Source organism: Actinoplanes sp. NPDC020271, assembly GCF_044388125.1.
Lineage (GTDB): Bacteria > Actinomycetota > Actinomycetes > Mycobacteriales > Micromonosporaceae > Actinoplanes.
The window spans coordinates 265,893-315,149 of sequence record NZ_JBIRWQ010000009.1 but is presented as its reverse complement, the minus strand read 5'-3'; the positions used below and the strand labels follow the sequence as shown (position 1 = coordinate 315,149).

Sequence of the window (49,257 nt, the reverse complement as noted above, 5' to 3'; positions counted from 1 at the left end):
CACTTCGGAAAAATCACATCCCGGACCTACCAAACACCACCCTAAAACATCACTCACCACAACCCCTTGACAGAGGGGTGCCGGGAGCGGCGGAGAAGGACCACGGCGGAGCGGGGACATGAAGAACTTGATCTTGATCTTCAGTGGGGGAGGCGCAGGCCGGACATGCCGCCGTCGACCGCGAGGGACATGCCGGTCGTGGCGCCGGAGGCCGGGCCGGCCAGGTATTGGACGGCGGCGGCGACCTCGTCGGCGGTGACCAGGCGGCCGGTGGGCTGGCGGGCGGCGAGGCGTTCCTTCTCGGCCTCGGGGTCGTCGGTGCGGGCGAGCAGGCGGGCGACCCACGGCGTGTCGACGGTGCCGGGGGCGACGCAGCAGACGCGGATGCCTTCGGTGACCAGGTCGGCGGCCATGGCCAGGGTGAGGGCGTGGACGGCGCCCTTGGACGCGCAGTAGAGGGCGCGTTCGACCAGGCCGGCGGTGGCGGCGATCGAGGAGAGGTTGACGATGACCGGGGCGCGGCTGCGGCGCAGGTAGGGGAGGGCGGCGCGGCTGGCGCGGGCGACGCCGGTGACGTTGACGTCGAGGACGCGGGACCATTCGGCGTCGTCGTTGGCCTCGACGGTGCCGACGGCGCTGACGCCGGCGCTGTTGACGAGGATGTCGATGCCGCCGTAGGTGTCGGCGAGGGCCGCGAACGCCGATTCCAGCGACGCCGTGTCACGCACGTCGGCTTTCAGGGGCAGGCCGGGGCGACCGGCCGGGTCGAGGTCGAGGATGCCGACCTTGGCGCCGGCCGCGGCGAGGCGGCGGGCGCAGGCGGTGCCGATGCCGGAGCCGCCACCGGTGATCGCGGCGACCAGGCCGTCGAGGTCGTTCACTGCCATGCGGAGCCTTCCGGGTAGGCGTACCGGGCCAGGGACTCGGCGCGCATCTGGGTGGAGAACCCGGGAACGGACGGGGCCAGGTAGCGGCCGCCGGCGACGACCGCCGGGTCGACGAAGTGTTCGTGCAGGTGATCGACCCATTCGACGGCCCGGTCCTCGAGGGAACCGGAGACCGCGGCGTAGTCGAAGAAGGACAGGTGGCGTACCGCCTCGCACAGGCCGACCCCGCCGGCGTGGGGACAGACCGGTTTGCGGTACGCCGCGGCCAGCAACAGGATCGCGAGGTTCTCGTTGACCCCGGCGACCCGGCACGCGTCGAGCTGCACGAAGTCGATGGCGTCGGCCTGCAGGAGCTGCTTGAACACGACCCGGTTGGCGATGTGCTCGCCGGTCGCGACCCGGATCGGGTCGATCGCCTGACGGATGACGGCGTGCCCGAGGATGTCGTCGGGGCTGGTCGGTTCCTCGATCCACCAGGGGTCGTACTTGGCGAGCGCGGCCATCCCGGTGATCGCGTCGGGGACGTCCCAGCGCTGATTCGCGTCGACGGCGATCCGGATGTCGGGGCCGACGACCGAGCGGGCCAGGGCGAAGCGCCGGATGTCGTCGTCGAGGTCGGCGCCGACCTTGAGTTTGATCATCGGGAAGCCGGCGTCGACGGCTTCCCGGGCGAGTCGCTTGATCTTGTCGTCGGAGTAACCGAGCCAGCCTGCCGAAGTCGTATACGCCGGATACCCGAACGACTTCAACTCGGCGATCCGTCCGGCTCTGCCGGATGAATCGGACAGGAGGTCACGTGCGCCGGACGGGGTCAGCGTGTCCGTCAGGTACCGCCAGTCGACGTGATCGACGATCTCGTCGGGGGAGAGGGAGGCGAGCAACTCCCACAACGGCAGCCCGGCCTGTTTCGCGCGCCAGTCCCACGCCGCGTTGACCAGGGCCCCCGCCGCCAGGTGCATGACCCCTTTCTCCGGCCCGAGCCAGCGTATCTGCGAGTCGTGCGTCAGCCGCCGGTAGAACTCGCCCAGGTCGTCGAGCGGCTGCCCGACGACCAGCGGCGCGAGCGCGTCGATCGCGGCCCGGCACACCTCGTTCCCGCGCCCGATCGTGAACGTGAACCCGTGCCCCTCGGACCCGTCGTCGGCGCGCAGCACCACGTAGGCCGCGGAGTAGTCCGGGTCCGGGTTCATCGCGTCCGAGCCGTCGAGCAGGCGCGAGGTCGGGAAGCGGATGTCGGACGAGGTGATTGTCGCGACCCTCATCCGCGCACCACGCTGCGCTGCCGGCCCAGCCCGTCGATCTCGATCTCGACGACGTCCCCGGCGCTCAGGTACGGGAACCGCCCGCTCAGCGCCACCCCTTCCGGCGTGCCGGTGTTGATCAGGTCACCCGGCTCCAGCACCGTGAACTGGGACAGGTGCCAGATCAGGAACCCGACGTCGAAGATCATGTCGGCGGTGCTGGAGTCCTGCCGGGGCGCGTCGTTGACCCAGGAGCGCAGCCGCAGCGGGAACGTCAGCTCGTCCGGCGTGACCAGCCACGGCCCGAGCGGGTTGAACGTCTCGCAGGACTTGCCCTTCGACCACTGCCCGCCGGAGCGGTCCAGCTGGTAATCACGTTCGGACACGTCGTTGGAGAGCACGTACCCGGCGACGTGGGTCAGCGCCTCCTCGGGCGAGCTCAGGTAACGGGCCGTGCGCCCGATCACGACGCCCAGTTCCACCTCCCAGTCGGTGCGTTTCGACCCGGGCGGGAGCAGGATGTCGTCCTCCGGGCCGATCACGGTGTTCGGCGCCTTGTAGAACAGGATCGGCTCGGTCGGCGGCTGGGCTCCGGACTCGGCGGCGTGCGCGGCGTAGTTCTGCCCGATGCAGAGCACCGCGCCGGGCCGGGCGATCGGTGCGCCGATCCGGTGATGATCCAGGTCGGCGGGCGGCAGCTCGCGGGGGTCGCCGGTGAAGCCGCCCCCGGCCAGGAACGCCCCGTCGATGTCCGCGGTTACGCCGGACAGGTCCCGGAGCATGCCGTCGATGTACAGAATCGGACGCTCCGCGCCCGGCGCTCTGGCCCGCAGGTACCTCATCGGTTCTCCAATCGATAAACGCGGATCGCTGTTGCGCCGAAGATGTTCCCGGGACGGCCGCCGAGAATCCCACTGAGCACGGCGACCACCTCGCCGTAGCTCGCGACGACCTCGCACACCGGCCAGTCCGAGCCGAACATCAGCCGGTCCGGACCGAAAAGATCAAGGGCGATCTGCACGTACGGCCGCAGCCCCGCCCGGGTCCACCCGGGACCGGCCTCGGTGACCAGCCCGGACAGCTTCGCCACCACGTTCGGGCACGCGGCGACCGGGGCGATCAGGCGCCGCCAGCCGTCCAGGTCCCCGATCGGCGGCTTGCCGAGGTGGTCGAGCACGAACGTCGACTCCGGCATCGCGGCGACCGTGCGGGCCACCGACGGGAGCTGACCGGCCCGGACGACCAGCTCGTTGACCAGGCCGGCCTCGGCGACGGTGGCCAGGCCGGCGCGCACCCCGGGCTGGTCGAGCAGGTCGTCCGGCCCGGCCTGGACCTGGTCGCGGATGCCGACGAGCCGGTCGCCGCCCGGGCCGGACCGGTGCCGGGCCAGCATCGAGCGCAGATCCGGATCGGACAGATCGGCCCAGCCGACCACCCCGGCGATCTCCGGCGTGCGCGCCGCCAGGGCCAGGAACCGGCTGGTCTCGGCGGCCTGACCGAGGCCGGCCTCGACCAGCACGGTGCGCTGCACCCCGGACGCGGCCAGGTGTGGGCGCAGATCGGCCATCGTGTAGTCGCGCCGGATCGGGCCGAGCCCGTCGGCGGCCAGCCACGGATAGTCCGCGGTCCACAGATGATGATGCGCGTCGACGATCACGGCACGGGCACCCCGGCGTCGAGCAGCCCGGTTCTGATCAGGTCGTGCCAGAGCCCGCCGGGGATCTCGACTGCGGCCATCGCGGCGGCGTCGGCGGCCTCCGCGGCCGAGCGCATCCCGATCACCACGGACGCGACGGCCGGATGCGCGAGGGGAAACTGCAGAGCAACAGCCCGCAGCGGTACGTCGTGACGCGCGCACACCTCGGCCATCGCGCGCGCCTTGGCGACGACCGCCGGGGGCGCGGCGGCATAGTCGAAGGTCGCGTTCCCGCCGGGGTCGGCCAGGATCCCGGAGTTGTAGACGCCTCCGCAGATCACCGAGATGCCGCGCCGCTCGCACTCGGGCAGCAGATCCTTGCGCCCCGACTGGTCCAGCAACGTGTACCGCCCCGCGAGCAGGAAACAGTCGAACAGGCCGGTGCGGGCGAACTCGGTGAGCATCGCGGACTGGTTCATCCCGGCCGAGACGGCGCCGATCAGACCCTGCTCGCGCAGCTCGACGAGGGCGGGGAGGGCATCGTCGAGGGCCTCGGCGAAGTGCTCGTCCGGGTCGTGCAGGTGCAGGACGTCGACGCGGTCCAGGGCCAGGCGCTCCAGGCTCTCGCGGTGCTGGCGGCGTACGCCCGCGGTGCTGAAGTCCCAGACGGGTGACGCGCCGGACGGCTCGGACCACATGCCGCCGGTCGCGCCCGGCGCGGGAACCAGGCGCCGGCCGACCTTGGTGGCCAGCACGGCGTCGCTCCGGCCGCGCAGAGCCAGGCCGGCGCGCCGCTCGGACAGACCGGCGCCGTAGAGCGGCGCGGTGTCGAAGAACCGCACCCCCTGCTGCCAGGCGGTGTCGATCGCGGCGACGGCGGCCTCGTCGCCGACCGGTGTGAAGAGCCCGCCGATCGGGGCGAGCCCCATGCCGAGGCGGGTGACGGTGACACCGGTGCCGCCGAGCGGCACCCTCGCGAACGGATCCATCTGCGCGGCTCCTTCGTAGATCCTATAGGATCCGCGTATCTGTCTAGTGCTCCTCGATGGGATAGTCAATGCCCGAGCCGCTGCGCCGTTCGGTGCTCAGCGACGACGTCTACGACTCGCTGCGCTCGATGGTCCTCGAACACCAGCTCGCGCCCGAGGAACGCGTCAACATCGATGCGCTGGCCCGCTCGCTCGACGTGTCACCGACGCCGGTGCGCGAGGCGCTCGCCCGCCTCGAGTCCGACGGGCTGGTGCGGAAACGGCCGCTCGCCGGGTACACCGTGGCGCCGCTGCTGACCCGGGGCGAGTTCACCGACATGTTCGACATGCGGCTCGTGCTGGAGACCGCGGCCGCGAGGTGGGCGGCCGGGCGGGCCACCGCGGCAGCGCGGGTCTCGCTGTCGGAAGAGGCTTCCCGGTCATACGTCGTGTCGACGTCGCACGAGGCGTTCACCGCGGCTGACGCCCGGTTCCACGACCTGGTCGCCTCCGCCGCCGGGAACCCGCTGCTGCGGGAGGCGATCGGGCGGCTGCACGCGCATCTCCACATTCACCGGCTGTATTTTCCGTACGCGCAGACCGGGTCGACGCGGCTCGAACACGAGCGGATCGCGGCGGCGATCGAAGCGGGGGAGCCGGACGCGGCCGAGGCGGCCATGCGGGCGCATCTGGACGCGGCGCAGGCCCGGCATCTGGCGGTTTTCGACCAGTTCTGACCGGGTGGGCAGGCTCAGGACTTCGCGCGCCTCCCGGTCGTCTCGGATCGATGCAGGCTGATCCACTCCTCGATGTCCTCGGCGAGCCAGACGCGGCCCTGGGCGAGATCGGCGGCGGGCTTGGGGAAGTGAGCCTTCAACGTCAGCTGGTTGACCCGCTGACGGCTGATCGAGCCGAGGCGGATCCCGATCTCCTGAGTGCCCATCAGCTTGGGGCGCTTGGTGGTCATACGAGCGACTATAGGCACACAGCAACCCCGTTGAGTAGCCCGCGGAGTCAATTTATTGCGGAAACTTTGTTCGGGAAATCGGGCTCGGGGCGGGGTATCGGTGCTTGTCAGGCGGCCAGATGCCCTGCGACCAGCGAACGAACATCCGCTGCTAGCGCGCATCGACGGTGGTCGTTCGATGGCGTCGTACCCGATCCGGTGACGGCCGTGCCTGTCCGAGGGCGCCGGCAGCTACCTATCTTCCTAGGATGCTCTACGGGGTGTGGCGGCGTGCGGGAGCATCGCAGCTGTGGAGATCGTGGAACAGTTCGTACTGGGCAAGTACGGGGATCCGGAAGTGTGCGAGGACGCGATCGTCGTGACCGCCGAGCACGCGGCGGTCATCGACGGCGCTACGGATGTGAGCGGCCGGCGTCACGGGAACAGAGCGGGTGGGTGGTGGGCTATGGCGGCCTGCCGGGATGCGGTGCGGCAGCTCCCCCGTGACGTCGACGCGCACACGGCTGTGGCGGTCATGACCGCGGAGCTGGCGGCCCGAACCGACCCGGAGTTGAGCGCATCCGAACGGCCGAGCGCGGCGGTCACCGTCTATTCGCGAGCGCGTCGCGAGATCTGGCAGGTCGGTGACGCCGGATTCGCGTACCGAGGGCTTCCCGCGTCGGCCGGCCGGCCGCGCAAACTGGTCGACGAGGTCGCGGCGGCCTTCCGCGCCGCGGTTCTCGCCGCGGAGGCCGCCGCCGGAACGATCAGCATGGATCGGGTGGCGGAAACGGATCCGGGTCGACTCGCGGCACGAGCCCTGATCGGGCGGCAGGGCGCCCTGCGTAACAGCGCCGGACCGTACGGGTATGCCGCCATCGACGGGCGGCCGGTTCCTTCATCGCTGGTGGTAGTGCATCCGGTGCCCGGTGACATCGGCGAACTGGTGATTGCCAGTGACGGCTATCCGGTCATCGGTGAGACCTTGGCCGAGTCCGAGTCGACGCTCGCCCTCCTCCTGGAGAAGGACCCTTGGTGCGTGGCCGAACTGGCGGGAACCAAGGGGGTGCTGCCGGGGCAGGTCAGCTTCGATGACCGCGCCTACCTGCGGATCCGCATCCCGGCGCGGTGACGGGCGCCGGCCGGTCGGCCTCCGTGAGCGGCGGCGCGGTCATGCGCGCCGCGGAGTCGCGGCGGGGCAGCACTCGCCCGCCGCGACCGGATGGGCGCGGCGGGCGGGGGCGTGGGTCAGGGAGCGGCTACGACGAGGATGGCGAGGCACATCTCGTCGCTGGTGCCTTCGCCCCAGACGACGTACCGCGGAGGCAGTTTCTGCAGTTGGGGAAGGAGTTTCCGGAGCTTGGCGTCGTGGGTGCAGGTGACGCGGACGGTGTCGCCGGCCTTGACCGTGATCGGCTTCGGGAGGGGCACCAGGGCCTGGTTGTCGAAGTTGTACTGCGGAACGTCCAGGATGGTCTGCGCGCCGGGCCTGCCCGGGTTCAGTTCGATCTTGATGGCGCGGCCGAGCAGGTGCATGTGGCCGGCGGCCATGTACACGGTGGCGTTCTCCTCGACGGGCTGGTCGCAGTGCTGGGTGTCGCCGGCGGTGACCTTGCCGGCGCTGCAGCCCTGGATCAGCCGCGCCTCCTGTTCGCCGGCGTCGGCGCCGAAGCGTTTGCCGACATCGGCGATGGCGGCGTCGCGGTCGCAGAGCGGGCCGGCCTCGCCGGCCGCGCAGGGCAGCTCGATCGGGGCCGGGAACAGCGCGGTGTTCAGCGGCTTGAGGGGGGCCGTGGCACCGGCGACGCGCAGTTTGATGCCGGACTGGTCGGTCTGGCCGGCGCTGCCGGTCTCCAGCAGGTTGTAGTGGACCTGCATGACAAGTTTGCTGCCGGGCGGCATGGCGAAGCCGAACCCGTCGGGCAGCAGGGTCTCACCGGCGCCGGGCGCCCAGTGGGCGACCCACGCGGTCTGGCCCTCGACGCCGGAGTCGCCGAAGCACGTCCAGCCCTCGCCGGGGGTCTCGTCGTCGACCTCGGTGGCCTGCCGGGCCTGCTGCGGGTCGAGCCGGTAGAAGATCGCGTGGTGCACGATCGCCGCGTTCTGCGGCTGGAACTGGCTGCCGGTCAGGTACGACGCCGTGGTCAGCCCGGGGTCGACGAGGAAGCACCGGTAGTCGTCGGTGCCGCCGTTCGGGGCCTGCGGCGTGTACGGCTGGGGGAGCGCCAGGTCGACGAACCGTTCCCCGCCGCGTAACGCGGTCGGTGGTGGGGCCGAGGCGAGCGAGTGCCCGGCGTGCGGGTTGGACGGGGGCGGCGCGGCGGCCGGGGTTTCGGTCGAGCCACAGGCCGCGAGCAGCAACAACGCGGCTGCGGGGAGCAGGATTCGCTTCACGGTGCCCTCCCATCGAGACCTGCGGATCGTCCCGTTTCCGCCGTCTTGATCGCCTCCGGGATGTCCCGGAGTTCTTCCCCCGGATGCGAAACTTGATCGACGACGCCGGGGCACGGGTCCGCGCGATGGTGCCGACCGCGAAGGTCATTTATCTGGAGCCGGACATCTACCGGCCCTGATAATGTCCGGTAAGTGGTGAATTATCAGTCTCCGCCGCCGCCCGGCCCCAAGCCGCCGCCGCTCAGGCCGACGGCCGCGTTCGTGGGCGCGTCCTGGGCCGCGCTGGCGGTCGGGATCATCTCGTACGGGGTCGGGCTCTGGAACGCCGACATGACCAAGAGCGAGAAGGGCTTCTACGCCGCGACCCTGCTGCTCGGGCTCTTCGGCGCGATCTCGCTGCAGAAATCCGTCCGGGACCAGGCCGAGGGCATGCCGGTCTCCGGGCTCTACCTCGGCCTGGCCTGGGTGATGGTCGCGGTGTCGATCGTCATGCTGGTGATCGGGCTGTGGAACAGCGGGATGCAGCTCAACGAGAAGGGCTTCTACGGGCTGGCGTTCGTGCTGGCCCTCTACGCCGCGGTCGCGGTGCAGAAGAACGTGCGGGACGCGCTCTACAAGCCGTGATCCTGCCGCAGCACCCAGAACGGCAGCGGGTCGGTGGCCGAGGCGATGACCTCCCAGCCGGCCCGCTCGTACATCCCGACGTTGCCCTCGGTGGCCGTCTCCAGGATCGCCGGCACCCCGTCGGCCGCGGCACGCTCGAGACCCTCGGCCATCAGGGCGTGCCCGAGACGGCGGCCGTGGTGGTCCGGGTGGGTGCCGAGAACACCGAGATACCAGTACGGCGTGGCGGGCAGCAGCGCGTGAACGGTGTGATCGTAGGCGTCGACGCGGGCCTTCACGTCAGCCGGGACGTCCAGCTCCAGCTCCGGGATCGGGGTGCCGTCGGACGGGGGCTCCCAGATGGCGGCGCTGTTGCCACCGTCGGCGATCCAGATCGAGTCGCGGTGGACACGCTTGTCGAAGAGCCGGCCGAAGAACTTCGCGGCGTGCACCGGGTAGGTGGCGTCGTCCGGGAACAGCCAGCGCAGAACGGGATCGGCGGTGAAGGCAGGAACCAAAGAGCCGATCACGCGCGTACGGTCGGACGGGGTGGCCAGGGCGATCGTCGTCACGGATCCGCACTCTATACGCGCGCCCGCCCCGCCGGAGCCACCCCGCGATCCCGGCCGCCCACCGCGCCGCACGCCCACCGCGCCGCACGCCCACCGCGCCGCACGCCCACCCCGGCCACCGGCCGGCAGCCGGTCACCCCTGTCGCCCAGCCGACCGGGCTCGGCCGGCTCACCGCGTTGTCATCCGGGGGAGGGGACGCGCTGCCTGCGGAACCGTCCGCTCGTCGCGGACTCCGAGGGGCTTCCGTCTCGGCCGTGGACGGGTGTGTTGCTCTGACCGTGCCCACCCACGGACGTCGCCCTTCCGGGTCTCGCGTCCTGGGCCGCCCGCGGCCCTGCGAGGCCCGGAAGGGTCCCCGCGGGAGCGACGGCCCGGACCACGGCGGAGCGGGGACATGAAGGTCTTGACCGTGACGTCCGGGGTCAGACGCCGGCGGGGGAGATGCGCAGGTGGTGGTCGGCGGGGTGGGTGTCGGGGGCGGCGTGGACCACCGCCTCGGTGAGGCGCGGGACGTGGTGGGTGAGCTGGTGCTCGGCGTCAGCGGCGATCTCGTGGGCGGCCATCAGGCTCAGCCCGGCGTCGACGACGACGGCGGCCTCGGCGTGCAGGTGGTGGCCGACCCAGCGCATCCGCAGGCCGGCGATGTCGCGGACGCCGGGGATCAGGCGCAGTTCGCGTTCGGCGTGGTCGACCAGGGCGGGCTCGACGCGGTCCATCAGGCGGCGGTAGACCTCGCGGGCGGCGTCCTTGAGCACGACGATGATCGCCGCGGTGATGATCAGGCCGATGACCGGATCTGACCATCGCCAGCCGAGTGCGGCGCCACCGGCGGCGAGGACGACGGCCAGGGACGCGAAGCCGTCGGTGCGGGCGTGCAGGCCGTCGGCGACCAGGGCGGCCGAGCCGATGCGGCGGCCGACGGCGATGCGGTAGCGGGCGACCAGTTCGTTGCCGGCGAAGCCGATGATGCCGGCGGCGGCGACCCACGGCAGGTGCGTCATCGGGCGGGGTTCGAGCAGGCGCTGGACGGCGACGGAGGCGGAGGCGGCGGCCGAGGCGGCGACGACCAGGACGATGACGATGCCGGCGAGGTCCTCGGCGCGGCCGAAACCATAGGTGTATGCCCTGGTGGCGGCCCTGCGGCCGAGCCAGAAGGCGATGCCCAGCGGGACTGCGGTGAGCGCGTCGGCGACGTTGTGCAGGGTGTCGCCGAGCAGCGCGACCGAGCCGGCGAACACGACGACCGTGGCCTGGGCGGCGGCGGTGGCGGTGAGGACGGCCAGCGAGATCCAGAGGGCGCGCATGCCGGCCCGGGACGATTCGAGCGCGGCGTCGACCTTGGCGGCGGTGTCGTGGGAGTGCGGGGTGAGGGTGTGCCGGACGCGGTGCAGCCACCGGCGGTGCACGTGTCCGGGTGCGTGCTCGTGGTCGTGGCTCATCGGGCACTCTTTCCGCTGTCGCTCGGCTGGTCGCGGCCATAATATGTGCTCATGCGCGCACGCGACAACGTTGCAGATGCCAGTGACCTGCAGAAACAACCTCCGGGTGACACCATTGCCGTGGCAACGACCATGCTGGGGATGCTCGCCGACCCGACCCGGCTGCGTCTGCTGGCCGCGCTGCTGCCGGGGGAGCGGGACGTGACCGCCCTGACCGCCGTGACCGGTTCTGCCCGTCCGGCGGTGTCGCAGCACCTCGGCAAGCTGCGGCTGGCCGGGCTGGTCGGCGTGCGCCGGGACGGGCGTCGCCAGGTGTACGCGGTGTCCGGCCCGCACGTCGCCCGCCTCGTCACCGAGGTGCTGCGGGCCGCCGCCGAGCACTGACCAGCGGACGGGCGGTGCCGGTCAGGCGACGTCGGGGCGGGTCATCAGCGGGGCGCGCAGGTGCCGTTCCAGGATCGGGCCGGTCAGCGGGACGGTGGACCAGACCGCGCTCGCCCGGCCCGTGCCGGCGTCGACGGTCAGGCGGACCCGGTGCGGGGTGGTGATGACGTAGAGGTCGGCGACGAACAGGTCGCCCCGCCACGCGGCGGTGGTGACGACCGGACGGCCGAGCGGCGCGGACTCCCGCCACCCGCCGTGGCCGGCCTCGACGGTGACGGACTCCCCGAGCCGCAACCGCCAGCCGCCGCCGGGCATCGGGTCGACCGTGATCACGGTGCCCTCCGGCAGAGCCGCGTCCTGCGACGCGTCGATCTTCGCCGTGGCACTGCGGCCCGGGCCGGCGTCCCCGGTCACCGGCGGCAGGGAGAGCCGCTTCAGCCGGTCGGCGAGCCGCTGGTCGTCGCCGGCCGGGTCCGGACGGCCGATGCCGGGCAGCAGGCAGTCCCACAGGGCGCCGGGCATCGAGTCCTCGACCGTTGCGGCGGCGGTCACCGCGACCACCAGGTCCTGCGACGGGGCGACGACGCACTGCTGGCCGAAGGCGCCGTTGCCGCGGTAGCCGTGCCGCGACATCCAGAACTGGTATCCGTAGCCGCACAGCGAGTCGGGGTTGTTCGCCCAGTCGTCGCCGTGCCGGGTGTCGGCGTGCCGTCGGGTGGCCAGCTCGATCCAGTCGGCGGGGATGAGCTGCCGGCCCTGCCGGACGCCGTCGCGCAGCAGCAACTCGCCGAACGCGGCGACCGCCTCGGTGGTCAGGTGCAGGCCGTGGAAGCCGAACGCGGCGCCGCTCGCCACCCGGTCCCACTCGGCGTGGCCGATACCCATCGGCGCGAACAGGCGCTCGTCGAGCAGGCCGGGCAGGTCGCGGCCGGTGACCTTCTCGACCATCCGGGCCAGCACGTACGTGGTGGCGTTGTCGTAGGTGTGCCGGGTGCCCTCGGGCGTGGTGAACGGGACGCGCAGGAAACCCTTGACCAGGTCGTCCGGTTCCAGCTCCCACGCCTCGGTGAGACTGTCCTGCGGGTGGCCGGCGGTCATCGACAGCAGGTGGTGCACGGTGAGGCGGTGACCCTGCGCGGAGACGTCCGGCGGGACGCGGCCGGGCAGCACGTCGACGATCCGGTCGTCGAGGCGCAGCAGCCCGTCGGCGATCGCCAGCCCCACGGCGACCGAGGTGAACGACTTGGTCAGCGAGTACAGCAGGTGCGGCCGGTCGGCCGTGTACGGCGCCCACCAGCCCTCGGCGATCACGTGACCATGGCGCACGATCATGACGGAGTGCGGCTCGATGTTCTCCTCGAGCCGGTCCAGCAGGGCGTCGATCGCACGCGAGGAGACACCCATCGCGGCCGGGGTCGCACGCGGCAGCAGTGACATCCGGGCACCGTAGTCCGGCCGGTGCCCCGGGCGCGAAGGCTTTCTCAGGCGGGCGCCGAGGAATTGCGGACGACCAGCTGGCATCCGACCTCGTGCACGCCGGGGGTGTGCCCGTTCTCGATCGCCTGGAGCAGGAGGCGGCCGGCCTGCTGTCCGACCTGGCGCAGGCTCAGGTCGACACTGGTCAGCGTGGGGCGGCACTCCTCGGCGACCGGCGCCCAGTTGTCGACGCCGACCAGCGCGACGTCCTCCGGGACGCGGCGGCCGGACTCGCGCAGGCCGTCGGCGACGCCGCGGGCGATGGTGTCGCTGCCGCAGAACACCGCGTCGACGTCCGGGTGCTCGCGGACGATCGCGGCGGCGGCGAACCGGCCCCACCGCTCGCTCCAGCCGCCGTACCAGGGGTCGCCGGCCAGCTCCAGGCCGGCGGCGTGCAGGGCCCGCGTCAGGCCGGTGACGCGGGCGATCGCGGACGCATGCCCGTGCGGGCCGGTGACGTGGGCGATGCGGCGGCGCCCCGTACGCACCAGGTGTTCGATGGCCAGGACCGCGCCGCCGGCCTCGTCGGTGACCACGCTGCAGTCGGCCTCGTCGGCGGAGCGGGCGAAAGCGTAGACGACCGGGACCGGGGAGCGGGTCAGCAGCGGGGGACGGGCCTCGGCGCGGCGACCGGCCACGATGATGCCGTCGACGCGGCGGCTGAGCAGGCTGCGCACGTAGTGCTGCTCGCGGATCGGGTCGTCGCGGGTGTCGCAGACGAACGCCAGGGTCTCGGCCCAGCCCAGCGCGTCCTCCGCACCGTGCAGCACCGGCAGGCTGAACCGGCCGTGATGATCGGTCATGATCAGTCCGACGGTGAACGTGCGGCCGGTCAGCAGGCTCGTCGCGACCGAGCTGGGGATGAAGCCGAGCTGTTCCGCGGCGGCCTGCACACGGGCCCGGGTCTCCTCGCGCAGCTGTCCGCGATCGTTCAGCGCCTTGGATGCCGTCCCGACGGAGACGCCGGCGAGGCGGGCCACGTCGGCGATCCCGGCGCGAGTCTTGGATTTGCCTGGCACGACGCCACGCTACCGACGGAAACCCTTTTCCTCAACCCGGGCCGTTGACCACTGTGTACTCCGGTCGCAGCCTGGCGGAAATCGCTGTCCCGCCACGGCAAATGCTTTCCGTGCCGGTGGAGATGAGCGCTCATGAGACTCGCTGGTGCTGCCCGGCGGCGCGTCCGACTCCGCCGGCGCGTATCTCACCATTCCCTGCGGCGTGCTCGCCGGCCGCACCGAGCTGACCGTTTCTGTTCGCGTCAAACGGGACGGGACGACCGCGCCCCGGCAGGGGATCCACGCGCTCGGCAAGGACGACAGCCGGTATCCGTTCAGCACGCCGTACAACGGGGACGGGGCGGTGACGGTCGGCCGGGGGTGAGGCGGGGACCCAGGGTCACCGGGCCGGCGGCGTGACCAGCGCCGGGCGGCCTGCGTCACCTTGTCGGGCGACTTGATGTCCAGCGACAAGGGGGCGTACGTTCGTCAGCATGTCGGACGACATCCCTCAGATCATCAAAGACCGCCGGAAGTTCCACGCGGAGTGGTGCGCACTCATGGGCCTCCCGGCGCCCCGACTCTGGACAGAGGAGGACGAAGCTCGCTATCAAGCCAAGACGGCCGACGACACCAGGCGGGCCCGCGAGTTCTGGGCCGCGCAGCGAAGTGAGGCGGCATGATCGAGGAGCCGCCTCGCGTCCTCGACGCCTCCGCGCTGGTGGAGTTGTTCAACGGGAATTTCGAGTTGATGACCATGCTGGGCGACGCGGACCGCGGTCGGTTCAGCGTCTCCGCGCCGGCTGCGGCTGTTCTCGAAGCGCAGGTGGTGCTGAAGGCCGCCCCTTGGATGTGGGAACAGGTGCTGAAGGAACGGGTGTACGAGCTGCCGCTCCAAGGAACTGCATCGGTCGTGGCCGGCAACTTCGCCCGGCCCCGGCTGGAGAACTACTTGCCGCATCGCGTGCTGACCGGGCCACCGATGGTCGGACACGTGCTGCATGAGGCACTCGTCATGTCCGGGACGATCGTCACCACGGTTCCGTTGAACTATGGCGGACACGCGGTGCCGTTGACCGTCCTGAGGTAACGGACTACCGCCGTACGGCAGAAATTGTTCTGATCGAAATGCGAAAGCGGTGACCGGCCGTCCCTGGGACGGCCGGTCACCGCGTCTACGTCAGGAGACGCCGGTGGCGAAGCGGATGGCGTCGTCGCGGGTCAGCGGGAGGGAGCTCCAGGTGATGATGAGCGCCTGCGACGGGTTCCAGGTGATCACGATCTGGTGCAGTTCGTCGTAGTAGACCGCGGGCCGGCCGTTGATCGTCAGGTTCTCCATCGGCGGCTCGAGGTCGACCTCGGCGGGGTCCTCGAAGGAGACGCACAGGGGGCTGTTGCCGGTTCGTTGCATGACCACGACGTCCGGCGGGGCGAGGCACATCATGCCGTCGGCCTGCTGATCCAGGGTGAGGCCGGGCGGCACCGTCGCCAGCGTGAACGGGGGTTTCCCGGCCGGGACCGTGCCCGTGTCCTTCAGGCCGCCGGCGAACCGGCGCACCTCGCTCTCGCTGCGCGGACCCCAGCTCAGCACCGTCACCCACTTGCCGTCGGGGCGTTGCCAGCGGATCCCGACATACTGATCGCCGGGGCCGGACCCGTCGTACTGCGAGGAGGTGTGCACCTCGGCGGTCAACCCGCTGACCGTGGTGCTGTGGGTGTGCTCGGCCTCGGTCTCCCAGCCGGCCTGCAGCGGACCGAACTCGGCCGAGAGGATCGACTCGCCGTCGGTGTACTCGAGGCGGACGTTCACGCCGACCTGGGCGACGCCGCGGGTGCCGGCGTCGCCGGGGACCCAGGTAAGCTGCATCGGGAAGGTCGGCTCGGGCCAGGCCGGTGGCGCCCAGCCGTCGCTCTCGTGCACGACCGGGGTAACCGGCCGGTGGTGGTCGTCGCGGCTGACCAGCGGGATCGTGACCCCGGCGGCGCCGACGACGAGGGCCGCGGCGACGGCGATGATGCCGCGGCGGCGGCGCTGGTCACGGCGGACGCGGTCGGTGACGCTCGCCCACAGGTCCGGCTGCGGCGCGGAGTCGGCGGCCCGGTCCCGCAACGTCGTGCGCAGGTGCTCTTCCAGGCGGCTCATCGTTTCGCTCCCGATTCGGTGTTCAGTGCGCCTGGACCAGATCCTCGCCCAGGTGCCGGTCGCCGCAGAGCAGATAGGCGAAGCGTCGTAACGCGTCGCCTCGCGCTCTCACGTATTCCTCGAATCCGCTGTGCACCGCGTCGACTCCCCCCGGGTTCCCGGCGTGCTCTCACCCCTCAGGACGCGGTGAACGGGCCGCGTTGCTTACCGCGATGCAGATGTCCGGTCGCCCGATGACGTCGATGCTGTCGGTGATCTGGTCGATCGAGCCGATCGCCGGTGCGCCGCCGAGAAGCGCGGCGGCGAACCGGCCGGCGTCGATCACCGGATAGCCGCGGTCGAAGAACGGGCGGCGGTGCGTCTCCTGCGGCGGGCACAACCCGAGCGCGTTCTGCCGGCGGGCGGCCTCCTCGTAGGCGTCGCACAGTGCTGACGACCGGAGCTCGGCATCGTCGGCCGACAATGCGACAACCAGGTGTTTCGCCGCCGGGTCGCTGCGGGTCGCGGTTCCGAGCCATTTCCCGTACGGCGGCCAGCGGCGCTGCTGCAGAAGAAACAACCGTGCGAGATCGCGGACAATCCGGGCCGTCACCACCCGCGAACCCGTGTCGTCGCCGAGCTCGGCGGTGCGGCCGACGAACGATTCCTGCTCCCCGATCCGCGCCCATTGGCAGCCGAGCACATAACGCCAGACGTCCTCGGGATACCACGCGTACCGCGCCCGGATCGCGGTCAGCTCACCGTCCGGGTCGTGAAAGACCGCGCCGCCGGTGATCTCGGCGAGCCGCTGCCACGGAATGGCCGGCCAATCCGGATCGTCGCCGATTCTCGCCCGCACCCAGGAATCGAGCCGGGTCACCGTCACGTAGTGGTCGACCGGGCCGTCGGTGTCGGCCATCGACCGGACCCGGGCGCCCGGCGGCACGAAGTGCGTGGACCAGCCGAGGAAACGTTTCGGCAGCTCGTGGCGCAGTCGCTCGGTGATCCCGTCGTCGTCCATGAACAGGTCCAGGCGCGGGCCCCAGTCGTGGTCGGTCGACCGTGGCGTGTCGAAACCGAGGACGTCGCTGCCGGAGCCGATACGGGCGGCGAGATGCGGACGGTCGCCGAGCAGCGGGCGTACCGCCTCCAGGTAGAACCGGCGGGACAGATCCACGCCGGGCCGGAATTCAGGCATGGAACCGGTCTACCATCCGGAATCATGGGGATCATCCGGATATTCGCGTGGTGAGCAGCGCGCCGCAGACATTGACGTACGGCACGGCCAACGAGGTCACCGGCGGAGTGTGGCGCGTCGCCCGCAACGGCGGAACAGCAGTCCGCAAACTGGTCATGCGGCGGCGTGACGGCGCGGCCGCCCATCTGGCGGCCAGCGACGATCCCGGCCATTTCAACTATTGGCGGCGCGAACCGACCCTCTACCGCACCGGATTCGCGTCGAACGCCTTCGCGGCCGGAGGCTTGTCCGTCCCGGAACTGTACGAGATCGAGGAAACCGGCGACTCGATCACGATGCTGCTCGCCGATGTGCCCGGAAAACCGCTGACGTCGTGGCGGGCCGAGGAACTGGGCGACGTCGCCTACCGGCTCGGGATGGCGCAGAGCCGGTGGCTGGGCGGGCCCCCGGACTCCGAGTGGCTGGCCCGGGACTTTCTCCGGGACTACACGCTGGCCCAACCCGTACCGCCGGAAGTTGACTGGCATCACCCCGTCGTGGTGGAAGCGTGGGAACCGGAACTGCGCGCCCGGCTGCAAGAGATGTGGGCGCGGCGTGACGAGCTGCTGGCGGCGGCCGACGGGCTGCCCAGGACGCTGTGCCATCACGATGTGTGGCCGATGAATCTGGTGCTCGCCGACTCCGGGCCGGTCCTGCTGGACTGGGCGTTCGCGGGGGCCGGGGCGATCGGGGAGGACGCGGCGAATCTGGCCCTCGACACGTTCTTCGACGGGCTGTTCGATCTGTCGGTCCTGGACGGGGTGCTGTCGGCGGTCACTGAGGGTTATGTGCGGGGGATGTCCTCGGAGGTGGATCCGTCGCTGGTGCAGCGGGCGATCATGATCTCGGGGGCGGCGAAGTACTTCTGGCTGGCGCCACGGATGATCGATGCGCTGATGCGGGACCAGCCCGGGGCGGCGTACGACTCGCGGGGGTGGGCGGAGCGGTTCGCCGGGCGGGGGACGGTGCTCGAGGTGGTGGCTCGGTGGGCGGGGGAGGCGCTGCGGTAGCGGCCCTCCACGCCGGAGCAGCACGCGGTGTTCGGGAAGGGCACCGTGCCCGGCGCACGACGCATCCCGTCTCGCCGGTGTGTGTCCCGCTGCGGTACTTCGCAGCGGGACAACCGTTCCATCCTATCGTCCTAGGATGCCTTAGGGGCAGTGCGAACGGACAAACCCCGAAGGACGGCTTCGCCGACCCACAAAAAATCTTGGTTGGCGATTTGACTCGGCCCTTGGGGCAGACCGCAGGCTTTGGACAGCGCCCGGCGGACCCGCTCGGTGCCGACGAAGTCCTGGAGGTTCCGGTGTCCGAGTTCGCTCCCGTCCTGACCGTTGCCGCGCAGGTGCCGACATGATCATCGACGGGGTGGCGTATCCGGGCGGCCGGCACTGTGAGACGACCGCGCTGGGTGCCCTGCTCGCTCATGCGGGCCTGGAGCTGTCCGAGCCGATGCTGTTCGGGCTGGGCGAGGGGCTGGGCTTCGTCTACTGGGACGCGAAGAACTTGGACTTCCCGTTCCTGGGCGGCCGCTCCAAACCGATGCAGATCACCCGGACGCTCGCCGACCGGCTCGGGCTGGCGCTGTGGGTGGAGCAGACCGCGTCGGCCGGCCGGGGGTGGCGCAACGTCGTGGCGGCACTCGAGTCGGGCCGGCCGGTCGGGCTGCAACTCGACTGCGGTCACCTGGACTACTTCTCGACGAGGACGCACTTCGGCGGGCACGTCGTCGCCATGTACGGGTTCGACGACGAGCACGCCTACCTGATCGACACCGCCCAGCAGGGCGGCGCGGTCACGACCTCGCTGAAGAGTCTGGAGCTCGCGCGCGGCGAGCGCGGGCCGATGACGGCGCGGAATCTGTCCTTCACGGTGGCGGTGCCGGGTAATCGGTGTGATCTGGGCGAGGCGATCCGGTCAGCGGTTCGTGGCACCGCGGCGGCGTTTCTGCAGCCGCCGATCGCGAACCTGGGATTCCGGGGGATCGAGAAGGCGTCCGTGCAGGTGCGCAAGTGGAGGGAGCGTTCCGCGGATCCGGCGCGTGACCTGCCGCAGGTGGCGATGCTGATGGAGCGTGGCGGGACGGGCGGTTCGCTGTTCCGGGCGATGTATCGGGACTTTCTCGGTGAGGCCGCGACCGTTGCCGGCGACGAGAGGCTGCGGGCCGGGCATCGGATGTACGGGGAGATCGCGCCGTTGTGGACCGAGGTCGCCGCCTGTTTCGCGGTCGCCGGTGAGTCGGGGGATCCGGGCCATCTGGCGCGGGCGTCCGAGCTGCTCGCCGACCTGGCCGCCCGGGAGCGGCAGGCGATGCAGATCTTGGCGGAGGTGTCAGCGCGAGGACGCGGATCGACCTGAGGGCGATGTCGCCGGAGGGGGTCGCCCGTTGTCGTGCCGCGTGGGCTCGGCTGGCCGGTCGTCCGGCGTGTGTGGTGCACGGTGATCCGAATCTCGGCAACGTGCTGGTGACCGCTCGTCAGGTGGCGTTGATCGACTGGGACGAGGCGCATGTCGACGTGCCCGATCCCGACCTCGTGCTTACGGGCAACGCCGCTGGTCTCGACGACGGTGCTCATGACGTTGCCGCGCAGGCGTCGGCGGCGTGGGAGGCGGCGGTGTGCTGGGACGACGAGTACTCGGTGAAGCGGCTCGCCGAGGTTCGAGCGGTCTGAGCTTGTCGTTTAACCAGTTCGGCGGGGCTTGGTGCCCTTCTTGTGATGGGCCGGTCGCTGGTGTGCCTGGCCGGTGACCAGGATGAGTCCCACGTCGTGGCGGACAGCGGGCTGCCGGTTGCGGGAGCCTGGCGGGCGGCCGGGGCCGGGCCGGCTGGGTTTAGGTGCGCGCGCTGGCGAGGTGCTGGTCGCGCGCAGGTTCCGAAACCCGCGCCGCACCCGGGCCGGCGTGAGTCGCTCCGGCGCCATCGGGCGTTCCCAGGGCCGGCGCAGGTCCTGAGCGAGGGGCCGGGCCAGGCGCAGCTGAGTATGAGCGGCCAGCACCAGCCACGTCCACCGGTCCGCCGCGGCTGGCTCGCGCAGCTGCGGGGCGGTCCAGCCGAGGGTCTGTTTCAGCAGGCGGAAGGTGTGCTCGAGGTCGAAGCGGCGCAGGAAAGCCTGCCAGCAGCGGTCGACATCAGCATCGGTGGCGTCGATCTTGAACCACCACAGCCAGAGCGGCTTCGGCTCGCCGCGGCTGGGCAGATGATCGACGGTGAGCCGGATGACCGTGCCGGCGATGATCGGCAGCGCCTGCTCGTGGTCGACCCAGGCAGCGCGGCGGGTCAGCCGCGGGTGCAGCCGGTCCCAGGCCTGCGCCCGGACCTGGCCGTAGAGCCGGGTGTCGGTGACCGTGAGCGCGTGCTCGGTGTCCCAGGTGGCGGGGTCACCGAAGACGAACTCACCGCCGTGCTTAGCCGGCCGACCACCTTCCGGGTGATAAACGCGGGGCGGGGACGCACGGCGCAGCACCCGGTCGGAGCGCATCCGGCCGAGTATCTCCACCGGCAGGTCCCGCAGCAGCCAGGCGATACGCGGGGCCTCGTAGCCGGCGTCGAGCACGATCAGGATGTCGCGGTCCCCGGCCTGCCACTGCCCGGCGTCGGTCAGCCGGTCGATGAGCTTCCGGATCTGTGCGCAGGTGATCGTGGTGACGTCCGCACCGGGCGGCAGGCGGACCGCGTCCAGCAGAGCGGTCCAGGAGGTCCGGCCGGTCTCCAGGGCGGCGACGATCGAGTACGGCCAGCCCGGGATCATCCGGTGTTCGTCCTTGCCACGGCCGTAGGTGTGGCAGAACGAGCGCTGCGGACTGCAGTCACCGTCCGGGCGTAGCCACGGCGAGACATCCACCGCAAGAACCAGGCGGCCGTCCGCCGCCCGCGGCAACGGCAAGCCGGCCAGCTGCCGGCGCAGCGACTCCACGTCGATACGCCCCGCGTTGAGCGCGTCGTACAGGGCGCCATGGCCCCGCCGGTGCTCCGGAGCAAGCGACAGCCCGACCAGTGTCTTGACCGGCCCGTCGGTGCACAACAGGGCGTCGGCCAGCTCGAACAAGGCGTCGGCCCGCCGGGTCATGCATCGGTAGAGCTGCTCACGGAACCCCGCCAACACATCGATCGCTTCCGCCCTGTCCGTCACGACCGCCACAACGAACGTCGACAGGGGCCAGACGCGCCCATCCTCCCCGGATGACGCTCGATTACCGTCGGCCAGACCGGAGGTGGGCCCTACGAACGCGCTCAACTGCCGAGGAGAGTGCGTTCGGGTCGACCTGTGGAAGGCCTGTTGGTCCTCGCCGCTGTACCTTCTTGGAGGCCTACGCGCCTGCGTATGCGCCACGAAATCGCATGATTCAGCCTCAACTTCCGGGAGCACCGTGCTCGCTACGCCGATCGTGTTCGCCTTGGCCGGAAACCCCGGACTGCAGCCAGGACACATCGATGCTCTCTTGGCAATGAATGACCCAGATTTGTCACAGGAAGTGGCGCGAAGAGAGGACCTCAGCGCCGCGCAAATCGCCCGGCTCGCCAGTAGTGGTCAGCAAAACACCCTGGTGGCGTTGGTTGAGTCAGGCAGCCTGGCGGTGGAGCGCATTCCGCGCGACGACCCGCGGGCGCTTCTTGCCGCCATCGGCCGGGCCGATGCCCCCAACGACTTGCTGCCCAGGCTTGCCAACTGGCCGGATCCCGCAGTACGCCGGGCGCTGAGTGAGCATGCGTCGGCGCGGGCTGATATCGCGTATCTCGTGGCCAACGATGAGGACTGCTCGGTGGCTGCCGGCGCGGCTCGCCTCTGGGAACTTCCCGAGAAGCTGGCGCTGCTGCTATGGGGGCGTGCCGAGGCCTGTGTGCGGACCGCCCTGGCATCGAATATCCATGCTCCAGGTGCCATTCTCGCTGACCTGATACGCAATGGTGGCGAGCCGGGAATAATTCCATGCCCACACCAGCCCGGCGACGCCGCGGTCACGAGAGAGGTACGGCTGCTGGCTGCAGGTAATCCTGCGACTCCCGTATCCGCAGTCGAACCGTTGGCAGCCCGACCCGATTCCACATGGGCGGCGGCGCTCGCGAGACGATCAGACTTATCTGACGAGACTTATCGGCACCTTCTGGAGCTTCGCGACCACGACGTGACGGCTGGCGTCGCGGCGAACTGGGCCGCACCTCCCGATCTTCTCCGTGCGCTCTACGACCTCGAAGCCAGCCGGTGGCGACATTGCGTCCTGGCGAATCCTCGCACCCCGCTGGACCTGCTGGTGCGGTACAGCCGCGAAGGCGGCTCACCGCCCACCGAATTTCACCCCGACCTTGACGGATTGCTCACGTTGGCCCGAGACGCCGACCCGCGGGTCAGGCTAGTCGCCGCTGCAAGCTTCAGGCTGCCGGCAGACGTCCGCGCGACCTTGATCGACGACGAAGACTTCGACGTCGCATGCCGAGCGACCCGCCACTACACCGTTTCCGCCGAACAGGTGCGTACGTTCGTGGCCCGATACGGTTCACGCGTCTTCTCGCAGGTGGCTGGTCACCCCTCTTGCCCGCCCGACGTTCTGCTCGCCATCGCGACGGAACCGACGAGCTCAGCCGAAGAAATCATCGACGTCGCGGTACACGAGTCGGCACCACCCACCGCGTTGGAGGCTTGCCTCAGACATCCACATGCGGTCGCCGGCATCGCGGGCAATCCGTCGACGCCGCCGGACATGCTCATCAAACTTGCAGCCCATTCAGATCCCCGGGTCCTATGGGAACTCGCGGGAAATCCGAGTCTCCCCGCTATAGCCAGCGATCTCATCATCAAGAACTTCGCGGCCAGCTAACCGGTTACTCTCTCGCCTACCCCGTACTCAACTGCCGCCGATCGCGCGCGGCGCCGCGGTGAGTCGTCACGCGGTGTGAGGCACGTCGGGGCAGTCAGACGTACGCTCGTGCCGAGAAGAGTGTGCTTAGTTGTTCCCATTCTTTAATGGGTCATTATGTCTGTGGCCGATGCTTTCGGCCTTCGATCTGGCGTTGTGGCTGTAGGGCCCGTCGCGATCCGCCTGGTTGTTCAAAACGCGGCTTGCCTCGCCGGTCCGGCCTCGGCCCAGCAAGATATCCGCGGCCTGCTCGAGCTTCCGCTGCCGTCAAGTCTGGGATCATGATGACGTGGAGTTTCTGGATCTGACGGCGTACGCGTACTCGGAGTCGGCGCTGCCGATGAAGGCGGTGGGCTGGCTGGGCAGTGAATACGGAGTTCAGGGTGGCGACGCAACACCGTTGACCGGGGCTGAGCTGCAGTTGCTCAAATCGGCTTCGTTACGCGTTCGCAGCTTGATGCTGGGCGTGCACGAGTGTGAGTTCTGCTGGGCCGTCGAGGGCAACGGTGAATTCCGGTACTACCTGCCGAGTGGTGTCATCCATGCCGCGCCCACGATGATCGTGCACTATGCCGAGGAGCACGGTTATCGGCCACCGTTCGAGTTACTCAGCGGCTTGCCCGAGGCGATGCGGCCGCCGTGGGACTGGCGGGCCGAGCGCTTGTGCGCCGTCTTGCGTGACGAGTCTGCAGACTTCGTGTGGCGAGCTGACGCAGCCGTCGATCTGGCGCTCTGGGACGACCGTCGAGCCTATGACGCATTGCGCAGCGTGTTGAACGACGAGGAACTGGTGGACCTCGCGGGGAGCGAGGTCGGACGTTCGCTGGCAGCGTTTTCCGGGCGCGCTTATGCGAGCGATCTGGCCGACGGCTACCTACATCCCGTCGTGCGATCCGGCATCGAGAAGGCATCACAGATTGACTATCGCCTGTGTGTTCGTCCTGTTCCCCCGCTACGACGATGACCGGATACGCGTGCATCTGCCCACCCGGCGGCGTGGAAGGCGTTTACTCTCATGCCGCAAAGAACGCTCGTTGGGTCCCGTCGTCGCCCGCCCCCAGCAGGCTAGGCGGCACGCACCGTAGTTACCCTTCATGGCGCAGTGATCTCGTCCACGGCGGCGTCGGGGTGGAGCGGGAGGTTAAACGACAAGCTGAGTGCCTGTCTCTCTACTCCAAGATCGAGTTAGGGCCGGTTCGTGAGCCCGGCCGACAGCGTCACGCCGCCAGCGACACCGGAACCACGAGCGACACTGTTGCCAGGCCAGAGAGTCGCGGGCCGGTGCACGGTGATCACCTCAGGATCGGGTGTACCAGTTGGCCATGGCCGTCGTGTGGAACCCCAGCTTTTCGTAGAGTGGGCGTCCGGCATCGGTCGCGACCAGGGCGAAGGGCTGCTCGGGGTGGGCGTCGAACGCGCGGTTCAGGATCGCCCGGCCCAGGCCCCGCGACCGGAACTCGGGGAGTGTCGCCAGCCAGTAGAGACCCACTGCCGTACCGTCGTCGAAGGTGTAGGCGGCCGCGGCCGGCGACCCCTTCGAGTACGCGAGCCAGAACCGCCACCCGGGCAGTCCCAGGATCCGCGGCGGCAGCGCGTGACCCCGCACGACCGGCTGGTAACGCCGCAGAGGGAACCCGTCGATCATGACTCGTTCCGCGACCGCGAGCTCGTCCTCACCGGACACCTCGACCACGCCCGGCACAGGAGATTGCGCGGGCGGGCCGGGCGGGCGGACCATGACCGGCATCCGCGTCACGGTGACGGACGGATCCGGTTCCGGGGACCCGAAGACGTCCTCGACAACGACCGGCCCGGACACGCCCTCGATCAGCGGGCCGATCGACGCCGGCCGGCGCAGCAGGATCCGTGTCACGGCGGGTAGCTCGGCGTGCAGGTGACCGTCGTGCTCATGGACCTCACGGGCGAGGCCGGGAATCATGGCGGCCGCGTTCGCCACGTAGACACCGCCGTCGTTGGTGATCACGAGCGTGACTGTATCGAGTAGGGAATGATGTGACGGCGGCCACGGCGCCAGCAGGGTCTCAGGGAGCGGGTGCGGTCACTGCCTGGCAGATAATCGAGGCAGTCTCAGCTTGTCGTTCAACCAGTTCGGCGAGGCTTGGTGCCCTTCTTTGTGATGGGTTGGCCGCTGGTGTGCCTGGCCGGTGACCAGGATGAGGCCCACGTCGTGGCGCGCAGCGGTGTGCCGGTTGCGGGAGCCTGGCGGGCGTCCGGGGCCGGGCCGGCTGGGTTTTGGTGCACGCGCTGGTGAGCGGCTTCGGTTCGCCGTGGCTCGGTAGGCGGTCGACGGTGAGCCGGATGACCGTGCCGGCGATGATCGGCAGCGCCTGGTCGTGGTCGATCCAGGCGGCCCGGCGGGTCAGCCGCGGGTGCAGCCGATCCCAGGCCGGCGCTTTTACCTGGCCGTAGAGGCGGGTGTCGGTGTGCGTGATCGCGTGCTCGACGTCCCAGGTGGCGGGGTCACCGAAGACGAACTCGCCGCCGTGCTTGGCCTGTCGACCGCCCAAGGGCTGGTAGACCCGCGGTGGGGTCGCTCGGCGCAGCACCCGGTCGGAGCGCATCCGGCCGAGGATCTCCACCGGCAGGTCGCGTAGCAGCCAGGCGATGCGTGGGGCTTCGTAGCCGGCGTCGAGGACGATGAGGATGTCGCGGTCGTCGGGGTCCCACTGCCCGGCGTCGGTGAGACGGTCGACGAGCCGTCGGATCTGTGCGCAGGTGATCGTGGTGACGTCTGCGGCCGGCGGCGGCAGACCGACGGCGTCGAGCAGGGCGGTCCACGAGGTGCGGCCGGTCTCCAGGGCGGCGACGATCGAGTACGGCCAGCCCGGGATCATGCGGTGTTCGTCCTTGCCGCGCCCGTAGGTGTGGCAGAACGAGCGCTGCGGACTGCAGTTGCCGTCCGGGCGTAGCCACGGCGAGACGTCGACGGCCAGCACGAGGCGGCCGTCCGCAGCCCGCGGCAACGGAGTCTTGGTCAGCTGCCGGCGCAGCGATGCCACCTCGATGCGGCCGTGGTTGAGCGCGTCGTACATGGCGCCGTGGCCGCGCCGGTGCTCCGGCGCCAGCGACAACCCGACCAGCGTCTTGACCGGCCCGTCGGTGCACAACAGCGCCTCGGTCAGCTCGAATAACGCGTCCGCCGCCGGGTCATGCATCGGTAGAACTGCTCGCGGAACTCCGCCAGCACATCGACCGCTTCTACTCGGTCCGCCACGACCGCCACAACGATCATCGATGGGTGGGGACACGGCTTCGCGGGCCTCAGCATGCCAAAGCGTCACCTATCCCGGCTCGGGATGACGCTCGGTCACAGTCGGTCGGCTCGGCGACGGGACGCTACGAGTGCGCGGATTTGCCGATGTGAGTGCGTACCTAACTGAGGGCGAGACCACTCGCGAGATTGGTTCTATTTCAGCACCAGGCGTCCCCGTCATAAGAGCCGGTTACCTCGATGCCGTACACATCCGCTGGCTCCTGGACCTCGCCGGGAATATTGAGGTCACTCGGGTACCACACGTTCAGGTATGCCGTGGTGCCATCGATATCCTTGCGGAAGCAGCCAGCGGCGGCGGAAACCACCAAGTCAGCCGACGGCACCGGGGTCGGATTCTCCCCGTCCGCCTGCCACCCGTCGGCCGCGGCAGCAGCACGGTAGAACGACATGACGGCCTCGCGGTCCAGCTCCGTCTGGTACCGCTGGCCGGCATACGCGAAGCCATCGTCAGAGTCGCAGCCCGAGTATCGGTCCTTCGTCGTCGCGGCGTCCGGATGCACCGACATGATCGGAAGGTCAACCAGCACTACCGCAAACCGCTCATCCCGAGCAGAGCACCCTCCGAGCGCTGTTGCCGGGCCGGAGCACCCCATGGAGGTACCGACCACCAACGCCCCAATGACGGTGAGCGCGACGGTGCGAAAAAGCCGGTTGACAATCACCGCCGAACTCTAGAGCGATCAGAGCCTTCGCCCATTCACAGGGTCCCGTCCTCACCGCAGACAACGACTTGTTTCACTCTTCGCGTTCGCTCTTCTGCGGCTTTCCACGCTCGGGCGCGGCACTAGCTCCGCGCAGGGGAATGAGGCAGCTTGCCAGGTGTGACCTGGTAAGAACATAGTCATGATCGAGTTGGTGGCCAATGAAGTGCTGGCTCGTCGGGAGGACCTCGCCGGACACGTTCGGGTGCTCTTGCTGCGGCTGGGCTTCCTGTCGTGCCTTCCAGCATGAGCCCTCGGCTGGCGATCGGGCGCGCAGGTTGGGGTCGACAAGCTCGCGGATTGCCATGCTCCGGTGCGGGTTGATTGGCGCGTCGACCGTGTGTTGATGGAGGCCGTCATGCAGACGATTGCGGCGAAGGACATCACCGCGCCGACCTACGTCCACTTCCAGGTGGTCCGTCAGGGCATGCTCCGCGTCATGACGGAAATATTGACCTCGGAGGGCTTCGAGGTTCGGGATAGCACCAACGATTTCGCTGCGTTCACCATCGAGGTCCTCGGGCCTCCGGAGCGCACTTCTAGCTGGACGACATTCAGCCTTGCCAACGACCCGATGCACTGATCTGCCGCGATCCGCTCGCTATAGAGCGTCACGGCTGCCGGGTGCCGGCCGGAGGTTGCTCGTGCTCAAAAGCGCGGGCGTGCGGCCCGGCAGGCCGGGTTTCTGATGTTCGCCAACCTCGAGCGGCGACGTGCTTAACCATGCTGTTGTGAGATCGACTGAGTGGGCCCGGGCCGCGCGCGAGTATCTTGTCCCGAAGCTGCCCGGCGCATGGGGTCACAGGAATGCGCTGCTCTACCAGCAACCCATTGACTGGTTGCTCTGCTACGTGGTGATGCAGACACGGCCAGGGTCCCGGAGTTTTCAGATGTCAGCGGACATCCAGCTTCTGTGCGAGCCCGCTGAGTACTTGATTGCTGATCTGTCGTTGGACAAGCGGGCCACACAACTGGGCAGGTTCCGGGATCTGCCGGAGGACTTGGTCCTTGCGGAGCCCGTGATGGCGGAGATCGCAGGAGCCATCAGCGGCGAAGTCGTTCCGTTCTTCGCCAGGTTCGGCGACCTTCCCACGTATGCGATTGCGGCAGAGCTCCATGCCTGGACGAGTAACGGGCTCAACTGCCACTTCCATGAACGGCTGTTCTACTCACGTCTGCTCCTGGGCGACTTCCCGGCTGCGCTCGCCGCGGCGGAGGTAGCGGAGCGCACGGGGCGGAGCGACGATCGCGAGTGGGCGCATGACCTGGCCGATCGAGTTGCAGCGATCGCAACCGCTGCCCGACGCGACCAAGCCGAGGCCGTCGCATTGCTGAAAGCCCAGGCTGCGTGGAGTCGCACTAAGCTTCGCCTGCCCCTGGCGGGTGACCGAAGAGGGTCTCCACCGTACTGATCTGCCGCGATCTGTGCGTGCTGACCAGCGTGGAACCCGGTCTTCGGTTAGTCGTCGACCGCCGTCAGTCACGCTCAGCGGATCTCTGGGGTCAAAAAACGGCGGACCGTCGGGCTGGTGAAGCCAGACGTCGCCGGACCATCGTGTCGGCTCCAGCGCCTGCACGTGGTTGATGCAGGTCGGTGCGGTGTCGTTCGCTGCGAGTTCGACAAGCTCAGGCACTGACCCGCCGTAGTGCTCGCTTGCTCCTGCGATCTGCCGCTAGACCGCGGCATGACACAAAGATCATTTCCGGTACGGTGCGCGCCATGCGTTTCCGATGGCGGCAGCTGACCGTAACCGAACACGTCGGTCTCTGGTGCTGCACGGTAATGGCACTGGTTTCGCTGGCCGGCTTCGCCGCCGATCCCCGGTCGGCGACCATCTGCCTGCTCTTCTTCGGCGGTGGCGCTGCCTTGATGCTTCACGTCTGGCGCCGCGAGGCCTTCACCGAGGCGGCCGCCGAGGTCGCTGCTCTGGTACTCGCCACCGCACGGCACGACCTGCCCGCATACCAGCGCCTGATCGCCGCGCTGACCCCGCTGCGCGGGGCGCGGGCCGCCGCAGCTCTCACCGGGTTGCATACCTGCGCCAAGTCGCTGGACGGCCTGTTCTTCCACGCCCGCCGCCGCGAGCTCGACGGGCTACTCAAGCTCAGTGACACACCGCTGAGCTGGGCGCTGGCCAGTCTGCACCCGGACGGTCATGTCCGCGAGGCGGCGGTGGCCGCGATGGGCCGCAAGCTGCAGACCGCGTTCGTACCGTTCCTGGTCGAACGCGCGGTGGATCATGTCGGCGCAGTGCGGTCGGCGGCGATGGCCGGGCTGCGTGCGATGCTGGCCGACGAGTCCGCCTGGATGCCGGTCGCCCGGTCCTATAGGCGGGTGGCTGCGCGGCGGCATGCCGCCGCGCTAGCCGATCTGCTCGGCCCGCAGGTACGGGTGCACGCCCTGGAGCCAGTCTGCTGCCGATTCCAGGGCGTACATTGCGGCATTTCCTTCGGGCAGTCCTGCGATTTCGTGGACCGGCAGTCGGCGGTGGGTTTGCCGGGGCGCCGGTAGACGGCGGTAACCGACGTCTTCGGTTCTTTGCTGGAATGATTCTGACGGCTTGGGTGGTCCCAGCGTGACGGACCGGAACGGCTGAGGGGTCAACGCGGCCGGAAGAGATAGTTGTTCGTGTGGGCGCACACCCGTCCTGCCGTCCGCCATCCCCGCTCCCAGGTGTACATGACGTACCCGCGCGCCGTGAGCCATTCGACGACGTTCTCGGGGGAGTAGGCGTACCGGGCGGTGTGTCTCTCCTCGATCTCGATGAACATGACGGGACGGAATTTGTCCACGGTCTCCGCCGCACCGTGCAGTACGTGCAGCTCCCCGCCCTCGACGTCGATCTTGACGAAGTCGAGGCGGTGCAACCGGGCCTGGGCCACCAGCTCGTCCACCGTCGTCACCTCCACCACCACGTCCTCGTGCCGGGTGAACTCGTCGTTGGAGCCGACTCCGCGGCTCTTCCAGTCGAGGAAGGAGCGGCTGGTGGCCGGGCCGGCGGCGGTGTAGGGCACCCGCATCGCCGCCCGGCCGGGTTCGGCGCCGAGGGCGACGGTGCGATGGTGGACGTTGGCGCGGCGCTGTGCGCCGAGGACACGGGTCCAGAACGGGTGTCCGAAGGGCAGCGGTTCGGCACTGTGCACCGCGCCGTCCGGGCCGACCAGGTCGGACAGCAGCCGGCTGTACAGGCCGGCGGCTGACCCGATGTCCAGGCACACGTCGCCCGGCCGGACGAGGCCGCCGATCGTGTGCAGTTCGCCGTCGAGGTACCGGGTGTGGCGCGACAGGGTGGTGGCGATGGCGTTGAGGATGGTCACGGCCCTGAAGGTAGGCGGTGGGCGGCCGCCGCGAATCGGCCCGCGGGCTTACGCCCCGGGGCTTACCAACCCCATCTCGTATGCCATGATCACCAGGTGCACGCGGTCGCGCGCGTCGAGTTTGGTGAACAGGCGAGCCACGTGGGCTTTGGCGGTCGCCGGGCTGATGTGCAGGCCGGTGGCGATCTCCGCGTTGGAGCGGCCCAGGCCGACCAGGGTCAGCACTTCCCGCTCCCGTTCGGTGATGCCCTCGGCGGAACGGTAGACCGGGGCGGGCACGGCCGGGCGGCCGGCGAACTGCTCGATCAGCCGCCGGGTCACGCTCGGGGCGATCAGCGCGTCTCCGCCGGCGACGACCCGGACCGCACCGAGGATGTCGTCGAGGGCCATGTCCTTGACCAGGAATCCGCTGGCCCCGGCGCGCAGCGCGGCGTAGACGTACTCGTCGTCGTCGAAGGTGGTCAGGATCAGCACTCTGGGCGGATCGATTCCGGACAGCAGGTGCCGGGTCGCCTCGATGCCGTCCATCACCGGCATCCGGATGTCCATCACCACCACGTCCGGCCGTTGTTCGCGGGCCAGGCGCACCGCCTCGGCGCCGTTGCCGGCCTCGCCGGTCACGGTGAGGTCCTCGGCGTCGTTGATCAGCACCCGCAGGCCGTTGCGGATCAGCGGCTGGTCGTCGACGAGCAGCACCCGGACGCTCATGCGCCTTCGCCCGGCATCGGGATGCGCGCGTACACCCGGAAGCCGCCCTGGTCGCGGGGACCGGCGCTGAAGTCGCCGCCGAGCAGGCTGACCCGTTCGCGCATGCCGGAGATCCCGTACCCGTGATCACCGTCGCCGGTGATGCCGCGCCCGGCGTCGGTCACCTCGATGGTCAGCACCTGCGGCCCCTGCTCGATGACGACGTCGCACCGGTCGGTGGCGGCGTGCCGGATCACGTTGGTCATGGCTTCCTGCACGATACGGAACGCCGACAGGTCGATGTCCGGCGGCAGTGGCGCCTGTTCGCGGCTGCGCCGCAGGAAAACCTTCAGACCCGCTTGCTCGGTACGGGCGATCAGGCTCTCCAGATCGTCCAGGCCGGGCGCCGGTTCCCGTGCCGCGGGACCCGCCTCCAGGTCGTTGCGCCGCAGGGTGCCCAGCATCCGGCGCAGTGCCGCCGCGGTGTCCCGGCTGGTGTCCTCGATGTTGGCCAGCGCGTTGCGGGCCTCGGCCGGCTGGGTGTCGATCACCCGGCGGCCCATCCCGGCCTGCACCGCGATGACTCCGATGCTGTGCGCGATCATGTCGTGCAGTTCCCGGGCGATCCGCAGCCGTTCGGCCTGCACCGCCCGGTCCTCGGCCTCGGCGCGTTGCGCGGCCGCGTACAGGGAGCGCTGCCGGACCGAGTTGCCGATCACCCACGCGGTCACGACCCCGAGGATCTCGATGACGTAGAGCGTGGTCAGGTCGTTCGGACTGTCCAGCGCGGCCAGCAGCATCTGGGTGGCGGCGGTCGCCACCGCCGCCGTGACCGAGCGCCGCCGCGGAGCCTTGGCGGCGACGTTGCCGACCCCGATGTCGGCCAGGATCAGCAGTGGGACGAGCAGCACCCGGCCGGAGAACTGCTGGTGCACGGCCGGCACGATCAACGCCGCGCTGATCACCACGATCACCAGGGCCGCGATGGGGTTCCGGCGCATCAGGCTCAGCGGAAGGCCCAGCACCAGCATGATCGCGACGACCTGGATGAGGACGTCGCCGGCCGGCATCATGGCGACCAGGAAGAGGGCGACCGGGAACAGCAGCGCGAGGCTCCAGCGTGACCGGCCACCGAGGCGTACAGACATGCCGGTGATCGTATCGGCGCTGGTCAGCGTGGACATCGGCCCGCGGATGTACGCCCGTGGGCTACTCGCTGCCGGACGCGATGTGATCCACCGGCCGATGCGCGTCGATGGGTGCGCCCGGCAGGTTGTCGGCCATGAAGAAGAACATCGTCCTGGCCGTCCTCGCCATGATCGTCACCCCGTCGGCCGGTACGCTGCTCGCGCCGCCGGCCACCGCCCCGCCCACTGCGGTGAACCGCCCTCCCGGCACCTACCTGCTGTTCGATCCGCGCGGCCAGGGCCGGGTCGCCCAGGTGTTCGGGGACCTGGCGACGGCGCGCCGGATCGCTGTGCTCGTGCCCGGCATGTCCAACCGGCTGCAGAACTTCTGGCGCGGCGTCGGTGGCAAGCAGTATCGGTCACCGGCGACCCAGGCAGCGGATCTTCAGCAGGCCATGGGCCCGGGCGACCATGCGGTGGTGGCCTGGCTCGGCTACGACACGCCGCAGTCCGTCCAGCAGGCCGGGCGCGCGGACCTGGCCGGGGCGGGAGCCGACGCGCTGGTCGCGTTCGCCGAGCAGTTGACCACGGCGTATCCGCAGGCCACGATCGCGTTGCTCGGGCACAGTTACGGCTCAACGGTGATCGGCCGGGCCGCGTCCCGGCTGCCGTCTCAGGTCACTGACCTCGCGGTGTTCGGCAGCCCGGGGATGGGGGTCGACGACGTCGCCGGCCTGCGCACGACGGCCACGGTCTGGGCCGGGCAGAGTGCGGGGGACTGGGTTCGCTGGGTGCCGGGTCTGCGAGTGTTCGGTCTCGGGCACGGCACCAAGCCGGTCGATCCCGCTTTCGGCGCGAGGATCTTCGAGACCGCGGACGTCCGCGACCACGACCACTACCTGGCGCCGGGCACCGACTCGCTGGCCGCCCTGGCCCGGATCGCCGGGGGAGCGTCGTGAACCCGGCCGATCGGGACCGCACCGTCGACGCCCTGCGAGCCGTCGCCGTCCTCGGCGTGGTTCTCGGCCACTGGCTGGTGTCCGCTCTGGTCAGCGACCCGGCCCGGCCGGCCGCGTGGGACGGCGCGAGCCCGCTGGCCGAGCACCCGGCGCTGATCCCGTTCACCTGGGTGTTCGAGACACTCGGCCTGTTCTTCTTCGCCGGTGGCTTCTCGGCCGCTCGTGGCCTGCGCCGCCGTCCCGCCCGGCTCTGGCTGACCAGCCGGCTGACCCGGTTGATCCGGCCGATCCTGGTGCTCGGCGCGGTGTGGCTGCCCGCGCTCGGGCTGCTCCGGGCGGTCGGCGCTCCGGCGAGCACCCGGCATGCCGTGTGGTCCCTGGTCGCGCACCCGATGTGGTTCCTGATCGTGTACGTCGTCCTGCTCGCCCTGACCCCGCTGCTGCGCGCCGCCATGCTGCGGTGGGGCCTGTGGGCGGCCGTGGTCCCGGTCGCGCTGATCGCGGCGAGTGACGTCGTGCGGCATCTCGGCGTGCAGTCGCCGCTGCTGCTGGTGGCTGCCCCGGTCGGGTGGGCTGCCCCGTACCTGCTCGGAATGTGTTTGTCCGAAGGTCGTCTGACCCGTGGGGCCGGGCGCGTTCTGGCCGTCGGCGGGCTCGTGACCGGGGTGGTCCTGGTGGTCGTGGCCGGGTACCCGGCGAGCGCGGTCGGGGTCCCCGGCGACGGCTGGTCCAACCTCGACCCGCCGTCGCTGTTCGCCCTCGCGCTTGCCGCGGCCCAGCTCGGCCTGTTCGTGCTGCTGCGGCCCCGCCTCGCGGCCGTGCTGCACCGGCCGGGGTGGTGGCGGCCGGTCGTCGTGCTCAACGTGTCCGCCATGACGCTGTTCTGCTGGCATCAGACCGCGTTGCTGCTGGTCACCTTCGCGAGCCTGCCGGCCGGCCCGCTGCCCGGCCTGCTCGACGCGCCGGCCGGGCGGTGGCCGTTGTATCGGCTGCTGTGGCTGCCGGTGTTCGCGTTCGTGCTGGCCGGCCTGTGCGCGATCCTGCAGCCCCGGTCTTCGCCTCGGCGCCGGGACCGGGATCGGGTGCCGCTGCCTGCATCGGCCGGACGGTCCTCAGCGTTGTTTGTGGCCGGAAGCTACCGGCGGCCCGGTACGGGGGGAGGGGAGGGGTTTGCGGGTGGTGTGGATCAGGACGGCGAGGGCGGTCAGGACGAGGGCGGCTGCCAGGGCGGTGACGTGCAGGCTCGCGGTGAAGGCGTGCCGGGCTTCGGTCAGCAGGCCGGTGGCCTGGGGTGTGGGCAGGTGGTGGCTCGCGGCCAGGGCGCTGGGCAGGGAGTCCGAGGTGCCGTTCATGTGGGTGCGGTAGACGACGGTGGCGAGCACACCGAGGAGGGCGAAGCCGAGGGAGCCGCCGAAGTAGTTGCCGGTTTCGGACATGGCGGCGGCGGCGCCGGCGCGGGACGGTGGGACGGAGCTGACGATCAGGCCGGTGCCGAGGGCGAACAGTGGTCCGGTGCCCAGGGCCTGGACGGTGATGCCGGTCAGGATCAGCGGGAGGGCGTCGGTGAGCAGGAGCAGGGTGCCGAGGGCGGAGACGGTGAGGCCGGTGGCGATGGCGGTGATCGGGGCGAGGCGGCGGGCCAGGGCGGGCGCGGTGAGAGTGCCGACGGCGACGCCGAGGCCCATCGGGGCGAACAGGACGGCGGTGGCGAGCGGGGTGTGACCGCGTACGCCTTGCAGGTATTGGGTGATGAGCAGTCCGGTGCCGGCCATGGCGATGCCGGCGCCGACGAGGGCGACGAGGACCGCGGTGAACGTCGGGTTGCGCAGCAGCCGCAGGTCGAGCAGGGGTGTGGGGAGGTGTTTCTGGCGGCGGGTGAAGGCGGCGGCGAGCCCGATGCCGGCGGTGAACGCCGCGGTGGCCAGGAGCGGCTGGTTGCCGGTGGTGGCCTGTTTGAGGGCGTAGATGAGCAGGAGCACGGCGAGCAGGGAGAGGGCGACGCTGGCCGGGTCGAGGCGGCCGGGGTGTGGTGCGCGTGATTCGGGGAGCAGGACCGGGCCGGTGAGCAGGAGGACCAGCATGGGCGGGACGGCGAGCAGGAAGATCGCGTTCCACCGGAAATGCTGGAGGAGCAGCCCGGCGAGGACGGGGCCGAGGGCGCCGCCGGTGAACTGGCAGGTGGCCCAGACGGCGATGGCGCGGCTGCGGCGGTGGTCGTCGCGGAACATGGTGGTGATCAGGGCGAGGGTGGACGGGGTGAGGGTGGCGCCGGCGACGCCGAGCAGGGCGCGGGCGGCGATCAGCATGAGGGGGCTGGTGGAGAACGCGGCGAGCAGCGAGAGGGCGGCGAAGGCGGCGGCGCCGGTCAGGAGCAGCCGTCGGCGGCCGATGCGGTCGCCGAGGGTGCCCATGGTGATGACGAGGGCGGCGACGGTGAGTCCGTAGGCGTCGCTGATCCAGAGTTGTTCGACGGCGGTGGCGCCGAGGTCGGCGCTGAGGTGGGGCAGGGCGAGCAGCAGGGCGGTCAGGTCCATGGCGACGATCAGGGTGGGCAGCACGAGCAGGGCCAGGCCGAGCCAGGTCCGGGCGTGGCCGGTGGTGGCGGTTCGCGGTGTCATGCCGGGTGGTCGGAGCGGGTGCGGGGTTCTTGACGCGGCGCGGGCCGGGACGGTGGCCAAAAATGTCGGCCGGGGATGTCAAGGTGTGCTCGGTGGCTACGACCAAGGGGCGACAAGACCGAATTCTTGCGGAGGTACGGCGATGAAGTTCCTGATCAGCATGCACATCAACCCGGCGGTGCTGGAGGCGTTGACCGAGGAGGAGCGCACGGCGATCGGTGCGGGGCACGGCCGGTTCATGGAGGGGTTGAAGGAGCGCGGGGAGCTGATCACCACGCAGGCGTTGGTGGATCCGTCGCAGGCGGTGGTGGTGAAGGTGCGTAACGGGCAGCCGGTGGTGACCGACGGGCCGTTCCTGGAGTCGAAGGAGTATCTGGGCGGGTTCTACTTCGTCGATGTGGACAGCAAGGAGCGGGCGATCGAGCTGGCGTTGCAGATCCCGGACGCGGCGGTCGAGGGGCTGGGGGTCGAGGTGCGGCAGGTGATGTTCGCGGACGGGGTTCTGGAGGCGTGACCGGGCCGGCCATCGAGGACCTGCTGCGGGAGGTGATGCCGCAGGTCCTCGGCGCGCTGGTGCGCCGGTTCGGGCAGTTCGAGGGGTGTGAGGACGCGGTTCAGGAGGCGGGGCTGGCGGCGTCGGTGCAGTGGCCGGCGCAGGGGGTGCCGGTGAATCCGCGGGGCTGGTTGATGACGGTGGCGTCGCGGCGGCTGATCGACGAGGTGCGCAGCGAGTCGGCCCGGCGGGAGCGGGAGTCGGCGCAGGTGGCTGACGTCGTGGTGGAGGTTCCGGACACCGACGACACGTTGCTGCTGCTGTTCCTGTGCTGCCATCCGGTGTTGACGGCGGCGTCGCAGACGGCGTTGACGTTGCGTGCGGTGGGCGGGTTGACGACGGCGGAGATCGCGCGGGCGTTCCTGGTGCCGGAGGCGACGGTGGCGGCGCGGATCAGCCGGGCCAAGCAGCGGATCCGGGCGGCGGGTGGTCCGTTCCCGGTGCGGGACATGGCGGAGCGGCTGCCGGTGGTCCTGCACGTGCTGTACCTGATCTTCAACGAGGGTTATACGGCGTCGTCGGGGTCGTCGCTGGAGCGTGCGGATCTGGCGGGGGAGGCGATCCGGCTGGCGCGGCTGGTGCACGCGCAGCTGCCGTCGGACGGGGAGGTGACCGGGTTGCTGGCGTTGATGCTGCTCACGCACGCGCGGCGGAGGGCGCGGACGACGGCGGGCGGGGATCTGGTGCCGTTGGAGTCCCAGGACCGTACGGGATGGGATCGGGCTCTGATCGAGGAGGGGCTGGCCCTGGCGAAGGGTTCGCTGGGGGCGCCGGAGCTGGGGCCGTATCAGTTGCAGGCGGCGATCGCGGCGACGCATGCGGATGCGGCGACGGCGGCGGAGACGAACTGGCGGCAGGTGTACGCGTTGTATCTGATCCTGGAGCGGATCGCGCCGAATCCGATGGTGACGTTGAACCGGGCGGTGGCACTGGCCGAGGTCGACGGGCCGCGGGCGGGGCTGGCGTTGCTGGCCGGGCTGGACGGTGACGAGCGGATGGCGGGGCATCACCGGTTGCTGTCGGTGCGGGCGCATCTGCTGGAGAAGGCGGGTGACAGTGCGGCGGCGCGGGAGTTGTACCGGCGGGCGGCGCGGGCCACGGCGAGTCTGGCCGAGCAGCGGTATCTGGAGTCGCGCGCCCATCGCCTCCGTCCCTAGATCATCATCCTAGGATGGCTTAGAGGTAGTGCGGCAAGCCGCACCCACACCACAAAGGACGGCTTCGCCGACAGACCGAGAGAAGAACGTTTCCCGGCTGACCAGGAGGTGACGGCGCTCGACGTGGACGGCGAGGATCACGGGGTTGCGCTGTCGTTGGCGCGGGTGTGGGCGGATCGGCTGGTGACCGGCACTCGGGACGGCCAGGTGCTGGACTGTTCGAATCGCGGGATCGCGCCGACCGGCTCGACGCCGGCGCCCGGCGTTCCCCGGGCGGCCTGGTCAGGGCAGGGGTGGTGGGGTGACCAGGCCGGTCTGGTAGGCGTGGACCACGGCTTGGACCCGGTCGCGCAGGTCGAGTTTGGTGAGGATGCGGGCGACGTGGGTTTTGACGGTGGCTTCGGAGAGGTGCAGGTGGGCGGCTAGTTCGGCGTTGCTCAGACCGCGGGCCAGGTGGGTGAGGACTTCGCGTTCGCGTGGGGTGAGGGTGGCCAGGTCGCGGTGAGCGGTCGGTGGGGTGGTGCCGGGGGTGGCGAAGCGTTCGACGAGGCGGCGGGTGATGGACGGGGCCAGCAGGGCGTCGCCGGTGCGGATGAGGCGGACGGCGGCGACGAGGTGTTCCGGGGTGACGTCCTTGAGCAGGAAGCCGCTGGCGCCGGCGGTGAGGGCGGCGTAGACGTACTGGTCGAGGTCGAATGTGGTGAGCATGATGATGCGGGGTTCGCCGGGGGCGCCGGTGAGGATGCGGCGGGTGGCTTGCAGGCCGTCGAGTTCGGGCATGCGGATGTCCATGAGGACGACGTCGGGGTGGGTGCGGTGGACGGCGTCGGCGGCGGTGAGGCCGTCGGGGGCTTCGGCTACGACGTCGATGCCGGCGGCGGTGAGGATCATGCGGAAGCCGGCGCGGACGAGTGCCTGGTCGTCGGCGATCACGACGCGCAGCGGTGCGCCGGGGTGGCGTGGCTGAGGGGTGACGGACGAGGTCCCGGGGTCGCCGGTGGGGTGCGGCTGAGGCGTGACGGCGGAAACCTCGGGGCTGCCGGGATCGTCCGGCCGAGCGGCGGGGGTGGTGCCGGTGCGGGTCATGGGGTGTCCAGGGGGATGTGGGCGTCGACGCGGTAGCCGCCGGTGAGGCGCGGGCCGGTGTGCAGGGTCGCGCCGTAGACGGCGAGGCGTTCGCGCAGGCCGATCAGGCCGTGGCCGCTGCCGTCGTGGGGGCCGGGTGTTCCGCCGGTGTCGGTGACCGTGACCCGGAGTTGGTTGCAGGTGTAGGTGATCTGGACGTCGGCGGTGGCTCCGGCGGCGTGGCGGATGGTGTTGGTGAGGGCTTCCTGGACGACGCGGTAGGCGGCCAGTTGGATGCCGGCGGGGACGGGGCGGCGGTGGCCGGTGGTGGTCAGGGTGACCGGGGTGCCGCTGGTGCTGACCTGGTTGATGAGGGCTTCGAGGCGGTCGAGTCCGGGCTGTGGGGCCAGGTCGCCGGGGTCAGCGGCCGGCGGGATCGGTCCGCCCGAGGGGGTGTGTGTGCCCGCTGATGGCACGAGTTCACCGGGGGCCGCCGGGGCGAGTGTGCCGGAGTCGGCTGTGGAGACGAGGTCGCTGGCAGGGGTGTCGGTGGACGGGGCGAGCAGGCCCATGACGTGGCGTAGTTCGGTGAGGGCGGCGCGGCCGGCGGATTCGACGGCGAGCAGAGCCTGGTGGGCCTGGTCGGGGCTGGTGGGCATGACGGTGCGGGCGGCGCCGGCCTGGATGGTCATCATGCTGACGTTGTGGGTGACGACGTCGTGCAGTTCGCGGGCGATGCGGGCGCGTTCGTGTGCGGCGGCGTGGTGCAGGGCCTGGGCGTGCTGGCCGGCGCGGTGTTTCCAGCGGCGCAGGCCGTCGGCGGCGACGGCGAGGGCGGACAGGACGAGGACGGGGACGAAGCCGGGTGGGATGTCGGGTGGTCCGTCCTTGAGTCCGGCGTAGAGGACGGCGGCGGCGCCGAGGCTGGCCAGGGCCGGGATGCGGTAGGGGCTGTAGACGACGGCGGTGTAGGCGGCGATGACGCCGGCGTAGAAGGACAGGCGCAGGGCGGCGTCGTAGTCGGCGACGACCGGGGCGATGGTCATGGTGGCCCAGAGGGTGGCCAGGGGGTAGCGGCGGCGCACGATCAGGGGTGCGACGACCAGCAGCAGGACGAGGGGCCAGCCGCTCTGGTGCGGTTCGACGGGTGGGAACAGCGGGCCGGCGGGGTGGGGTTGCACGATCGGACTGTGGTGGATCTTGCCGGTGGTGCCGCCGGCGGTGATCGCGACGGCGATCAGGGACAGGGCCAGGAGCACGTCGAAGATCTGGCCGCGGCGGGGCACGGGGGCCAGGGTGCCGGACGGGCGCAGCAGGGCGGCCACCTTCGTCGTCGTCACGCGGCCATTATCGAGGTCGATGTCGCGGGTCCGCATCGGTCGCGGGGGCTACGCCGATGTGATGACGGGAATGGTTCCGTCCGGCGACGCGGCGGGGGTGGGTGCGCTCCTAGCGTCGGGGCATGATCGAGCTTCGGAGTGTGAGCCGGGCGTACGGCGATGGGCCGCCGGCGTTGAACGACGTGTCGCTGACGATTGCGCGTGGTGAGGCGGTCGCGGTGCTGGGTCCGTCGGGTAGTGGCAAGTCGACGTTGCTGAACCTGGTCGCGGGTCTGGATCGGCCGACGGGCGGGACCGTGACGGTGGACGGGGTGCGGGTCGACGAACTGGGCGAGTCAGGGTCGGCGCGCTATCGCCGTACGAAAGTCGGAATGGTTTTTCAGTCTTTCCATCTGCTCGATGATCTGACCGTTTTCGACAATGTGGTGCTGCCGGCGCAGCTGGGTGGGATGTCGCGGGGTGCGTCGCGGCGGCGGGCGGTGGAGTTGCTGGAGGCGCTCGGGGTGGCGCGGTTCGCGGACGGGTTCCCGGGCCGGTTGTCGGGTGGGGAGCGGCAGCGGGTGGCGGTGGCGCGGGCGTTGATGAACCGTCCGGCGGTGCTGCTGGCGGATGAGCCGACCGGTGCGCTGGACTCGGTGTCGGGTCAGGACGTGCGCAAGTTGCTGACCGAGTTGCACGCCGACGGGCAGACGATCGTTCTGGTCACGCATGATCTGGCGTTGGCCGGCGCGTGTGCGACGCGGACGGTGCGGCTGGTGGACGGGCGGGTGGCGTCGTGATCGGGGCGGTGGTCCGGTCGGGGGTGGCGCGGCGGCGGGTGCAGACGGTGGTGGTCGGCCTGGTGGTGCTGGTCGCGGTGGCGTCGTCGGTGCTGGGCGGGTCGTTGCTGGTGGCGTCGTCGCGGCCGTTCGACCGGGCGTTCGGGCAGCAGCGTGGTGCGCATCTGATCGCGCAGTTCGATGCGGCGAAGGTGACGTCGTCGCAGTTGGCGGCGCCGGTGGCGGGGGTGGTGGCGCAGGCCGGGCCGTTCCCGTCGGCGGCGGTGAATCCGGTCGACGGGCAGGGCCGGGCGTTGCCGCCGTTCACTCTGGTCGGGCGGTCCGGTCCGGGTGGTGCGGTGGATGCGGTGTCGCTGGTCGAGGGGCGGTGGGCGTCGGCGCCGGGCGAGCTGGTGATTTCCAGTGACGGCCGGGTCCGTGGGGGCCGGTCGCGGGCGGTCGGGGCCCGGTGGACGGTTCCGGATCTGCCGGGCAGTCCGGTTCTGACCGTTGTGGGGTCGGCCCGGTCGATCAGTGGCACCGCGGACGGCTGGGTGGTGCCGGAGCAGCTGGCCGGGGCGGGGTCGTGGCAGATGCTGTACCGGTTCGCCGCGGCGGACACCGACGCGCAGGTGCGGGTGGGTCGGGCGGCGGTGGTGACGGCGTTGCCGGCGGGGGCGGTGACGGCGTCACGGTCGTGGCTGGTGACGCGGCAGGACCAGGCCGGGAACACGGCGCTGTTCGTACCGTTCCTGATCGCGTTCGGGATCATGGGTCTGGTCATGGCGGTGCTGATCGTCGGGAACGTGGTCGCGGGTGCGGTCGGTGCGGGGACGCGGCGGATCGGGATTCTGAAGGCGGTCGGGTTCACGCCCGGTCAGGTGGTGCGCGCCTATCTGGCGCAGGCGGTGATCCCGGCGTCGGCCGGGGCGGGGCTGGGCGTGGTGGCCGGGAATCTGCTCATGGTGCCGGTGCTTTCCGAGACCAACCACATTTACGGTACGAACGATTCGGGCGTGACCTGGTGGGTCGACGTGGCCGTGGTCGCGGGGATCGTCGGCCTGGTCGTGGTGACGGCGTGGGTGGCGGCGTTGCGGGCGGGCCGGTTGCGGACCGTGGACGCCCTGGCGGTCGGCCGGGCCCGGTCGGCGGGCCGGGGCCGGTCGGTGGCGTGGCTGGTGGGGCGGTTGCCGGTGTCGCGGCCGGTGACGCTGGGGCTGGCGCATCCGTTCGGGCGGCCGGGGCGGTCGCTGGCGGTGGTGGCGGCGGTCGGGTTCGGGGCGGCGGCGGTGACGTTCGCGGTGGGGCTGGCCGGGTCGTTGACGCAGGTGCAGGCGTCGTCCGGGCACGGGGACGTGCGGGTGACCCCGGCGCTGCTGCATCAGAAGGGTGCGCGGTCGGGTCTGGACGTGGCGGCGGTCGACGCGGTGTTGCGGGGGCGGGCGGGGACGGCCGGGTATTGCGCGGTCGGTAGTACGGAGGTGACGGTGGCCGGGCTGACCGGGGCGCAGGAGGTTCGTGCCGGTGCGGGCGGGCGGTGCGGGTACGGGTATCGGATGGTGTCGGGGTCCTGGTACGGCGGGCCGGGCGAGGTGGTGGTGGGAACGTTGTTCCTGACGGCGACGCATACGAGCGTCGGGGACAGTGTGGTGCTGACCGATCATGGTCATCGGGTGGTGGTGCGGATCGTGGGTGAGGTGTTCAACACCGAGAACGGTGGCCTGCAGATCCTGACCGCGGCCGGCACGCTGCCGTGGGTGACGGCGGATGGGTACGACGTCATCGTCGCCGGCGGTAATGATGTCGCCGGCTACGCCGCGGCGCTGGATGCGGCGCTGGCGCCGGCCGGGGCGCGGGCGGAGGTCGCCGAGGACCGGACTGCGGACGTCGTGCTGATCATCGACGCTTTGGCGGCGCTGCTGACGGTCATGCTGATCGTGGTGGCGGCGCTGGGGGTGCTGAACACGGTGGTGCTGGAGACCCGGGAACGCGTCCACGATCTCGGCGTGCACAAGGCGTTGGGGATGGCGCCGGGGCAGACCGTGACGATGGTGATCGCGTCGGTGGTGGTGACCGGGATCGCCGGTGGGCTGCTCGGGACGCCGCTCGGGGTGCTGGTGCAGCGGGTGGTGGTGACCCGGATGGCGTGGTCGGCCGGGTTGCGGCTGCCGGCGTCGGTCCTGGACGTGTACGGGGTGCCGGAGCTGTTCCTTTTCGGGTTGGGCGGGTTGGTGATCGCGGTGCTGGGGGCGTTGTTGCCGGCCGGGTGGGCGGCGCGGACACGGACGGCGGTGGCGTTGCGCACCGAGTGACCCACCGGGCGTTGCCGTGCGAGGGCCGCCGGACTGCTCGAGCCGGGCGGGGCTCACGGCGTACCTAATCGGGGGTTTGATCGGGGGTCTGCTCGTAGAGGGCCAGGATGTGGTCGGCGACGCAGGCGGGGCGGCGCTCGCCGTCGATCTCGGCGGTGGTGCGCAGGATCAGCCGGGCTCCGCCGGGCAGGCGCCGGGCTTCGAGGAGGCGGACCCGGCCGCGCAGGCGGGCGCCGCTGCGGACCGGGGTGTGGAAGCGGACCCGGTCGAAGCCGCCGTTGACGACGAAGGTGACGTTGTCGACCTGAACGATGTCGGTCAGGAACGTCATGCACAGGGAGAGGGTGAGGGCGCCGTGGGCGATTGTCGACCCGAACGGGCCTTCCTTGGCGGCGCGGTCCGGGTCGGTGTGGATCCACTGGTGGTCGCCGGTGATGCGGGCGAAGCCGTCGATGCGGTCCTGGTCGACGAGCAGCCAGTCGCTGATGCCGAGTTCGTCGTGGGAGAGCAGGTCGTCGAGGTTGGTGAACCGCATCGTCTGACCTTATCGAGCGAAGGACGCCGCGCGAGCAGGGCACGCGGCGTCCTTATCGATTGCGGTCAGGCCTTGGCCGGGACCTCGGTGCCGGCCGGGGTGGCCTTGGTGGCCAGGCGGTGCAGCAGGCCGGCGAACGCGACACCGAGGACGGTCCAGAGGATGACCTGGGTGCCGAGTGACGCGAGCCGGAACTTCCACAGCAGCACGGCCGGGAACGTGTCCGGCACCTCGTTGACCGCAGGCAGCAGCAGCCAGGCGATGGTGACCACGACGACGAAGGTGAGCAGGCCGGCGGTGGCGCGTCGCCATTCGTGGGTCTGGGTGCGGGCGGCGAGGACGCCGGCCCAGACCGCGACCAGGCCGAGGGCGAGCACGGCGAGGTAGCTGATGGTCCGCTGGTCGATGGTGGCGGGGTCGCCGACCGCGGGTGGGTTCGGCGGGTATTTGACGAACGGGATCAGGACGATGCCGGTCAGGGCGGCGCCGGCCAGGCCGAGGGCGGCGCGGGTGTCGCTGCCGGTGTGCAGGCGGCGGCGCAGCAGGGTGTAGCCGGTGGCCAGGAAGCCGCCCATGGCGATGCCGTAGAGGCTGGTCGCGAGGATCAGGCCGACGTTCTTCTGGGTGTCGCGGGAGACGAGTTCCTCGCCGCCGCCGGCCTCGCCGTGAGCGAGCGCGTTCTGTTCCTCGATGGCGATGGCCGCGTCGATGCGCGGTTCACCGGCGAAGTACGCGAACGTGCCGGCCAGCACGCCGGCGATGAGGCCGGCGAGCAGACCGGCGACGAGCAGCCGGCCGAACCTCAGTGGCACGGGACGCCCAGCAGGTGGCGGCCGTCGTGCATGAGCTCGTGCATGTACATGCCGCTGCGCGAGAGGGCGCCCTGGTCGAAGGCGACCAGGTAGGCCAGGGCGAGCAGCAGGATCACGACGCCGGCGGCGGTGAGCAGCAGGCGGGTGGAGACGGCCGGGATGGCGAGCGGGCGAACGGTCTGAGCCTTGGGCATGGCAGATCAACCTCCTACGGGATGACGCGTCCCGATCAACAGGCTGCGGTCGCGTGAGTGTCCTGACTCACCGACCCCGTCAGGGGCCGGTTCACAGTGGCGCGACCGCACCGGACTCTCACCGGTTTCCCTCACGACGCCGCAGATGGCTCCCACAAACTATCCGTCGTCGTGGCAGGGGCACAACCGGGATGGCCCGCCCCGTTAGGATTCACGGTTGTCTCTGCGTGGGGTGGGGCTGGGCGTGGTGTGGTGGCTGGGGGCGGTGGCGTCGTGTGTGGCGCCGGTGGTGGTGAATCCGTACCCGGTGCAGCAGTGGGCGGCGCTGGCGACCGGTGCCGGGGTGCGGGTCGCGGTCGTCGATTCCGGGGTGGAGGCGACGCTGCCGCAGCTCACCGGCCGGGTCGCAGCCGGGCGTGACCTGCTGCCGGGTCGGGCGCGGTGTGCGGGTCACGGGACGGCGGTGGCGGCGGCGATCGTCGCGGTCGCGCCGGGGGTGACGATCGTGCCGGTGCGGGTGTCCGACGGCGATCCGGCTGACGCGGACGGGGCCGGGCGGGTCGCGGACGGGATCCGGTGGGCCGCCGGGCACACCTCAGTGATCAACATCTCGCTGGTGGTGGGGGTCGACGACCCGCGGATGCGGGCGGCGGTGGCGTACGCGGTGCGCCGCGGCGTGGTCGTGGTGGCGGCGGCCGGCAACGACCCGTCGCGGCCGGTGACGTATCCGGCCGCGTATCCCGGGGTGATCGGGGTCGGTGCGGTCCTGTCCTCGGGGGCGCCGGCGTCGTTCTCGCCGGACGGGCCGGCCGTGGACCTGGTGGCGGCCGGGGACGCGGGCACGAGTGTCGCGGCGGGGTTCGTGTCCGGTGCGGTGGCGCTGGTGCGGGAGCGGTTCCTGGGGCTGCCGGGCGCGGCGGTGGCGGATCGGCTCGTGGCCACCTCGGATCGGGCGCGGCGGCTCAACCCGTATCGGGCCCTGGCCGAGGGCGGGTCACGGTCCGCGGCGCCCCTCGCGGTTTCCCCGGCGATCCGGACCGGTTCCGCGTACGCGGCCGGCGACGTGCCCGCCCGCAGCCGATCGTTGCGTTTCGTGGCCGTGGTGCTGGGGCTGGGCGCGGCCGCGACGGTGACCGGCGTGTCGGTGGCGCGGGGCCGCCGCCGGGGCTGGCGTCCCGGCCGCTGATTGGCGTGGCGTGATGCGGCACGCCGAGGGCCTCGATGCGTGGCCGGGGTCCACCGCACTGGTGACACCGTCTTGAGGGTGACGGCCGTCGTTCGTAACCTGGCGTGATGTCCACCGAGATCAGTGACCAGCTCGCCACCGCGTCGGCCGCCGTCGCCGGTGTGGTCGCCGCCGTCCGCGACGACCAGCTCGACGCGGCCACACCCTGCACCGACTTCCGGGTGCGGGACCTGCTCAACCACCTGATCCAGGTGGTGCACAACTTCCAGGCCCTGGCCCGGCGCGAGGACGTCGACTGGACGCCGGGCCCGGACCGGCTCACCGGCGACTGGCGGACCGCGTTCGCCGCCGAGACCAGCCGGCTGGTCGAAGCCTGGTCCGACCCCGGCGCTCTCGACGGCGTGTCCCCCGGGCTGGGGCTGCCGCAGCGCGTCGTCGGGCAGATGGTCCTCGGTGACCTGGTCGTGCACGGCTGGGACCTGGCCCGCGGCACCGGCCAGGAATACCGGGTCGACCCGACCCTAGTGCCACCGGTCCGCGAGTTCCTCGACGCGATGGTCGAGACCGGCCGCACCATGGGCGCGTTCGGTGACCCCGTCGACTGCCCGCCCGGCGCCGGGGAGTTCGCCACGCTGCTCGCCGTGACCGGCCGCGACCCCGCCTGGTGCTAGGATCCGTGCCGTGATCACGTGTGCGACGTTCTGGTGGCGCGCCTTCTAGGCGGCCCGACCTGACGCACCAACCCACCGGCCGCCTCGACGAGGCGGCCGTTTCTCGTGGGAGACCAGCCTCGCCGACGGCCCCTGCCCGCGAGGACACCCGAGAATGCCGCTGTCGAAGACCATCCTGCCCCGGCTGCTGCGCCGCGAGAATCTGACCCGGGACGAGGCGGCCTGGGCGATGACCCGGATCGTCAACGGTGAGCTGAGCCCGGTGCAGGTGGCCGGGTTCGCCGCCGCGTTACGCACCAAAGGCGAAACCGCCGCCGAAATCGACGGCCTGGTCAGCGCCCTGCAGGCCAGTGCGTTGCCGGTGGACATTCCCGGGCCGGTCGTCGACATCGCCGGGACCGGGGGTGACGGGCTCGGCGCGATCAACATCTCGACGATGGCGGCGGTGGTGGCCGCGGCGACCGGGGTGACCGTGGTCAAGCACGGCGGGCGGGCCGCCTCGTCGGCCACGTCCGGGGCCGCCGACCTGGTGGAACACCTCGGGGTGCGGCTGGATCTGGGGCCGGAGGCGGCAGCTCGGGTGGCGGGCGCGGCCGGGATCACGTTCCTGTTCGGGCCACGGTTCAACCCGGGGTTGCGGCATGCCGCGGCGGTGCGCCGGGACCTGGGGGTGCCGACCGTGTTCAACGTTCTCGGGCCGCTGATCAACCCGGCGCGGCCTCGGCATCAGGTGGTCGGAGTCGCCGACGCGCGGATGGCGCCGCTGGTCGCTGATGTTCTGGCCGCTCGGGGCAGTCAGGCGCTGGTGGTGCGTGGTGACGACGGGTTGGACAAGGTGACGACGGTGACGACGTCGCGGGTGTGGACGGTCCGGGACGGGGTGGTGGCGGAGTCAGTGCTGGATCCGGTGGCGCTGGGGTTGCCGCGGGCGGCGCCGGAACAGCTGCGGGGCGGGTCGGCGGCGCGGAACGCGGCGACGTTCGTGGAACTGCTCGACGGGTGCGGTGGGCCGGTGCGCGACGTGGTGCTGCTCAACGCCGCGGCGATGCTGGTGGCCGTGGGAGCCGGCGGCGTCGGGTTCGGGGAGGCGGTGGCGTGCTGCGGGCGGGCGGTGGACAGCGGCGCGGCTCGGGCGACGCTCGGCAGGTGGGTGGAGGCGAGTCGCCGGGAGGTGGCCTGATCGGCTTGTGATGAACCGAACGCGGCCCGGCGGTGTTCACCGTTGCAGATGGAGCGCTGCTCAATATCTCGACGACGTGGGGAGCCTGTCATGCCTAAAGAACATGAGGATCTCGGGGTTGAACTGGGTCAGCTCTGGGACGCCGGTCATCGTGACCTGCCCGCGGTGACGGCGGTCCTGACGTCTGCCCGATCGGACCTCACCAGGGCACCCCGCGCATGGGAGTCCGCGTTCCGCCGCCCCGTGGAGTTCGGCACCGGCCATCACGGCAAGGTCTACACCGCGCTGTCGCGCATGAACGACGTGATGGTCACGATCCTGCGGGACAGCGCCGAAAACCTCAACCTGGCCGCCGAGGCGCTCCTGCTGGCCGCCGAGGTCTACGCCGACACCGATGAACGGGCCGCCCGGGAACTGGCAGCCCACAAGATCGATCTGAGCGGGCACGGGATCGAGGCACGAGGATGACCGTTTACACCTGGGAGAACCTGGCGGAGGGTGTCGCAGCGCTGCGCGCCGCTGTCCTGGTCGTGGAGAAGATCTTCGACAAGAACGGTGACGCCGACTTCGTCGACCGGGCCCGGAGCGAACACGCCATCGACGCGATGATGGTCGAGATCCCGAGGATGTTCGAGCCGTTCTACTCGGTGCCGGGCCCGCGGGCTTTCGACGCGGTGCTCACCGACCTGCTTCTGGCCTCCTCGAAGCTGGCCATGGGACAGGGCGAGGTGGCTCCGGCGGACGGGCTGCAACCAAGCGCCGGGAACCTCAGCCTCGCCGCGACGGTCAGCACGAGCCTGGCCGACTGGAGCGGGGTCGCGGCCACGACGTTCCGGCGGGATTACCTCGACAAACTGCCCGCCCAGGCGGCCAACGCGTGCACCGCGGTCAAGTACATGCGGGCGGTCGTCGAGGCCGAGGACCAATTCTGGGCGAAGATCCGCAACGACATCGCTCAGATCCTGAACGACGCGATCGACGCGGTGACCAACATGAGGAGCAGCTGCGACAAGAACTCGTTGACCACGATGCTGACCGCTGTCGCGGCCACTGCCGCTGTCGTCGGTACGTTCCCCATCTCCGCGACGGCTTTGGCTCTGGGCACCGCGGAGTGCTTGCTCGCCACCACCATGGCCACCGTGGACGGCGCGGCCTCGGTCGGGGCGACCCTGCTGCCCGACGATCCGCCGAAGACCCGCTTCTCCGCGAACACCCTGCTCGAAGTGATCACCGCGGTGCAGAAGGCGATCGGCGTGCTGATCGGCAAAATCCAGGAACACGACAACGGGATGAACCTGCTCGTCGGCCTCAGCACGGCCGTGGTGGAGCAGGAGCGTACGAGCTTCGTGCCGCCGATGCCCGCCCTTGCCGACGCTACCCGCACCACGATCACCGACCGTGCCTTCATGGGAATCCCGAACTGAGGCGGCAATCATGGGTCAACTGACGAACCTGATCGAGAGCATTGTCGTCGGTGCCTCCGCCCCGGGCGGTGGCGTGCACGGCGAGTACCGGGGCACCGGCGCGTTCGACCTGTACTTCTCGACCGGCTTCTACGGCCGGGTCAGCGAATCAGAGCTGGAACGCCGTCTGGAGCAGGTCGCACGACTGCTCTGGACCGGTTTCACCCGTAGGAAGCGCGCCGTCCACGACGAGCTGGGTATCCATGAGCTCGACGACGACCCCGGCCGGGACCGGGTCTTCTACGACGAGCGCGAACGGATCGTCGCGGCCGGCGCCTCGGACGACGGCCGGATCTCGGTGTCCGTCGAGGGCATGTGCCAGTGGCGGGTGGTCGTGACCGACGGCACTGTCCGGACGCTCGCCGAGCGAGACTTCCTCGCGGGACTGGGAACAGCGGCCCGGCGACTCGTCGAGGACCAGTCCCGGCAGATCATGGAGCTGCGGGAACGCGTGTATGCCTGATACCTGCCCGTGGGGGGGGGGGGGGGGGGGGGGGGGGGGGGGCGCGGGGGGGCCCCCCCCCCCCGGGGGGGGGGGGGGGGGGGGGGGGGGGGGGCCCCGCCCCGCC

General features: G+C 70.8%; 51 protein-coding genes, 2 pseudogenes and 1 riboswitch. Of the genes and pseudogenes, 27 read left to right on the top strand and 26 right to left on the bottom strand.

Annotation, left to right across the window (positions count from 1 at the left end; genetic code table 11):
* Nucleotides 1–140: 140 nt before the first annotated feature.
* Genes ACH442_RS22480 through ACH442_RS22460 form a run of 5 tightly spaced genes read right to left on the bottom strand, consistent with a single transcriptional unit; the run spans nt 141 to nt 4,753 of the window.
* A complete protein-coding gene (locus ACH442_RS22480) occupies nt 141–887 on the bottom strand; it encodes an SDR family NAD(P)-dependent oxidoreductase (protein ID WP_396340025.1) in 747 nt (248 codons plus the stop codon).
* On the bottom strand, nt 878–2,149 hold the full coding sequence (locus ACH442_RS22475; protein WP_396340024.1) for an enolase C-terminal domain-like protein: 1,272 nt from the start codon (nt 2,147–2,149) through the stop codon (nt 878–880). The genes ACH442_RS22480 and ACH442_RS22475 overlap by 10 nt, the downstream gene beginning before the upstream one ends.
* Entirely contained in the window at nt 2,146–2,970 is an 825-nt protein-coding gene (locus ACH442_RS22470) for a fumarylacetoacetate hydrolase family protein (RefSeq protein WP_396340023.1), read from the bottom strand. The genes ACH442_RS22475 and ACH442_RS22470 overlap by 4 nt, the downstream gene beginning before the upstream one ends.
* A complete protein-coding gene (locus tag ACH442_RS22465) occupies nt 2,967–3,785 on the bottom strand; it encodes an amidohydrolase family protein (protein ID WP_396340022.1) in 819 nt (272 codons plus the stop codon). The genes ACH442_RS22470 and ACH442_RS22465 overlap by 4 nt, the downstream gene beginning before the upstream one ends.
* Nucleotides 3,782–4,753, bottom strand: coding sequence for an aldo/keto reductase (locus ACH442_RS22460; protein WP_396340021.1), 972 nt, complete (start codon nt 4,751–4,753; stop codon nt 3,782–3,784). Before ACH442_RS22460 ends, ACH442_RS22465 begins: the two co-directional genes overlap by 4 nt.
* Before the next feature lie 68 nt (nt 4,754–4,821).
* Here ACH442_RS22460 and ACH442_RS22455 point away from each other — a divergent pair, with 68 nt between their 5' ends.
* Nucleotides 4,822–5,469: a GntR family transcriptional regulator gene (locus ACH442_RS22455; protein WP_396340020.1), complete on the top strand. Its 648-nt coding sequence runs from the start codon at nt 4,822–4,824 to the stop codon at nt 5,467–5,469.
* Nucleotides 5,470–5,483: 14 nt separating this feature from the next.
* Here the strand turns inward: ACH442_RS22455 and ACH442_RS22450 are convergent, their stop codons facing one another.
* Nucleotides 5,484–5,699 carry a DNA-binding protein gene (locus tag ACH442_RS22450; RefSeq protein WP_396340019.1) on the bottom strand — a complete coding sequence of 72 codons (216 nt, stop codon included), beginning with the start codon at nt 5,697–5,699 and terminating at the stop codon, nt 5,484–5,486.
* Nucleotides 5,700–5,988: 289 nt separating this feature from the next.
* Between ACH442_RS22450 and ACH442_RS22445 the strand changes: the two genes are divergently transcribed.
* Entirely contained in the window at nt 5,989–6,810 is an 822-nt protein-coding gene (locus tag ACH442_RS22445; protein WP_396340018.1) for a hypothetical protein, read from the top strand.
* A gap of 116 nt (nt 6,811–6,926) precedes the next feature.
* On the opposite strand, the gene ACH442_RS22440 is transcribed toward ACH442_RS22445, so the two are convergent.
* Nucleotides 6,927–8,072 carry a monooxygenase gene (locus ACH442_RS22440; RefSeq protein ID WP_396340017.1) on the bottom strand — a complete coding sequence of 382 codons (1,146 nt, stop codon included), beginning with the start codon at nt 8,070–8,072 and terminating at the stop codon, nt 6,927–6,929.
* Between the two features lie 192 nt (nt 8,073–8,264).
* Between ACH442_RS22440 and yiaA the strand changes: the two genes are divergently transcribed.
* Complete coding sequence (gene yiaA / locus ACH442_RS22435) at nt 8,265–8,696, top strand: inner membrane protein YiaA (RefSeq protein WP_396340016.1); 432 nt, start codon at nt 8,265–8,267, stop codon at nt 8,694–8,696.
* Here yiaA and ACH442_RS22430 read toward each other — a convergent pair.
* Both ACH442_RS22430 and ACH442_RS22425 read right to left on the bottom strand, forming a co-directional pair.
* Entirely contained in the window at nt 8,684–9,247 is a 564-nt protein-coding gene (locus ACH442_RS22430; RefSeq protein ID WP_396340015.1) for a GNAT family N-acetyltransferase, read from the bottom strand. The genes yiaA and ACH442_RS22430 overlap by 13 nt on opposite strands.
* Nucleotides 9,248–9,670: 423 nt before the next feature.
* Nucleotides 9,671–10,687, bottom strand: a complete 1,017-nt coding sequence (locus ACH442_RS22425; protein WP_396340014.1) for a cation diffusion facilitator family transporter — start codon at nt 10,685–10,687, stop codon at nt 9,671–9,673.
* A 51-nt stretch (nt 10,688–10,738) separates the two neighbouring features.
* Between ACH442_RS22425 and ACH442_RS22420 the strand changes: the two genes are divergently transcribed.
* A complete protein-coding gene (locus ACH442_RS22420; protein WP_396340013.1) occupies nt 10,739–11,071 on the top strand; it encodes an ArsR/SmtB family transcription factor in 333 nt (110 codons plus the stop codon).
* 21 nt (nt 11,072–11,092) lie between these two features.
* On the opposite strand, the gene ACH442_RS22415 is transcribed toward ACH442_RS22420, so the two are convergent.
* Both ACH442_RS22415 and ACH442_RS22410 read right to left on the bottom strand, forming a co-directional pair.
* Complete coding sequence (locus ACH442_RS22415; RefSeq protein WP_396340012.1) at nt 11,093–12,508, bottom strand: serine hydrolase domain-containing protein; 1,416 nt, start codon at nt 12,506–12,508, stop codon at nt 11,093–11,095.
* A 44-nt stretch (nt 12,509–12,552) separates the two neighbouring features.
* Nucleotides 12,553–13,566, bottom strand: a complete 1,014-nt coding sequence (locus ACH442_RS22410) for a LacI family DNA-binding transcriptional regulator (RefSeq protein ID WP_396340011.1) — start codon at nt 13,564–13,566, stop codon at nt 12,553–12,555.
* A 145-nt stretch (nt 13,567–13,711) separates the two neighbouring features.
* Here ACH442_RS22410 and ACH442_RS22405 point away from each other — a divergent pair, with 145 nt between their 5' ends.
* From ACH442_RS22405 to ACH442_RS22395, 3 genes are all read left to right on the top strand, one after another.
* On the top strand, nt 13,712–13,930 hold the full coding sequence (locus tag ACH442_RS22405) for a hypothetical protein (protein ID WP_396340010.1): 219 nt from the start codon (nt 13,712–13,714) through the stop codon (nt 13,928–13,930).
* Between the two features lie 109 nt (nt 13,931–14,039).
* Nucleotides 14,040–14,228, top strand: coding sequence for a hypothetical protein (locus ACH442_RS22400; protein WP_396340009.1), 189 nt, complete (start codon nt 14,040–14,042; stop codon nt 14,226–14,228).
* A complete protein-coding gene (locus ACH442_RS22395) occupies nt 14,225–14,635 on the top strand; it encodes a hypothetical protein (protein WP_396340008.1) in 411 nt (136 codons plus the stop codon). Before ACH442_RS22400 ends, ACH442_RS22395 begins: the two co-directional genes overlap by 4 nt.
* A gap of 90 nt (nt 14,636–14,725) precedes the next feature.
* Here the strand turns inward: ACH442_RS22395 and ACH442_RS22390 are convergent, their stop codons facing one another.
* A complete protein-coding gene (locus ACH442_RS22390) occupies nt 14,726–15,688 on the bottom strand; it encodes a hypothetical protein (protein WP_396340007.1) in 963 nt (320 codons plus the stop codon).
* A gap of 169 nt (nt 15,689–15,857) precedes the next feature.
* Entirely contained in the window at nt 15,858–16,865 is a 1,008-nt protein-coding gene (locus tag ACH442_RS22385) for a DUF4037 domain-containing protein (protein ID WP_396340006.1), read from the bottom strand.
* A gap of 50 nt (nt 16,866–16,915) precedes the next feature.
* On the opposite strand from ACH442_RS22385, the gene ACH442_RS22380 reads away from it, so the two are divergent.
* The 3 genes from ACH442_RS22380 to ACH442_RS22370 all read left to right on the top strand — a co-directional run bounded on the left by ACH442_RS22380 (nt 16,916) and on the right by ACH442_RS22370 (nt 19,576).
* Nucleotides 16,916–17,914, top strand: coding sequence for a phosphotransferase (locus ACH442_RS22380; RefSeq protein ID WP_396340005.1), 999 nt, complete (start codon nt 16,916–16,918; stop codon nt 17,912–17,914).
* Between the two features lie 343 nt (nt 17,915–18,257).
* Nucleotides 18,258–19,262 (top strand): BtrH N-terminal domain-containing protein, encoded by a 1,005-nt coding sequence (locus ACH442_RS22375; RefSeq protein WP_396340004.1) that lies wholly within the window; start codon nt 18,258–18,260, stop codon nt 19,260–19,262.
* Between the two features lie 5 nt (nt 19,263–19,267).
* Nucleotides 19,268–19,576 carry a phosphotransferase gene (locus ACH442_RS22370; RefSeq protein WP_396340003.1) on the top strand — a complete coding sequence of 103 codons (309 nt, stop codon included), beginning with the start codon at nt 19,268–19,270 and terminating at the stop codon, nt 19,574–19,576.
* Between the two features lie 9 nt (nt 19,577–19,585).
* On the opposite strand, the gene ACH442_RS22365 is transcribed toward ACH442_RS22370, so the two are convergent.
* Complete coding sequence (locus tag ACH442_RS22365; protein WP_396340002.1) at nt 19,586–21,043, bottom strand: NF041680 family putative transposase; 1,458 nt, start codon at nt 21,041–21,043, stop codon at nt 19,586–19,588.
* A 229-nt stretch (nt 21,044–21,272) separates the two neighbouring features.
* Here ACH442_RS22365 and ACH442_RS22360 point away from each other — a divergent pair, with 229 nt between their 5' ends.
* Together ACH442_RS22360 and ACH442_RS22355 are read left to right on the top strand one after the other, a co-directional pair.
* Entirely contained in the window at nt 21,273–22,718 is a 1,446-nt protein-coding gene (locus ACH442_RS22360) for a hypothetical protein (protein ID WP_396340001.1), read from the top strand.
* Between the two features lie 328 nt (nt 22,719–23,046).
* Complete coding sequence (locus tag ACH442_RS22355; protein WP_396340000.1) at nt 23,047–23,721, top strand: hypothetical protein; 675 nt, start codon at nt 23,047–23,049, stop codon at nt 23,719–23,721.
* A 333-nt stretch (nt 23,722–24,054) separates the two neighbouring features.
* Here ACH442_RS22355 and ACH442_RS22350 read toward each other — a convergent pair whose 3' ends face one another.
* The 3 genes and pseudogenes from ACH442_RS22350 to ACH442_RS22340 all read right to left on the bottom strand — a co-directional run bounded on the left by ACH442_RS22350 (nt 24,055) and on the right by ACH442_RS22340 (nt 26,714).
* Nucleotides 24,055–24,741: a GNAT family N-acetyltransferase gene (locus ACH442_RS22350; protein ID WP_396339999.1), complete on the bottom strand. Its 687-nt coding sequence runs from the start codon at nt 24,739–24,741 to the stop codon at nt 24,055–24,057.
* A 286-nt stretch (nt 24,742–25,027) separates the two neighbouring features.
* Nucleotides 25,028–26,010, bottom strand: a pseudogene (locus ACH442_RS22345) (transposase); the annotation flags it as partial.
* Between the two features lie 179 nt (nt 26,011–26,189).
* Nucleotides 26,190–26,714, bottom strand: coding sequence for a hypothetical protein (locus tag ACH442_RS22340; RefSeq protein WP_396339998.1), 525 nt, complete (start codon nt 26,712–26,714; stop codon nt 26,190–26,192).
* A gap of 397 nt (nt 26,715–27,111) precedes the next feature.
* Here ACH442_RS22340 and ACH442_RS22335 point away from each other — a divergent pair, with 397 nt between their 5' ends.
* The 3 genes from ACH442_RS22335 (at nt 27,112) to ACH442_RS22325 (ending at nt 29,265) form a co-directional block, all read left to right on the top strand.
* A complete protein-coding gene (locus ACH442_RS22335) occupies nt 27,112–27,336 on the top strand; it encodes a hypothetical protein (protein WP_396339997.1) in 225 nt (74 codons plus the stop codon).
* A 148-nt stretch (nt 27,337–27,484) separates the two neighbouring features.
* Nucleotides 27,485–28,165 (top strand): hypothetical protein, encoded by a 681-nt coding sequence (locus ACH442_RS22330; protein WP_396339996.1) that lies wholly within the window; start codon nt 27,485–27,487, stop codon nt 28,163–28,165.
* Nucleotides 28,166–28,473: 308 nt separating this feature from the next.
* Nucleotides 28,474–29,265, top strand: a complete 792-nt coding sequence (locus ACH442_RS22325; RefSeq protein ID WP_396339995.1) for a hypothetical protein — start codon at nt 28,474–28,476, stop codon at nt 29,263–29,265.
* 89 nt (nt 29,266–29,354) lie between these two features.
* Here the strand turns inward: ACH442_RS22325 and ACH442_RS22320 are convergent, their stop codons facing one another.
* The 3 genes from ACH442_RS22320 to ACH442_RS22310 are packed head-to-tail and all read right to left on the bottom strand — an operon-like array spanning nt 29,355 to nt 31,906.
* Entirely contained in the window at nt 29,355–30,071 is a 717-nt protein-coding gene (locus tag ACH442_RS22320) for an FkbM family methyltransferase (RefSeq protein WP_396339994.1), read from the bottom strand.
* A 48-nt stretch (nt 30,072–30,119) separates the two neighbouring features.
* On the bottom strand, nt 30,120–30,779 hold the full coding sequence (locus ACH442_RS22315) for a response regulator (RefSeq protein ID WP_396339993.1): 660 nt from the start codon (nt 30,777–30,779) through the stop codon (nt 30,120–30,122).
* On the bottom strand, nt 30,776–31,906 hold the full coding sequence (locus ACH442_RS22310) for a sensor histidine kinase (protein WP_396339992.1): 1,131 nt from the start codon (nt 31,904–31,906) through the stop codon (nt 30,776–30,778). The genes ACH442_RS22315 and ACH442_RS22310 overlap by 4 nt, the downstream gene beginning before the upstream one ends.
* Nucleotides 31,907–32,040: 134 nt before the next feature.
* Between ACH442_RS22310 and ACH442_RS22305 the strand changes: the two genes are divergently transcribed.
* Entirely contained in the window at nt 32,041–32,844 is an 804-nt protein-coding gene (locus ACH442_RS22305; protein WP_396339991.1) for an alpha/beta hydrolase, read from the top strand.
* A pseudogene (locus ACH442_RS22300) lies at nt 32,841–33,815 on the top strand (acyltransferase); the annotation flags it as partial. The gene ACH442_RS22305 and the pseudogene ACH442_RS22300, both read left to right, overlap by 4 nt.
* A 141-nt stretch (nt 33,816–33,956) precedes the next feature.
* On the opposite strand, the gene ACH442_RS22295 reads toward ACH442_RS22300, so the two are convergent.
* Nucleotides 33,957–35,462 carry an MFS transporter gene (locus tag ACH442_RS22295; protein ID WP_396339990.1) on the bottom strand — a complete coding sequence of 502 codons (1,506 nt, stop codon included), beginning with the start codon at nt 35,460–35,462 and terminating at the stop codon, nt 33,957–33,959.
* Nucleotides 35,463–35,604: 142 nt separating this feature from the next.
* Between ACH442_RS22295 and ACH442_RS22290 the strand changes: the two genes are divergently transcribed.
* Together ACH442_RS22290 and ACH442_RS22285 are read left to right on the top strand one after the other, a co-directional pair.
* A complete protein-coding gene (locus tag ACH442_RS22290) occupies nt 35,605–35,976 on the top strand; it encodes a YciI family protein (RefSeq protein ID WP_396339989.1) in 372 nt (123 codons plus the stop codon).
* Nucleotides 35,973–37,172, top strand: a complete 1,200-nt coding sequence (locus ACH442_RS22285) for an RNA polymerase sigma factor (protein WP_396339988.1) — start codon at nt 35,973–35,975, stop codon at nt 37,170–37,172. The genes ACH442_RS22290 and ACH442_RS22285 overlap by 4 nt, the downstream gene beginning before the upstream one ends.
* A gap of 282 nt (nt 37,173–37,454) precedes the next feature.
* Here ACH442_RS22285 and ACH442_RS22280 read toward each other — a convergent pair whose 3' ends face one another.
* Nucleotides 37,455–38,258: a response regulator gene (locus tag ACH442_RS22280; RefSeq protein ID WP_396339987.1), complete on the bottom strand. Its 804-nt coding sequence runs from the start codon at nt 38,256–38,258 to the stop codon at nt 37,455–37,457.
* The gene (locus ACH442_RS22275) at nt 38,255–39,577 is read right to left on the bottom strand and encodes a sensor histidine kinase (protein ID WP_396339986.1); all 1,323 of its coding nucleotides are present in this window, start codon (nt 39,575–39,577) and stop codon (nt 38,255–38,257) included. The genes ACH442_RS22280 and ACH442_RS22275 overlap by 4 nt, the downstream gene beginning before the upstream one ends.
* 122 nt (nt 39,578–39,699) lie before the next feature.
* Here ACH442_RS22275 and ACH442_RS22270 point away from each other — a divergent pair, with 122 nt between their 5' ends.
* Nucleotides 39,700–40,356 carry an ABC transporter ATP-binding protein gene (locus ACH442_RS22270; protein ID WP_396339985.1) on the top strand — a complete coding sequence of 219 codons (657 nt, stop codon included), beginning with the start codon at nt 39,700–39,702 and terminating at the stop codon, nt 40,354–40,356.
* Nucleotides 40,353–42,647 (top strand): ABC transporter permease, encoded by a 2,295-nt coding sequence (locus ACH442_RS22265; RefSeq protein WP_396339984.1) that lies wholly within the window; start codon nt 40,353–40,355, stop codon nt 42,645–42,647. The genes ACH442_RS22270 and ACH442_RS22265 overlap by 4 nt, the downstream gene beginning before the upstream one ends.
* 64 nt (nt 42,648–42,711) lie before the next feature.
* On the opposite strand, the gene ACH442_RS22260 is transcribed toward ACH442_RS22265, so the two are convergent.
* The 3 genes from ACH442_RS22260 to ACH442_RS22250 form a co-directional block, all read right to left on the bottom strand.
* Complete coding sequence (locus ACH442_RS22260; RefSeq protein WP_396339983.1) at nt 42,712–43,182, bottom strand: MaoC family dehydratase; 471 nt, start codon at nt 43,180–43,182, stop codon at nt 42,712–42,714.
* Nucleotides 43,183–43,247: 65 nt separating this feature from the next.
* Nucleotides 43,248–43,994, bottom strand: coding sequence for a CbtA family protein (locus ACH442_RS22255; RefSeq protein ID WP_396339982.1), 747 nt, complete (start codon nt 43,992–43,994; stop codon nt 43,248–43,250).
* Complete coding sequence (locus tag ACH442_RS22250; RefSeq protein WP_203744322.1) at nt 43,985–44,188, bottom strand: CbtB-domain containing protein; 204 nt, start codon at nt 44,186–44,188, stop codon at nt 43,985–43,987. The genes ACH442_RS22255 and ACH442_RS22250 overlap by 10 nt, the downstream gene beginning before the upstream one ends.
* A 57-nt stretch (nt 44,189–44,245) precedes the next feature.
* Nucleotides 44,246–44,318, bottom strand: a riboswitch (cobalamin riboswitch).
* 87 nt (nt 44,319–44,405) lie between these two features.
* Here ACH442_RS22250 and ACH442_RS22245 point away from each other — a divergent pair.
* The 6 genes from ACH442_RS22245 (at nt 44,406) to ACH442_RS22220 (ending at nt 49,151) form a co-directional block, all read left to right on the top strand.
* Complete coding sequence (locus tag ACH442_RS22245) at nt 44,406–45,374, top strand: S8 family serine peptidase (protein ID WP_396339981.1); 969 nt, start codon at nt 44,406–44,408, stop codon at nt 45,372–45,374.
* Nucleotides 45,375–45,481: 107 nt separating this feature from the next.
* Nucleotides 45,482–46,045 (top strand): TIGR03086 family metal-binding protein, encoded by a 564-nt coding sequence (locus tag ACH442_RS22240; protein ID WP_396339980.1) that lies wholly within the window; start codon nt 45,482–45,484, stop codon nt 46,043–46,045.
* A 154-nt stretch (nt 46,046–46,199) separates the two neighbouring features.
* Nucleotides 46,200–47,225 (top strand): anthranilate phosphoribosyltransferase, encoded by a 1,026-nt coding sequence (trpD, locus tag ACH442_RS22235; protein WP_396339979.1) that lies wholly within the window; start codon nt 46,200–46,202, stop codon nt 47,223–47,225.
* A 90-nt stretch (nt 47,226–47,315) separates the two neighbouring features.
* Complete coding sequence (locus ACH442_RS22230) at nt 47,316–47,693, top strand: hypothetical protein (RefSeq protein WP_396339978.1); 378 nt, start codon at nt 47,316–47,318, stop codon at nt 47,691–47,693.
* On the top strand, nt 47,690–48,649 hold the full coding sequence (locus ACH442_RS22225) for a hypothetical protein (protein WP_396339977.1): 960 nt from the start codon (nt 47,690–47,692) through the stop codon (nt 48,647–48,649). Before ACH442_RS22230 ends, ACH442_RS22225 begins: the two co-directional genes overlap by 4 nt.
* A 10-nt stretch (nt 48,650–48,659) precedes the next feature.
* Nucleotides 48,660–49,151 (top strand): hypothetical protein, encoded by a 492-nt coding sequence (locus ACH442_RS22220; RefSeq protein WP_396339976.1) that lies wholly within the window; start codon nt 48,660–48,662, stop codon nt 49,149–49,151.
* Nucleotides 49,152–49,257: the final 106 nt, after the last annotated feature.

What these genes read in the sequence shown, in the direction of transcription:
- ACH442_RS22290 (WP_396339989.1), top strand. Translation starts at nt 35,605, where the DNA reads ATGAAGTTCCTGATCAGCATGCACATCAACCCGGCGGTGCTGGAGGCG.
- ACH442_RS22315 (WP_396339993.1), bottom strand. Translation starts at nt 30,779, where the DNA reads ATGAGCGTCCGGGTGCTGCTCGTCGACGACCAGCCGCTGATCCGCAAC.
- ACH442_RS22455 (WP_396340020.1), top strand. Translation starts at nt 4,822, where the DNA reads ATGCCCGAGCCGCTGCGCCGTTCGGTGCTCAGCGACGACGTCTACGAC.
- ACH442_RS22270 (WP_396339985.1), top strand. Translation starts at nt 39,700, where the DNA reads ATGATCGAGCTTCGGAGTGTGAGCCGGGCGTACGGCGATGGGCCGCCG.
- ACH442_RS22225 (WP_396339977.1), top strand. Translation starts at nt 47,690, where the DNA reads ATGACCGTTTACACCTGGGAGAACCTGGCGGAGGGTGTCGCAGCGCTG.
- ACH442_RS22480 (WP_396340025.1), bottom strand. Translation starts at nt 887, where the DNA reads ATGGCAGTGAACGACCTCGACGGCCTGGTCGCCGCGATCACCGGTGGC.
- ACH442_RS22420 (WP_396340013.1), top strand. Translation starts at nt 10,739, where the DNA reads ATGCGCGCACGCGACAACGTTGCAGATGCCAGTGACCTGCAGAAACAA.
- ACH442_RS22395 (WP_396340008.1), top strand. Translation starts at nt 14,225, where the DNA reads ATGATCGAGGAGCCGCCTCGCGTCCTCGACGCCTCCGCGCTGGTGGAG.
- ACH442_RS22305 (WP_396339991.1), top strand. Translation starts at nt 32,041, where the DNA reads ATGAAGAAGAACATCGTCCTGGCCGTCCTCGCCATGATCGTCACCCCG.
- ACH442_RS22280 (WP_396339987.1), bottom strand. Translation starts at nt 38,258, where the DNA reads ATGACCCGCACCGGCACCACCCCCGCCGCTCGGCCGGACGATCCCGGC.
- ACH442_RS22230 (WP_396339978.1), top strand. Translation starts at nt 47,316, where the DNA reads ATGCCTAAAGAACATGAGGATCTCGGGGTTGAACTGGGTCAGCTCTGG.
- ACH442_RS22295 (WP_396339990.1), bottom strand. Translation starts at nt 35,462, where the DNA reads ATGACACCGCGAACCGCCACCACCGGCCACGCCCGGACCTGGCTCGGC.
- ACH442_RS22325 (WP_396339995.1), top strand. Translation starts at nt 28,474, where the DNA reads ATGCGTTTCCGATGGCGGCAGCTGACCGTAACCGAACACGTCGGTCTC.
- ACH442_RS22240 (WP_396339980.1), top strand. Translation starts at nt 45,482, where the DNA reads ATGTCCACCGAGATCAGTGACCAGCTCGCCACCGCGTCGGCCGCCGTC.
- ACH442_RS22335 (WP_396339997.1), top strand. Translation starts at nt 27,112, where the DNA reads ATGCAGACGATTGCGGCGAAGGACATCACCGCGCCGACCTACGTCCAC.
- ACH442_RS22370 (WP_396340003.1), top strand. Translation starts at nt 19,268, where the DNA reads ATGTCGCCGGAGGGGGTCGCCCGTTGTCGTGCCGCGTGGGCTCGGCTG.
- ACH442_RS22415 (WP_396340012.1), bottom strand. Translation starts at nt 12,508, where the DNA reads ATGTCACTGCTGCCGCGTGCGACCCCGGCCGCGATGGGTGTCTCCTCG.
- ACH442_RS22375 (WP_396340004.1), top strand. Translation starts at nt 18,258, where the DNA reads ATGATCATCGACGGGGTGGCGTATCCGGGCGGCCGGCACTGTGAGACG.
- ACH442_RS22475 (WP_396340024.1), bottom strand. Translation starts at nt 2,149, where the DNA reads ATGAGGGTCGCGACAATCACCTCGTCCGACATCCGCTTCCCGACCTCG.
- ACH442_RS22250 (WP_203744322.1), bottom strand. Translation starts at nt 44,188, where the DNA reads ATGCCCAAGGCTCAGACCGTTCGCCCGCTCGCCATCCCGGCCGTCTCC.
- ACH442_RS22425 (WP_396340014.1), bottom strand. Translation starts at nt 10,687, where the DNA reads ATGAGCCACGACCACGAGCACGCACCCGGACACGTGCACCGCCGGTGG.
- ACH442_RS22390 (WP_396340007.1), bottom strand. Translation starts at nt 15,688, where the DNA reads ATGAGCCGCCTGGAAGAGCACCTGCGCACGACGTTGCGGGACCGGGCC.
- trpD (WP_396339979.1), top strand. Translation starts at nt 46,200, where the DNA reads ATGCCGCTGTCGAAGACCATCCTGCCCCGGCTGCTGCGCCGCGAGAAT.
- ACH442_RS22470 (WP_396340023.1), bottom strand. Translation starts at nt 2,970, where the DNA reads ATGAGGTACCTGCGGGCCAGAGCGCCGGGCGCGGAGCGTCCGATTCTG.
- ACH442_RS22460 (WP_396340021.1), bottom strand. Translation starts at nt 4,753, where the DNA reads ATGGATCCGTTCGCGAGGGTGCCGCTCGGCGGCACCGGTGTCACCGTC.
- ACH442_RS22450 (WP_396340019.1), bottom strand. Translation starts at nt 5,699, where the DNA reads ATGACCACCAAGCGCCCCAAGCTGATGGGCACTCAGGAGATCGGGATC.
- ACH442_RS22310 (WP_396339992.1), bottom strand. Translation starts at nt 31,906, where the DNA reads ATGTCTGTACGCCTCGGTGGCCGGTCACGCTGGAGCCTCGCGCTGCTG.
- ACH442_RS22260 (WP_396339983.1), bottom strand. Translation starts at nt 43,182, where the DNA reads ATGCGGTTCACCAACCTCGACGACCTGCTCTCCCACGACGAACTCGGC.
- ACH442_RS22400 (WP_396340009.1), top strand. Translation starts at nt 14,040, where the DNA reads ATGTCGGACGACATCCCTCAGATCATCAAAGACCGCCGGAAGTTCCAC.
- ACH442_RS22220 (WP_396339976.1), top strand. Translation starts at nt 48,660, where the DNA reads ATGGGTCAACTGACGAACCTGATCGAGAGCATTGTCGTCGGTGCCTCC.
- ACH442_RS22385 (WP_396340006.1), bottom strand. Translation starts at nt 16,865, where the DNA reads ATGCCTGAATTCCGGCCCGGCGTGGATCTGTCCCGCCGGTTCTACCTG.